At 59.7% G+C, this 57671-nt stretch carries 52 protein-coding genes (2 of these 52 only partly in view); 34 read left to right on the forward strand and 18 right to left on the reverse strand.

Annotated elements, in window-relative coordinates; genetic code table 11:
* Positions 1-227 carry the 3' portion of a DUF2288 domain-containing protein gene (locus tag ACA061_RS06105; RefSeq protein WP_150618025.1) on the forward strand. It extends 79 nt beyond the left edge of the window, so 227 of the gene's 306 nt are visible here — the last part of the coding sequence; the start codon falls outside the window, past its left edge; it ends in the stop codon at positions 225-227.
* 320 nt (positions 228-547) lie between these two features.
* Here the strand turns inward: ACA061_RS06105 and ACA061_RS06110 are convergent, their stop codons facing one another.
* Positions 548-2746 (reverse strand): hypothetical protein, encoded by a 2199-nt coding sequence (locus tag ACA061_RS06110; RefSeq protein ID WP_210553810.1) that lies wholly within the window; start codon positions 2744-2746, stop codon positions 548-550.
* A gap of 196 nt (positions 2747-2942) precedes the next feature.
* Between ACA061_RS06110 and ACA061_RS06115 the strand changes: the two genes are divergently transcribed.
* Positions 2943-3839: an NAD(P)-dependent oxidoreductase gene (locus ACA061_RS06115; protein ID WP_210700984.1), complete on the forward strand. Its 897-nt coding sequence runs from the start codon at positions 2943-2945 to the stop codon at positions 3837-3839.
* Here the strand turns inward: ACA061_RS06115 and ACA061_RS06120 are convergent.
* Positions 3730-6012, reverse strand: a complete 2283-nt coding sequence (locus tag ACA061_RS06120; protein WP_210700983.1) for a putative bifunctional diguanylate cyclase/phosphodiesterase — start codon at positions 6010-6012, stop codon at positions 3730-3732. The two genes, ACA061_RS06115 and ACA061_RS06120, sit on opposite strands and share 110 nt — an antisense overlap.
* 145 nt (positions 6013-6157) lie before the next feature.
* Positions 6158-6526, reverse strand: coding sequence for a YkgJ family cysteine cluster protein (locus ACA061_RS06125; protein WP_150604922.1), 369 nt, complete (start codon positions 6524-6526; stop codon positions 6158-6160).
* A 301-nt stretch (positions 6527-6827) separates the two neighbouring features.
* On the opposite strand from ACA061_RS06125, the gene ACA061_RS06130 reads away from it, so the two are divergent.
* Both ACA061_RS06130 and ACA061_RS06135 read left to right on the forward strand, forming a co-directional pair.
* Positions 6828-8177 carry a spinster family MFS transporter gene (locus tag ACA061_RS06130; protein WP_150604921.1) on the forward strand — a complete coding sequence of 450 codons (1350 nt, stop codon included), beginning with the start codon at positions 6828-6830 and terminating at the stop codon, positions 8175-8177.
* A 300-nt stretch (positions 8178-8477) separates the two neighbouring features.
* Positions 8478-9473 carry an IS110 family RNA-guided transposase gene (locus ACA061_RS06135; RefSeq protein WP_497299920.1) on the forward strand — a complete coding sequence of 332 codons (996 nt, stop codon included), beginning with the start codon at positions 8478-8480 and terminating at the stop codon, positions 9471-9473.
* Positions 9474-9614: 141 nt separating this feature from the next.
* On the opposite strand, the gene rapA is transcribed toward ACA061_RS06135, so the two are convergent.
* The gene (gene rapA / locus ACA061_RS06140; RefSeq protein WP_150604920.1) at positions 9615-12461 is read right to left on the reverse strand and encodes an RNA polymerase-associated protein RapA; all 2847 of its coding nucleotides are present in this window, start codon (positions 12459-12461) and stop codon (positions 9615-9617) included.
* 254 nt (positions 12462-12715) lie between these two features.
* On the opposite strand from rapA, the gene ACA061_RS06145 reads away from it, so the two are divergent.
* From ACA061_RS06145 to ccoM, 3 genes are all read left to right on the forward strand, one after another.
* Positions 12716-13057 carry an aspartate-semialdehyde dehydrogenase gene (locus tag ACA061_RS06145; protein WP_150604919.1) on the forward strand — a complete coding sequence of 114 codons (342 nt, stop codon included), beginning with the start codon at positions 12716-12718 and terminating at the stop codon, positions 13055-13057.
* 133 nt (positions 13058-13190) lie between these two features.
* The gene (locus ACA061_RS06150; protein ID WP_191626498.1) at positions 13191-13352 is read left to right on the forward strand and encodes a hypothetical protein; all 162 of its coding nucleotides are present in this window, start codon (positions 13191-13193) and stop codon (positions 13350-13352) included.
* 145 nt (positions 13353-13497) lie between these two features.
* Positions 13498-13611, forward strand: coding sequence for a cytochrome c oxidase subunit CcoM (gene ccoM, locus ACA061_RS06155; protein ID WP_003222396.1), 114 nt, complete (start codon positions 13498-13500; stop codon positions 13609-13611).
* Positions 13612-14607: 996 nt separating this feature from the next.
* Here ccoM and ACA061_RS06160 read toward each other — a convergent pair.
* Positions 14608-16083, reverse strand: a complete 1476-nt coding sequence (locus ACA061_RS06160) for an inorganic phosphate transporter (RefSeq protein WP_150604918.1) — start codon at positions 16081-16083, stop codon at positions 14608-14610.
* Between the two features lie 371 nt (positions 16084-16454).
* Positions 16455-16655: a hypothetical protein gene (locus ACA061_RS06165; protein ID WP_008080067.1), complete on the reverse strand. Its 201-nt coding sequence runs from the start codon at positions 16653-16655 to the stop codon at positions 16455-16457.
* 678 nt (positions 16656-17333) lie between these two features.
* Here ACA061_RS06165 and pcaR point away from each other — a divergent pair.
* From pcaR to pcaC, 11 genes are all read left to right on the forward strand, one after another.
* Positions 17334-18176 carry a pca regulon transcriptional regulator PcaR gene (gene pcaR / locus ACA061_RS06170; protein WP_042558002.1) on the forward strand — a complete coding sequence of 281 codons (843 nt, stop codon included), beginning with the start codon at positions 17334-17336 and terminating at the stop codon, positions 18174-18176.
* Between the two features lie 294 nt (positions 18177-18470).
* Positions 18471-19817: a 4-hydroxybenzoate transporter PcaK gene (gene pcaK, locus ACA061_RS06175; protein ID WP_150617611.1), complete on the forward strand. Its 1347-nt coding sequence runs from the start codon at positions 18471-18473 to the stop codon at positions 19815-19817.
* Positions 19818-20070: 253 nt separating this feature from the next.
* On the forward strand, positions 20071-20928 hold the full coding sequence (locus ACA061_RS06180) for a CoA transferase subunit A (protein WP_047300031.1): 858 nt from the start codon (positions 20071-20073) through the stop codon (positions 20926-20928).
* Positions 20928-21707 carry a CoA-transferase subunit beta gene (locus ACA061_RS06185; RefSeq protein ID WP_150617612.1) on the forward strand — a complete coding sequence of 260 codons (780 nt, stop codon included), beginning with the start codon at positions 20928-20930 and terminating at the stop codon, positions 21705-21707. The genes ACA061_RS06180 and ACA061_RS06185 overlap by 1 nt, the downstream gene beginning before the upstream one ends.
* On the forward strand, positions 21704-22909 hold the full coding sequence (gene pcaF / locus ACA061_RS06190) for a 3-oxoadipyl-CoA thiolase (protein WP_497300828.1): 1206 nt from the start codon (positions 21704-21706) through the stop codon (positions 22907-22909). Before ACA061_RS06185 ends, pcaF begins: the two co-directional genes overlap by 4 nt.
* Before the next feature lie 35 nt (positions 22910-22944).
* Positions 22945-23649, forward strand: a complete 705-nt coding sequence (pcaH, locus tag ACA061_RS06195; RefSeq protein ID WP_150604914.1) for a protocatechuate 3,4-dioxygenase subunit beta — start codon at positions 22945-22947, stop codon at positions 23647-23649.
* A gap of 1 nt (position 23650) precedes the next feature.
* A complete protein-coding gene (pcaG, locus tag ACA061_RS06200) occupies positions 23651-24217 on the forward strand; it encodes a protocatechuate 3,4-dioxygenase subunit alpha (RefSeq protein ID WP_150617614.1) in 567 nt (188 codons plus the stop codon).
* Positions 24218-24377: 160 nt separating this feature from the next.
* The gene (locus ACA061_RS06205; protein WP_150617615.1) at positions 24378-25673 is read left to right on the forward strand and encodes an MFS family transporter; all 1296 of its coding nucleotides are present in this window, start codon (positions 24378-24380) and stop codon (positions 25671-25673) included.
* A gap of 45 nt (positions 25674-25718) precedes the next feature.
* Complete coding sequence (locus ACA061_RS06210) at positions 25719-27083, forward strand: 3-carboxy-cis,cis-muconate cycloisomerase (RefSeq protein WP_497300829.1); 1365 nt, start codon at positions 25719-25721, stop codon at positions 27081-27083.
* 11 nt (positions 27084-27094) lie between these two features.
* Positions 27095-27886, forward strand: coding sequence for a 3-oxoadipate enol-lactonase (pcaD, locus tag ACA061_RS06215; RefSeq protein WP_150604910.1), 792 nt, complete (start codon positions 27095-27097; stop codon positions 27884-27886).
* Between the two features lie 10 nt (positions 27887-27896).
* On the forward strand, positions 27897-28289 hold the full coding sequence (gene pcaC, locus ACA061_RS06220) for a 4-carboxymuconolactone decarboxylase (protein ID WP_150604909.1): 393 nt from the start codon (positions 27897-27899) through the stop codon (positions 28287-28289).
* Positions 28290-28384: 95 nt separating this feature from the next.
* Here pcaC and ACA061_RS06225 read toward each other — a convergent pair whose 3' ends face one another.
* From ACA061_RS06225 to emhA, 5 genes are all read right to left on the reverse strand, one after another.
* Positions 28385-29191: a methyltransferase domain-containing protein gene (locus ACA061_RS06225; protein WP_150617619.1), complete on the reverse strand. Its 807-nt coding sequence runs from the start codon at positions 29189-29191 to the stop codon at positions 28385-28387.
* Positions 29192-29457: 266 nt separating this feature from the next.
* Complete coding sequence (locus tag ACA061_RS06230) at positions 29458-30717, reverse strand: OprD family porin (RefSeq protein WP_497300831.1); 1260 nt, start codon at positions 30715-30717, stop codon at positions 29458-29460.
* A gap of 370 nt (positions 30718-31087) precedes the next feature.
* Positions 31088-32548, reverse strand: coding sequence for an efflux RND transporter outer membrane subunit EmhC (gene emhC, locus ACA061_RS06235; protein ID WP_497300832.1), 1461 nt, complete (start codon positions 32546-32548; stop codon positions 31088-31090).
* Positions 32545-35709, reverse strand: coding sequence for an efflux RND transporter permease subunit (emhB, locus tag ACA061_RS06240; protein WP_210700974.1), 3165 nt, complete (start codon positions 35707-35709; stop codon positions 32545-32547). Before emhB ends, emhC begins: the two co-directional genes overlap by 4 nt.
* A 3-nt stretch (positions 35710-35712) precedes the next feature.
* Complete coding sequence (emhA, locus tag ACA061_RS06245; protein WP_150604903.1) at positions 35713-36870, reverse strand: efflux RND transporter periplasmic adaptor subunit EmhA; 1158 nt, start codon at positions 36868-36870, stop codon at positions 35713-35715.
* A 268-nt stretch (positions 36871-37138) separates the two neighbouring features.
* On the opposite strand from emhA, the gene emhR reads away from it, so the two are divergent.
* Complete coding sequence (gene emhR / locus ACA061_RS06250; protein WP_008080104.1) at positions 37139-37771, forward strand: efflux system transcriptional repressor EmhR; 633 nt, start codon at positions 37139-37141, stop codon at positions 37769-37771.
* 373 nt (positions 37772-38144) lie between these two features.
* Here emhR and ACA061_RS06255 read toward each other — a convergent pair whose 3' ends face one another.
* From ACA061_RS06255 to ACA061_RS06265, 3 genes are read right to left on the reverse strand one after another with little or no spacing between them, the layout of a single operon-like run.
* On the reverse strand, positions 38145-39194 hold the full coding sequence (locus tag ACA061_RS06255; protein WP_497300834.1) for an alkene reductase: 1050 nt from the start codon (positions 39192-39194) through the stop codon (positions 38145-38147).
* 31 nt (positions 39195-39225) lie between these two features.
* Positions 39226-40392, reverse strand: a complete 1167-nt coding sequence (locus ACA061_RS06260) for an MFS transporter (protein ID WP_047300040.1) — start codon at positions 40390-40392, stop codon at positions 39226-39228.
* A 34-nt stretch (positions 40393-40426) separates the two neighbouring features.
* Positions 40427-40729, reverse strand: coding sequence for an ArsR/SmtB family transcription factor (locus tag ACA061_RS06265; RefSeq protein WP_016771327.1), 303 nt, complete (start codon positions 40727-40729; stop codon positions 40427-40429).
* A gap of 169 nt (positions 40730-40898) precedes the next feature.
* Between ACA061_RS06265 and ACA061_RS06270 the strand changes: the two genes are divergently transcribed.
* Complete coding sequence (locus ACA061_RS06270; protein ID WP_497300835.1) at positions 40899-41471, forward strand: acyl carrier protein phosphodiesterase; 573 nt, start codon at positions 40899-40901, stop codon at positions 41469-41471.
* An 82-nt stretch (positions 41472-41553) separates the two neighbouring features.
* Here the strand turns inward: ACA061_RS06270 and ACA061_RS06275 are convergent, their stop codons facing one another.
* Both ACA061_RS06275 and olsB read right to left on the reverse strand, forming a co-directional pair.
* Complete coding sequence (locus ACA061_RS06275) at positions 41554-42348, reverse strand: lysophospholipid acyltransferase family protein (protein ID WP_150604899.1); 795 nt, start codon at positions 42346-42348, stop codon at positions 41554-41556.
* Complete coding sequence (gene olsB / locus ACA061_RS06280; protein WP_497300836.1) at positions 42348-43103, reverse strand: L-ornithine N(alpha)-acyltransferase; 756 nt, start codon at positions 43101-43103, stop codon at positions 42348-42350. The genes ACA061_RS06275 and olsB overlap by 1 nt, the downstream gene beginning before the upstream one ends.
* A 153-nt stretch (positions 43104-43256) precedes the next feature.
* On the opposite strand from olsB, the gene ACA061_RS06285 reads away from it, so the two are divergent.
* From ACA061_RS06285 to ACA061_RS06305, 5 genes are all read left to right on the forward strand, one after another.
* Positions 43257-44135: an acyl-CoA dehydrogenase middle domain-containing protein gene (locus ACA061_RS06285; RefSeq protein WP_497300838.1), complete on the forward strand. Its 879-nt coding sequence runs from the start codon at positions 43257-43259 to the stop codon at positions 44133-44135.
* 180 nt (positions 44136-44315) lie between these two features.
* Complete coding sequence (locus ACA061_RS06290; RefSeq protein WP_497300840.1) at positions 44316-45389, forward strand: serine hydrolase domain-containing protein; 1074 nt, start codon at positions 44316-44318, stop codon at positions 45387-45389.
* Positions 45386-45682: an amidase gene (locus ACA061_RS06295; protein ID WP_150604895.1), complete on the forward strand. Its 297-nt coding sequence runs from the start codon at positions 45386-45388 to the stop codon at positions 45680-45682. Before ACA061_RS06290 ends, ACA061_RS06295 begins: the two co-directional genes overlap by 4 nt.
* A gap of 257 nt (positions 45683-45939) precedes the next feature.
* Positions 45940-46530, forward strand: coding sequence for a YceI family protein (locus tag ACA061_RS06300; RefSeq protein ID WP_150617629.1), 591 nt, complete (start codon positions 45940-45942; stop codon positions 46528-46530).
* A 1-nt stretch (position 46531) separates the two neighbouring features.
* Complete coding sequence (locus ACA061_RS06305; RefSeq protein WP_150604893.1) at positions 46532-47689, forward strand: phospholipase D-like domain-containing protein; 1158 nt, start codon at positions 46532-46534, stop codon at positions 47687-47689.
* A gap of 136 nt (positions 47690-47825) precedes the next feature.
* Here ACA061_RS06305 and bglX read toward each other — a convergent pair whose 3' ends face one another.
* Positions 47826-50117: a beta-glucosidase BglX gene (gene bglX / locus ACA061_RS06310; RefSeq protein WP_497300843.1), complete on the reverse strand. Its 2292-nt coding sequence runs from the start codon at positions 50115-50117 to the stop codon at positions 47826-47828.
* Positions 50118-50377: 260 nt separating this feature from the next.
* On the opposite strand from bglX, the gene ACA061_RS06315 reads away from it, so the two are divergent.
* The 9 genes from ACA061_RS06315 (at position 50378) to ACA061_RS06355 (ending at position 56798) form a co-directional block, all read left to right on the forward strand.
* Positions 50378-50986 carry a LemA family protein gene (locus ACA061_RS06315; RefSeq protein WP_115147656.1) on the forward strand — a complete coding sequence of 203 codons (609 nt, stop codon included), beginning with the start codon at positions 50378-50380 and terminating at the stop codon, positions 50984-50986.
* 116 nt (positions 50987-51102) lie between these two features.
* Positions 51103-51858, forward strand: coding sequence for a TPM domain-containing protein (locus tag ACA061_RS06320; RefSeq protein WP_210553790.1), 756 nt, complete (start codon positions 51103-51105; stop codon positions 51856-51858).
* Positions 51859-51891: 33 nt separating this feature from the next.
* Positions 51892-52509, forward strand: a complete 618-nt coding sequence (locus ACA061_RS06325) for a TPM domain-containing protein (RefSeq protein ID WP_497300846.1) — start codon at positions 51892-51894, stop codon at positions 52507-52509.
* A 103-nt stretch (positions 52510-52612) separates the two neighbouring features.
* Positions 52613-53839 carry a class I SAM-dependent methyltransferase gene (locus ACA061_RS06330; RefSeq protein WP_497300848.1) on the forward strand — a complete coding sequence of 409 codons (1227 nt, stop codon included), beginning with the start codon at positions 52613-52615 and terminating at the stop codon, positions 53837-53839.
* Positions 53840-54071: 232 nt separating this feature from the next.
* Positions 54072-54653 carry a DJ-1/PfpI family protein gene (locus tag ACA061_RS06335; RefSeq protein ID WP_210700965.1) on the forward strand — a complete coding sequence of 194 codons (582 nt, stop codon included), beginning with the start codon at positions 54072-54074 and terminating at the stop codon, positions 54651-54653.
* A gap of 13 nt (positions 54654-54666) precedes the next feature.
* On the forward strand, positions 54667-54972 hold the full coding sequence (locus tag ACA061_RS06340) for a ribbon-helix-helix domain-containing protein (protein ID WP_210700964.1): 306 nt from the start codon (positions 54667-54669) through the stop codon (positions 54970-54972).
* A 166-nt stretch (positions 54973-55138) separates the two neighbouring features.
* The gene (locus ACA061_RS06345; RefSeq protein WP_150603086.1) at positions 55139-55483 is read left to right on the forward strand and encodes a YegP family protein; all 345 of its coding nucleotides are present in this window, start codon (positions 55139-55141) and stop codon (positions 55481-55483) included.
* A gap of 149 nt (positions 55484-55632) precedes the next feature.
* Positions 55633-56277 carry a hypothetical protein gene (locus tag ACA061_RS06350; RefSeq protein WP_210553787.1) on the forward strand — a complete coding sequence of 215 codons (645 nt, stop codon included), beginning with the start codon at positions 55633-55635 and terminating at the stop codon, positions 56275-56277.
* Positions 56277-56798: a hypothetical protein gene (locus ACA061_RS06355; RefSeq protein WP_210700962.1), complete on the forward strand. Its 522-nt coding sequence runs from the start codon at positions 56277-56279 to the stop codon at positions 56796-56798. The genes ACA061_RS06350 and ACA061_RS06355 overlap by 1 nt, the downstream gene beginning before the upstream one ends.
* Before the next feature lie 50 nt (positions 56799-56848).
* On the opposite strand, the gene ACA061_RS06360 is transcribed toward ACA061_RS06355, so the two are convergent.
* Positions 56849-57671, reverse strand: partial view of a dihydrodipicolinate synthase family protein gene (locus tag ACA061_RS06360; protein ID WP_210700961.1) — the 3' portion only. 59 nt of this gene lie beyond the right edge of the window; the window shows 823 of its 882 coding nt (coding positions 60-882); its start codon lies off the right edge, out of view; it ends in the stop codon at positions 56849-56851.

Genomic DNA, 57671 nt, shown 5'->3' on the forward strand with positions numbered 1-57671 from the left:
TCTTCGCCAAGGGTGCCCTATTGTGGGTCGACCCGAGCCTGGATCTGATCGCCGCCGCCGAAGCCGTGGCCTCTGACGAAGGCGAGAAAGTCGCCGCCTGGCTGGCCGAAGACAAGCTCGCCAAGCTGTCTGAATCGCGGGCGCTGGATCTTTTCGAGCGTGATCCTGCGCTGTGGGCCGTGGTGGTCAGTCCGTGGATTTTGATCCAGGAAAGGGCGGGCGAATAATTGGTTGCACCTTGTTGGTGCGCGGCATCAGCCAAAGAAAGTGTGTAGCCGAGTAGCGTGATGGCATGTTGCCGTAGAGATTCGCCACAGGCGGGGGTGGCATAACGGTGACGTAAACGTAACGGGCACAGTTGAATGAGCAGCCTGACGGCTGCTTAATTGTTTCTGGATGTTGGAAAGGCTGAAGCCTTCAGTGAATTTGAAGGCCTCATCGCTGGCAAGCCAGCTCCCACAGGGTCGGTGTTGAACACAAAATCAGCGCACAACCACAAAACCTGTGGGAGCTGGCTTGCCAGCGATTGCGGCGACTCGGTCTCGGATCAGACCGTAAACGACTTCCCGGTATGGTTATTCAGCGAAATAACCTTGGTCTTGCCAATCCGGTGACGGTAGATCTCGCGCAGGTATTTGATCGACTTCTTCACGCAATCACGCGACAGACGAATGTCGTTGATCGAGACGAACTTCTCTTTATCGTTGATCAGTTCGCGGTACTTTTTCTCGTACATCGGTTTGATCGCGTACCAGTTGGTGTCGAGGATTTTCGCCGGGTTTTCGAATTCGTTGAGCAGTTCGTCGATGCGGTTTTCGTCGAATTCTTCATTGATGATGAAGTCGAGGATCGAGTTGTCCAGCGTCTCGTCGAAACGGTACGGATTCTTCGCGAAGCAGCGCTTGATGAACGCGACGATCAAGGTCAGGAAGTCGTCCGACAGGCACGGGCTCTTGGCGATCAACGTGGTCAGCGACAGGTTGGCCGAGGCGCCGATCACCAGCGCGTAGCGCTTGAGCGTGGTGTTGGGGAACAGGCTGTTGAGGTGCGTCTTCAACCGGTTCAGATCCATGTACGACAGCTTGTAGTCCTTGGGCAGCGAAACGATCGAGACCACCGACGAGCAGTTCTTGAAGAAATGCAGGTCGTGCAGGGCAGCGGCGTCGTAGCCGGAATTCTTGTACTGCTCGAGCGAGGCGCGATAGCGCTTGGATTCGATCGGCAACAGGCTGATGCCTTCGATGGCCTGAGTGACCTTGTTGAAGTGCGGCAGGTCGATCGAACGGAAGAACAAGTCGTCGATGTTCAGACGCTGCGGTTCTTTATCGAACACCTTGAACTTGTCGCTGCTCGGTGGCGGGGTTTCCGGCACCACCGATTCGGCGTAGGCAATCGCCACCGGGCCGGCCAGGCTCATGAACAGGTCGTTGGCGTCGAGGCGAATTGTTTCGCCGATGTCGATGCCGGCGCGACGGAAGTAGTTCTGGTCGTAGTCGGTAGTGACGGCCTGCGCCGTCAGAATGTTGAAGATCTGCTGCGAGATGTACTGGTTGGCGTGTTTCTCCATGGCATTGACATCAATGTTCTGGATGTTGCCGTCATCGCTTTCTTCGGCGTAACGCATGATGTCGTTGGAGATCAGCATCATCGCGTTCCATGGGCGAATACGGCCCATGACGCTGGCTTCGCTGCTGTCTTCATTGTCGAAGTTGTAGGAGAAATCCCATTCTTCCGAAAGGTATTTGCACAGCAGGCGACCGGCGTTGATGTGCAGCGCCTCGGACATTTCGCTGCGGTGATCGGAAATGTTCGGCAGCACGCAGATGCCGCTGGTGAAGATCGGCTCGAACACGAATGAATGACCGCTTTTGCCGTCGTGCTCGTCCATCGGTTTGGTGTCGAACGTCTTGTTCATGTACGAGTGCTGCTGAGCCAAGCCAAACTCCGAAGCCATCCCCGAACCCGTACCGCCACCGGCACTGAAGATCGAGAAGTACAGGCGCGACTGGTTGGCCTTGATGCCGCAGCTGTCGATCAGGTACGAGTGGATCATTTTCCAGTCAGGGCTGGAGAAGCGCTGGGTGTCCTTGTTAAGGATGATCTTCGCCAGGTATTGGCCGAGGATCGGCGCGTTACCGGCGCCACCGGCGTGGACTTCGGACAAGTCCATGATCTTCATTTTGCTGTAGTCGCGCAGGAAGCCGCTTTTCTCGCCCTTGCGCGAGAAACGGATGCGCCCGGCGATGTCCTTGTCGAGGTCGCCGAGCATCACCAGCGGTTCCACCAGGAACACCGGTTTGCTGCTTTTGTTAGTGCCGAGTCGCAGGTTGTTCTTGATCCACTGCGCCGGGCTGTAGCCCTTGTCGGCCGAACGCCGGTCGGCTGCACGGTCTTCGTTGTTGAATTCGTTGAGGTAGAACTTGCGCGCGTTGTACACCAGCTCCGCCACATCGAGGGCGATGTTGGAGCCGCAGCGACCGAGGCCGATCAGGCACACCGACGGGAATTCCTGATCGCTGTGCTGCTCGTTGTCGCCTTCCAGGTGCGGCGGGCGCGGGAACACCATGTCGCGCAAACCGTCGAGGTTGTCGAGGATGCGGTCAGTATTGGTTTCGGTGAAGTACAGGTATTGCTGAGTCGACAGCGGGCGCGAGGGAACCGATGGCTTGGACGATGACGGGCTGTTGGCAGCCGGGCTCAGGGTCAGATCGGCTACCGCAGTGGCGGGATTATTTTTAGAAGTCATTGTGCGCCATGTACCTGGACTGGGTTGGCCCGGTGACTGAATGTCAGCGAACCTCACGGAATAAGATCTCGCGTCTTTTTTGCGCGAATTTGGCCCGGGCTTCAGGGACTTGGCCTGACTGTCGCTCGGGGGAATCCTTTCCTGATCGTTGATGAATCGGCCATTATTCGGCGATCTTTAATCAAAAGGAGGCTAAATGATGTCATCGCTACCTTCGTTGGGATTTGCCGGAATCGGCCTGATGGGCCTGCCGATGTGCCGACGCCTGCTGGCGGCGGGTTATCCGCTGACGGTGTGGAACCGCAATCCGGCCAAGTGCGAGCCACTGGTCGCGGCCGGGGCCCGACTGGTCGCCAGCCCTTCTGAGCTGTGCGAACACGCCGACGTGGTGATGCTGTGCCTGGCGGATACCGCCGTGGTGCGCGAGGTGGTATTTGGCCCGGCCGGTGTCGCCGAGGGCGCGAAGGGTGGCCAGTTGCTGGTGGATTTTTCCAGTCTCGAACCCACGGCCACTCGTGAGATGGCCGCGCAATTATTGAGTCAAACCGGCATGGCCTGGCTCGACTCTCCGGTGTCGGGCGGGGTGGTTGGTGCCGAGGCTGGCAGTTTGGCGATCATGGTCGGTGGTGAGGCGGCAGATCTTGAGCGCGTACGCTCGGTGCTGCTCAATCTTGGTCAGCGCGTCACGCACATGGGCGGCGTGGGGGCCGGTCAAGTGACCAAGGCCTGCAATCAGATGATCGTCGCCTGCAATGCACTGGTGATCGCCGAAGTGGTGGCACTGGCCGAGCAGGCGGGGGTCGATGCGAGCTTGATCGCAGAAGCGTTGGCCGGTGGTTTTGCCGATTCGAAACCGTTGCAGATCCTCGCCCCGCAAATGGCCGAGAGTCGTTTCGAACCGGTGAAGTGGCACGTGCGCACGCTGCTCAAGGATCTCGACACCGCCGTGAAATTCTCCCGCGAGCAAGGTTCGGCCACGCCGATCAGCGGATTGGCCGCACAACTGATGCGCCTGCATGGGGCGCAGGGTTTTTTGGCGAAGGATCCAGCGACACTGGTGCAAATGTACCGCGCGCCAGAATCAACGGATTGACCGTAAGTGAATGTTTGCGCTGATTGATTTCTTCCAGCACCGGGCGCAGCTCGTCCAGCGGCACCGGGCGGCTGAGCAGGTAACCCTGAATGAAATCGCAACCCGAGCGTTCGAGGAATTCGTACTGCTCCAGGCTTTCGACGCCTTCGGTGACCACCTGCAAGTGCAGGGTGTGGGCCATGACGATGATCGCCTGGACGATCTCCATGTCTGCCGTCGCGGTGGGAATGTCGAGAATGAACGAACGGTCAATCTTCAGCGTGTTGAGTGGCAAGCGCTTGAGGTAAGCCAGTGACGAGTAGCCGGTGCCGAAGTCGTCGATCGACAGCGACACGCCGAGGGCGCGGATCTGCCGTAACAGCACCAGGGTATTGGCGATATTGCCCATCAAGGCATTTTCGGTGACTTCCAGTTCCAGTCGTTCCGGAGCGACGCCAGCGGTACGCAGCGCATGTTCGATTTCGTCGGCCAGTTCATCGCGAGCCAGATTCAACGGCGAGCAGTTCCAGGCGATTTTCAGTTCTTCGCAGCCATGTTTCGACAGCTCGCCCAGGTCCTTGCAGGCCCGGCGCAGCACCCAGTTGTCGAGTTCGGCAATGAGGCCGTTGCTTTCCGCGATGCTGATAAAAGCGTCAGGCGTCAGCAGACCACGAGTCGGATGCTGCCAGCGGATCAGCGCTTCGAGCTTGGTCACCCGACCGGTTTTCAGTTCAAAGATCGGTTGGTAATACAGCATCAGGCCGTTTTCTTCGCGCAGTGCGTGGCGCAGTTCTTCTTCGAGTTGCAATTCGAGGGTCGCGCGGTTTTTCAGGCTGGAACTGAAAAAGTGCAGGCCATTGCGCCCGGCGCCCTTGGATTGATACAGCGCCAGATCGGCGTGCTTGAGCAGTTCTTCGCAGGTGCTGCCATCTTCAGGAAACAGACTGATGCCGATGCTGGTGGTCATCACCATGCGGCGTCCGGCCAGTTCTATGGGCTCCTTCATCTTGGTCATGATGCGCTGGGCCATGTTGCGCGCCTCTTCGCGGTCGCGCAGGCTGATCAGGATGCAGAACTCGTCACCGCCGAAACGTGCGACCACGTCTTCGTGGCTGCGCACTGAACCTTTGATGTGACTGGCGATGACCTTGAGCAGGGCATCGCCGGCGTCGTGGCCGAGGCTGTCATTGATGCGTTTGAAGTGGTCGATGTCGAGAAACATCACCGCGAGCATACCGCCTTCGGTGGTTTTCTGGCTGAGCTTCTCGGCAAAGATCTGATTGAAGCCGCGGCGGTTGATCAGGTTGGTCAGGGCGTCGTAGTTGGCCACTTGTTGCAGCGCCATGCGCGCCTGATCAAGTTGGCTGAGCAGGGCGTTGACGCGGCGCAGGTCGTTTTCCTTGTTCTGCAGTTTCTTGTCGGACAGCGCCGCGCTGATCGCGCTGCTCAGAATCAGCAGGATGATCAGCGCGACCGTCAGGCCCAGTTGCAGCTGGCTGGTATCGACCGGCGTCGCGGGCAGGCTGCCCTCGGGCAGCACCAGTTGCAATGCTGCCATCCCGGTGAAATGCATGCTGAAAATGCCCGCGCCGAGAATCAGCGCCGCGCTGTATTTGAGCAGTTGATGAGCCATGCCACTGCCTTCGCGCAGATAACCGGCTACCCACAGCGCGGCGAAACTGGCACCGATGGCGATCGCAATCGACAGCGCAAACAGGGACGGTTCGTAGTACGCGGTGGCGCGCGATTGCATGGCGGCCATACCGACGTAATGCATGCCGGCGATGCCGAGGCCGATGAGCAGTGCGGTTTTCAGGTAGAGCATCAGACTTGGCTGTGCATGGCTCAGCGTGTACATCGCCAGCCACGAGGCGAGCAGGGCGATCAACAGGGAAAACAGGGTGATCGGCAGGTCGTACTGGATTTCAATCGGCGCCTGAAAGGCAAGCATGCCAATGAAATGCATGGCCCAGATGCCGCCGGCCAGACAGGTGGCGCCTATCCAGCGCCACAATCGCTGTGAACTCGGGTCGTCGGCGTGGGCAACCCGCTCGGCCATATCGAGGGTGGCAAAACTCGCTGCGCAGGCAACCAGATAGGCCACCAGCACCAGCAAGGGGTTGTGTGTGCAATCAAGAATGACCTGCCCGCTCTCTGGCAGCTCGGTAACAAACTGCAAACCAAGCCACTCCATAGCACGCCCCGTCTCTGAAGTCCTTACCGCGCGGTTAACGCTGGCTGAAGACAGAAGTATAGAGGCGGTTTTCGGAGAGCAAGCGATAGTGGCACATTGGCGCTAATGATTTCGGCATTAGCGTCATAGCGATTGGCGCTAAGGGTCAGGCGCTCTTCTCAAAGGGGATTTCGGCCCAGTCCGGTTGCAAGGGGGGCAGCCCGAAACGGGCGCGCGCCTTGTCGCAATCGACATTCTGCTCGCCGTTTTCCCAAGACGACTCGAATTCACGGCAGGCGCTGGAGCGTTTGTCATAAATCGAACAGCTGACGGTACTGCCAACGTCACCCTCCAATGCGGTGCATCGCGGCGATTTGCAGTCGGTGCCGTTCATCGCCACCCGGCTGGGAGAGATTTGGGTCACCAGCTCATCGGGCACTGTGCCCCCGGACGAAGCACATTCACCCCAGAAAAAAGACACGCGAAAATGGGAACAGCAGGCACCGCAATTCAGACACGGACTGACTTCGGACATTGGGGAGGGTATCAAAGGGATTGATCGGGAGATCCGGACGGATCCGGCGGCCATTCTAGGCTTCGCAACGGCAATGGGAAGGGGGGCTTGAAACTATTTTTTTGTGGCAAGGTTTTGCCGCAAAAGCCCCGGATTCACGGGGATTTCAGACTTATCAAGGGCTTACGTTTCGTTACAGTGACATTGCCCTATATCAAGCAGACGAATGATCACAGACAGCCGCCACCGCGCTGACTAGATTGCAGGTTCCGGGCTCGGATGCGTTGGCAGTGAAGCCCCATAACAATAAAGAGACGGACCCATGCAGAACTCGACCCAAGCGGCGAATGCCTGGCGCATTCTGTTCCTGCTGTTCCTTGCCAACCTGTTCAACTTCTTCGACCGCACCATCCCGGCGATCATCATCGAGCCGATCCGCATGGAGTGGCACCTCAGCGACTTTCAGCTGGGCATCGTCGGTACGGCGTTCACCATTGTTTACGCGATTGCCGGGTTGCCGCTTGGGCGCATGGCTGACACGGGTTCACGCAGCAAGCTGATGGGTTGGGGGCTGGCGACGTGGAGTGCGTTGACCGCCGTCAACGGGTTGGTCGGCAGTTTCTGGAGTTTCCTGATCGTGCGCATGGGCATCGGCATTGGTGAAGCCAGCTATGCGCCGGCGGCCAACTCGCTGATCGGCGACCTGTTCCCGGCCCATCGTCGGGCGCGGGCCATGGGCATTTTCATGTTGGGGCTGCCGCTGGGTTTGCTGCTGGCATTCTTCACCATCGGCTGGATGGTCAAGGCGTTCGATAGCTGGCGCGCGCCATTTTTTATAGCCGCCGTGCCGGGCTTGCTGCTGGCGGTGTTCATGTTTTTCATCAAGGAACCCAAGCGCGGTGCGGCGGAAAGCGTGCAGGTGTCGCAGGAGAAAGTCGACAAGCCGATCCGCCGGATCCTCGCTGTGCCGACTTTCCTGTGGCTGGTGATGGCGGGGCTTTGCTTCAACTTTGCCACTTATGCCTGCAACTCGTTTCTGGTGCCGATGCTGCAGCGTTATTTCCTGATGCCGTTGCAGGAAGCGGCGGTGGCGACCGGTGTGATCGTTGGTGTGACTGGCCTGGTCGGCCTGACCCTCGGCGGCTGGATTGCCGACAAGATTCATCAGCGGGTGGCTAACGGTCGTCTGTTGTTTGCCGCATTCAGCCTGATCATCTCGACACTGTGCACGGCTTGGGCACTGCATGCCGGGCGGATCGAGATCGGTCTGTTTGTTGCGGTGTTCAGCCTGGGTTGGCTGTTTGCCTACAACTTCTACACCTGCGTGTACACGGCGATTCAGGACGTGGTCGAACCGCGCCTGCGGGCCACGGCGATGGCGTTGTTCTTTGCCGGGCTGTATTTGCTGGGCGGGGGATTGGGGCCAGTGGTGGTGGGTGCGTTGTCGGATCATTTCGCGCATACGGCGATGCTGGCGGCCGGAGCGCAGCAGATGACCGAAGCGTTCAAGGCTGTCGGGTTGCATGACGCGATGTACCTGATTCCGGTGGCGCTGTTGCTGACCATGGTGTTTCTGTTTTTGGCGGCGCGGTGTTTTGTGCGCGATGCGCAGCGGATGAAGGAGGGGTTGGTGGCTGTGGTTGAGCCAGAGGTTGTAGCGGCAACTGCTTAAGATCAAAAGATCGCAGCCTTCGGCAGCTCCTTGTATGTTGCCCTCACACCAGTCGATTGAGATCTAAGCTCGCTGGTGCGGACATACGAAGATGTGTTTCTGGGGGAGACCGATCGCTCCTGAAGGCAGGACTTGCTCCTGACCTTGTCTGTAGAGAGGTCCCCCCGCCTCATTGCCCACCACGAAGAGTATCGAGAAGCCGACAAGTCGGACTTCGCATTACAAGGTTGCAGTGGCATGAAGTTCGAGGTCAGGGGAACCAGAATGCATTTCTAACCCAGTTCTCTCGGAGTTGAAAGCATGAGCATGCATGTCGGTTTGGATGTGGGGTCTCGTACGACCGCCATGGGCTGGCGCAACCACGGCCGTTTTGCAGGGGCCTGCAACATCGACCAAACGCCCGCCGGGCGTAAAGCAGCGGTCAACAAGCTGCTCGAGCTCAAGCCTTTATCTGTGGTAATGGAAGCCACTGGCATCTATTACCTGGATTTGGCCATGGAGCTCACTGCAGCGGGTTTGCCCGTTTCGGTTATCAACCCGAAGAGCTTTCATAACTTCGCCAAGCTGATGCTGAAGAACAGCAAAACCGATGCGATCGATGCCCAATTGTTAGCCGAATACGGCGAGCGCATGAGCCCCGGATTGTGGACACCACCCACGGCCGTACAGTTGGAACTTCGGGCTATCGGAAGGCATATCAATCGTTTGACGTGTCATCGCACCCGAGCCAAGAACGAGCTGCATGCGCTGAAAGCCACTCAAACAACCCTAACGATGTTGATTGAAGACGAAGAAGAAGCCATTGAGGCATTTGACAAGCGAATCGAGCGTTTCAGACTCGCAGGTCGGGCGCTGATCGACAATTGCCCGACGCTAAGCGCCCAGTTCGGGCACATGATCGCAGCGCCGGGCATGGGCGAAGTTTCAGTATTTGCGGCACTGGCTGAATTGACGACCTTGCCAGTGACACTTAAGTCCGCGCAGGTCAGCCGACATGCAGGACTCGATGTGCGGCTTACGCAATCAGGTACCAGCATCGATAAACCTGGACGGATAAGTAAGGGCGGAAACGCCTACCTACGCTCAGCGATGTACATGCCAGCGCTGACTGCCATACGTTGCGACAGCAACGTGAAAGCCTTTTACGAAGCGTTGATCGGGCGAGGGAAGAGAAAAATGCAGGCTGTCGTCGCCGTCATGCGCAAATACCTGACCGGCTTGTGGGCCTGTATGCGAGCTGGCGAAGACTTCAATACGGCCAAGCTTTTTAGCGAAAAACACCTCGCAAAAGCTTGACCGTGAACAGAGTATCTACAGGGTGCGCACATTCCAATGTAGGAGCTGCCGAAGGCTGCGATCTTTTGCTTTGCTTCTGAGATAAAAAAAGGCCCGCATCGCTGCGGGCCTTTTTGTTTTTTAGCGGTGAAGGAGGGCGGTTTAACCCGCCACCAATACCCGGATCGCTTCCAGGCGCAACGCCGCTTTATCCAGCATCGCCAGGCCCTGCTCACGCTGCTCGCGCAACGCAACCAGTTCGCTGTCACGTACGGTCGGGTTGACCGCTTGCAGCGCGGTCAGGCGCGCCAGTTCTTCGTCGGTGTCGGCCGCCAGACGGCGACGCGCCTCGGCCACGCGCTCGGCGTGACGCGGAGTGATCTTCTCTTCACCGGCATTGATCCGTGGCGTCAGCTGGTCGCGCTGGGCCTGGATGAACTTGTTGGCGCTGGCCCGTGGCACGCTTTCGAGCTGATCGTTCAGGGTCTCGAACGAGACGCGTGACGACAAGTCGTTGCCGTTGGCATCCAGCAGGCAGCGCAGGGCGGCCGGCGGCAGGTAACGGCCCAGTTGCAGCGAACGCGGGGCAACCACTTCGCTGACGTAGAGCAGTTCCAGCAACACGGTGCCCGGTTTCAGCGCCTTGTTCTTGATCAGCGCGACGGCGGTGTTGCCCATCGAGCCGGACAGCACCAGATCCATGCCGCCCTGCACCATCGGGTGTTCCCAGGTGATGAACTGCATGTCTTCGCGCGACAGCGCCTGGTTGCGATCGTAGGTGATGGTCACGCCTTCGTCGTCACCCAGCGGGAAACTGGCGTCGAGCATCTTCTCGCTTGGCTTGAGGATCAGGGCGTTTTCCGAATGGTCTTCGCTGTCGATACCAAACGCATCGAACAGGGTTTCCATGTAGATCGGCAGGGCGAACTGATCGTCTTGCTCGAGGATGTCCTCGACCAACTGATCGCCTTCGCCCGAACCGCCGGAGTTGAGTTCCAGCAGACGGTCACGACCGGTGTGCAGCTCCTGTTCCAGACGCTCGCGCTCGGTGCGCGCCTCGTCGATCAGTGCTTGCCACTCGCTGTCGTCGGCTTCTTCGAGCAGCGGCAGCAGGCGCGGGCCGAACTGATGCTGCAAGGCATTGCCGGTCGGGCACGTGTTGAGGAACGCATTCAGCGCTTCGTGATACCACTGGAACAGGCGCTCTTGCGGGCTGGTTTCCAGGTACGGCACGTGCAGTTCGATGATGTGCTTCTGACCGATCCGGTCGAGACGACCGATACGCTGTTCCAGCAAGTCCGGGTGCGCCGGCAGATCGAACAGCACCAAATGGTGTGCGAACTGGAAGTTGCGACCTTCACTGCCGATTTCCGAGCAGATCAGTACCTGCGCGCCAAATTCTTCGTCGGCGAAGTAGGCGGCGGCGCGGTCACGCTCGAGGATGTTCATGCCTTCATGGAACACCGTGGCCGGGATGCCGGAACGCACGCGCAGGGCGTCTTCCAGATCCATCGCGGTTTCGGCGTGGGCGCAGATCACCAGCACTTTGGTGCGCTTGAGCATTTTCAGCTGATCGATCAGCCACTCGACGCGTGGGTCGAATTTCCACCAGCGCTCTTCTTCGCTCGCGTCCGGCTGCGCCTGGAAACTGACTTCCGGATACAGTTCGGCGTGGTCGCCCAGCGGCAGTTCGAGGTATTCGTCCGGGCACGGCAGCGGGTACGGGTGCAGATTGCGCTGCGGGAAACCCTGCACGGCGGCGCGGGTGTTACGGAACAGCACGCGGCCGGTGCCGTGGCGGTCGAGCAGTTCACGCACGAGACGGGCGCTGGCTTCGGTGTCGCCATCGTTGACTGCGGTCAGCAGGGCTTCGCCTTCGTTGCCGAGGAAACCGTGGATGGTCTTGTGTGCTTCAGGCGACAGGCGCCCTTTGTCCAGCAGCTCCTGAACGGCTTCGGCCACCGGGCGATAGTTTTCGCTCTCGGCGCGGAAAGCGGCCAGGTCATGGAAACGGTTCGGATCAAGCAGGCGCAGGCGAGCGAAGTGGCTGTCCTGACCCAGTTGTTCCGGGGTCGCGGTGAGCAGCAACACGCCGGGAATCACTTCGGCCAGTTGCTCGACCAGCGAATACTCGGAGCTGGCCTTTTCTTCGTGCCAGACCAGGTGGTGCGCTTCGTCGACCACCATTAAGTCCCAACCGGCGGCGAACAGTGCGTCCTGGGCTTTCTCGTCTTCGACCAGCCACTCCAGCGCAACCAGCGCCAGTTGGGTGTCTTCGAACGGGTTGGCGGCATCGCTTTCGATGAAGCGTTCTTCGTCGAACAGCGCAACTTGCAGGTTGAAGCGGCGGCGCATCTCCACCAGCCACTGGTGCTGAAGGTTTTCCGGCACCAGGATCAGCACGCGATTGGCACGGCCCGAGAGCAGTTGGCGATGGATCACCAGACCGGCTTCGATGGTTTTACCCAGGCCCACTTCGTCCGCCAGCAAAACGCGCGGCGCGATGCGGTCGGCGACTTCACGGGCGATGTGCAACTGGTGCGCGATCGGTTGCGCACGCACGCCGCCCAGGCCCCAGAGCGAGGATTGCAACTGGCGGCTGGTGTGTTCGAGGGTGTTGTAGCGCAGGGAGAACCACGCCAGCGGGTCGATCTGCCCGGCGAACAGACGGTCGCTGGCCAGACGGAACTGAATGAAGTTCGACAGCTGGGTTTCCGGCAGGGTGACGGCTTCGTTCTGCGCGTTGAGGCCGTGATAGACCATCAGGCCATCGACGTCGTCGACTTGCTGGACGGTCATCTTCCAGCCTTCGAAGTGGGTAATGCTGTCACCGGGCGAGAACCGCACGCGGGTGAGGGGCGCATTCCGTAGCGCGTACTGGCGGGTTTCGCCAGTGGCCGGGTAAAGCACGGTCAACAAGCGGCCGTCCTGTGCCAGAACGGTGCCTAAACCAAGCTCTGCTTCGCTGTCACTGATCCAGCGTTGCCCCGGTTGATACTGCTGCGCCATGCTGCCTGACTCCCACCTTGAAAAAGCGGGCTATCTTAACGGAATGCGACCCTGAGGCCAAAGGAATACTGGGGTAGGAGCTGCCGAAGGCTGCGATCTTTTGATCTGGGGGAACACTTGGAATCTGTGTTGTCCCATTAAAAGATCGCAGCCTGCGGCAACTCCTAGAGGTGCCAAGTGCGTCACAGATTTTCGACCAGTGGCTCAAGGCGCCTTCGCCGCAGCCGATAGCCTGCTGACAGGAGACCCCTTATATGTTGCCACCGATGCTCCCCTTGAGCGTTGTGCCAGTCACTTCCCAGCAGGATCCGATCCGTCAGCGACCGGACATCCCTCCTGTAGTGCCGGTGCAGGAAAGCTCAAACGAAAGCACGATCGATCTGCAAAAGCGTGATCCTGAAGAGGACGGTTTGCTGCTGCGCGAAGAACAGCGTCGCCAGCAGGAACGTGATCGCCGTCGCCGCGAAGCCGATGAAGACCCCGAAGAACACCTCGCTGTGCCCGGCAACGAACTCAATGCCGACAACACCGTGCCCGTCGTGCCGCTGATGGAAGATCAGCCGCGTCAGGGTTTGTGGGTCGATATCGAGATCTGAGATTCGTCGTTTACATGAATTGATGTAGAGCGTTGGTGCTGGCGACTGGTCAGCGCTGGCGTCAGGCTGCATTATTGGCGCAGTCCTGCCGTTGTCGCGGCAGTTGTGATTATTTTTAGCGATGTGTGTTGCCATGAGCCAAGACGACAAACTGATCGACCTCAATGCTGAGCGTGCCAAGCGCGTACATGACATCAAAGAAAAGCGCTTGAACGAAGTGCGCAATGCCTTCGAGCAGGCGATGCCGTTGGGAAAAGCCAAGAAAAAGTCGAAAAACAAGCCGAAAAAGCGTTGATCTCCCCCTGCATCCTTTGATGCAGGTCAGTTATTTCCTCTCCTTTAGTTTTTGTGTTGGCCGGAGTTGATCCTGGTCAATGGTTGCGCCTGCGTGTTTGGTTAACTTAGTTCCATCGCAGCAGAGCAGGGCCGGGAGGCCAGTCATGTTTTTCGATAACGTGGTTTTTGCCGGAGTGCTGACCGTTGGCCTCATGGTTCTGTTTTTTGCAGGGTTTGGATTTTTTATCTGGAAGGATGCGAATAAGCGCAAGAAGTGATTCTTCTGGATTGATGAGCACGCAAGGCATTTTGGGCGACTTCGGTTGCCCTTTTTTTTTGCCTTGGCGGCTTGGGGGCCGACCAGGTTGTTGGGGTTTTGGGGGTATATCCGTTTTTTTGGTGATGGCGGGTTAGGGTTCCGCCCTTACGGCGGGTCACTTTTTCCAGACGCCGAAAAAGTAACCAAAAAGGCTTTGCCCTGACGTTCGGCCCACTCGCTGGGGCTCGGGGTTCCTTCGTTCCGCGATTGATCCGGGCGCATCGCCTCCGGTTTGCTTCGCTGCACCTCCTCTCGATGTGTTTGGCTTCGCCAAACGGTCGCTGCGCTCCCACCCCCGGATCAATCCCTCCACTCAGCCTGCCGACGGGCCTGAAGATCAAAAGCTCAGCCGAGCTAACGCTCATCCTGTTGAGTGGTGGGGGAGCATGCGGTCGGCTCTTGTTTTGTGTTGGGTTCGCCCCTCACCCCAACTCTCTTCCGAGGGAGAGGGGGCCGATTTCTGTTGGTTTCAGAACTTATATTCGACTCGGAACCCCAGTCCGGCATGCCTCTACCAAAAAAACGCGGTCAGTCCCCTCTCCCTCCGGGAGAGGGCTAGGGTGAGGGGTTCTTGATCTGGCCTTTGCTCTTGATCTGGCTTTTGATTTGTTGCCCCTTCGGCAGGCCGAGCGAAGGTGTTCATCCGGGGGTTAGGCGCGTAGCGCCGTGCGGCGAAGCCGCATACATCGAGAGGAGGTGCAGCGCAGCAAACCGTAGGCGATGCCCCCGGATGGACACCGTAGCGAGGGAACACTGAGCCTAAGCGAAGTGCCGTACGCCGGGGCAAAGCCTTTTGGGTTACCTTTTCGGCGTTTGGAAAAGGTGACTCGCCGTAAGGGCGAAACCGCCAAAGGCAACCCCCGCAGCAACGGATATGCCCCCAACCCCCCAACCCCCCAAACCAAAAAAAGGCGCGATCCTCTCGAATCGCGCCTTTTTCATTTCCAGCTATCTATCAGCTACCCAGCGCCTTGGACGCCAGCCAGAACAACCCGGCCGACAGTGCCACGGTCGCCGGCAAGGTCAGTACCCACGCCAGAAGAATGGTGCGAACCGTCCCGCCTTGCAGGCCGCTCTTGTTGGCGACCATGGTACCGGCCACGCCCGAGGAGAGGACGTGAGTGGTGGACACCGGCAGGCTGAAGATGTTGGCCATACCGATCAGGGTCGCGGTAGTGATCTGCGCCGACATGCCTTGCGAGTAAGTCATGCCTTGCTTGCCTATCTTCTCGCCGATGGTCAGTACTACGCGTTTCCAGCCGACCATGGTGCCCAGGCCCAGGGCCAGAGCGACCGCCAGAATCACCCAGAACGGGGCGTATTCGGTGGTGGTGGTCAGGTCTTTGCGCAGTTTGTCGAGGTCAGCCTTTTCGCGTGGTTCCAGGCCAGGCAACTTGCCGACTTTCTTCGCAGTGTCGTCCAGGCACAGCAGGTAGCGACGGACTTCAATACGGCTGTCCGAAGACAGCGAGTGATAGTCCGCAACACCTTTAAGGGTGTGCAGCAGGGCAGTGATGGTCGGTTCGGTCTGCTGCGGGTTGCAGCGGAATTTCTCCGGCAGGTCGCCTTCTACGCTCTTGCCCAGGGCCAGGAATTCACCGAGGGATTCGGAATTGCGCTGGTAGAACTGGCTCAGGTGCAGGGTTGCGTCGCGGGTACGTTCGATCTGGTAGGTGGTGCTGTTCAGGTCGAGGACGAACTGCGCAGGTACGATACCGATCAGCACCAGCATGATCAGGCCGATGCCTTTTTGACCATCGTTGGAGCCGTGCACGAAGCTTACGGCCATGGCCGAGATCACCAGAACCAGACGGTTCCAGAACGGTGGGTGCTTCTTGTCGTCGAGTTTGCGGCGCTGTTCCGGCGTCTTGTGCATCTTCGACAGCGGGCGCCACCATTTCAGACCGATCAGCACCAGCGCCGCGATCAGGAAACCGGCCATTGGCGAGAACACCAGCGAGGCGCCGATGTCGATCGCCTTCTGCCAGTTCACACCATCGGCCAACGGAATGTCGTTGATCAGGGCGTTGGCCAGGCCGACACCGAGGATCGAACCGATCAGGGTGTGCGAGCTGGACGCCGGGATACCGAAGTACCAGGTGCCAAGGTTCCAGGCGATTGCCGCGGCGAGCAACGAGAACACCATCGCCAGGCCATGGCCGGTGTTCACATTGATCAGCAGCTCAACCGGCAGCAAATGGACAATGGCATACGCCACGCCAACGCCACCCAGCAGAACGCCGAGGAAGTTGAACACGCCGGAAAAGAATACCGCCAAGTGCGGCGGCATGGCTTTGGTGTAGATAACAGTGGCTACCGCGTTAGCGGTGTCATGAAATCCATTGATGAACTCGAAGGCGAGGACGAATGTCAGGGCGAGCAGGAGGCTCACAAGCACCCAAGCATCCAGTCCGCTGAATAAATCGATCATGAAGGTTTTCTGACCCGGTCGTAAGGGGGCGCGATTATGCCAGAAAAGTCTCGAAATCGATGCCCTACCTGCTCATCAGTAACACTCTTATTCGAATTAATTTGTTGCAGCGCATTAAAACCAAGCGGCGCGCAGGGTCTTTCAAGTTACTGATTTTATTGAGGAAGTCCCATGATGGCAGGGTTTTTTACCCATAAAACAAGGGCTCATACGCTTGTCTGAAATATAAATGAAACCTGTAAGAAGCTCCCTATCACCCTGTAGGACGGGGCAATGGCTGCTGCCCGCGGATAGCGGGCGCACAGGGCATCATCGTCACACCGCGCTTGTAAACGGTGCGCACTGACCCTCGGATATCAAAACCGGTTGGCTCATGGCTCTTCGGCTTTGAGTTCCTTTTCGATCTTTTCGATTTCCTGCTTGAAGACCTGATCCTGAACGGTGGGGCGCTTACGCCACGCCTTGCGTTCGGGTTCGGGCTGAGCGGCGTAGGTGGTGACTTCCCCGCCGTAAACTTCCTTGTAACGTTGTTCCTGGCGCTCAAGTTCCGCGCGCAGTTCGTCTTTCGTCACAGTGCTACCTGTATGAGTTGAGTTAAATGTCTGGTGAAACGCACTGCAACGAATCGATTGAGCGAATCTACCGAAGGCCAACACCTGAACAGGCGTTGCTGGGATCGGCAAGACGATCAAGACTTGCGTGTAGCAGGCGGCTACGGCACCAGATTAAAACTGACGCAGCATCAGTTTCCAGTTTCCAGTTTCCAGTTTCCAGTTTCCAGTTTCAGCGAGCGTTGGCGTTACATTGACTATAAGTGCCAGGCGCTGGCCGGGGCCGACAGCGATGGACATCGCGTCAGCGGGTGGCGACCTCGGTATTGCAAAACGGGGTCCCACTGAGGTGCATTATAGCGGTCGATTCGGGAATGACTATCTTTGCCAAGTTAAAAACGGTTCTGGATGTGTGATTCTTTTGTTACTCGCAACTTTTATCGGTAGTTGAACTGCGCACAGACCGTTATTTACGAAGTGATCTGTTTTTGGCGTCATTTAGTCGGTCAACTAAGGCGCTGACTCCGTGGTCCGTCGAAGTTCAGTAGACGTCGAGAGGGATAGGGTTATCCGCCGCGTGACCGATTGCGATAATCGGTCGGCGGTTCGATAATCGCCCAATCTTCGCGCCGCCACCCTTGTGCATCCCGCCGCGAGCCGATTGTATAGCCATCGATCCGAGCCGGATAAGGACCTGAAATGAACGATCAAATGCGCAACTCCTTCACTTCCGTGGCACCGCCGATCGTCGCCTCGCCGGCCAAACGCATTCAGGCGCTGACGGGGGATCCGGATTTCATGACCTCGCTGGCCCGAGGCCTGGCGGTGGTTCAGGCATTTCAGGAGCGCAAACGGCACCTGACCATCGCCCAGATCAGCCACCGTACGGAAATTCCCCGCGCTGCCGTGCGGCGTTGCCTACACACCTTGATCAAACTCGGCTACGCCACCACGGACGGTCGCACCTACTCGCTGCTGCCCAAAGTACTGACCCTCGGCCACGCTTATCTGTCGTCGACGCCGCTGGCCGTGTCCGCCCAGCCGTACCTCGACCGCATGAGCGAGCAACTGCACGAAGCCTGCAACATGGCCACGCTGGAGGGCGACGACATTCTGTACATCGCCCGTTCGGCGACCACCCAGCGTTTAATCTCGGTGGATCTGTCGGTGGGCGGGCGCCTGCCGGCGTATTGCACGTCGATGGGGCGGATTCTGCTGGCGGCGCTGGACGACACGTCGTTGGGTGAATATCTCGACCACGCCGAACTCGTTGCCAAGACCAGTCGCACGATTCACACCCCGGACGCCTTGCTCGAATGCTTGCAGCAAGTGCGGCAGCAGGGCTGGTGCATTGTCGATCAGGAACTGGAACAAGGCCTGCGCTCGATTGCCGTACCAGTCTATGACGCCTCGGGCCAAGTGGTGGCAGCGCTCAACGTCAGCACCCACGCCGGTCGCGTCAGCCGCACCGAGCTGGAACAGCGCTTTCTGCCGGGCCTGCTCAGCGCCAGTCGCGACCTCAGCGCACAACTGTTTGCCTGATGAAGCTGTTCGATAAACGCACAGTGTTGCGTTTATCGAATTGACGCTAAAACCCTTGGATCATTAATGTCGCGGCAGCGTCATCCGGCGCCGATGTGAATGAGCCCGCCGGACTGCCGACCCCCATAATAATGACAAGAGGCAACTCACCATGCGCATGCTCCCCGACTGTCTCCGCTCTGATCGCTGTTGCCGGATTCAACGCAACGCCTGATCCCGACCTTCTATTCTTGTGCCTGTGCCGCTCTCTGGCCGGCCGCCGTTCGACTGCGTTTTTTGCGTGGAATAAAAATAATGAACCAGCCTCAGTCCGCTGTGGGTAACTGCCTCGATGTGCAGACCTTCATCAATGCTCAACCAATCTCGCGCTATCAGTGGCGAGTGGTAATCCTGTGTTTCCTGATTGTGTTCCTAGATGGCCTCGACACTGCGGCGATGGGCTTTATTGCCCCGGCGTTGTCGCAGGATTGGGGCATCGACCGCGCCAGCCTCGGCCCGGTGATGAGCGCCGCGTTGATCGGCATGGTCTTCGGCGCACTCGGTTCCGGGCCTTTGGCTGACCGCTTCGGGCGCAAAGTCGTGCTGGTCGGGGCGGTATTTCTGTTCGGCGCGTTTAGCCTGGCCTCGGCTTACGCCACCAACATCGAAGAGCTCCTAGTCCTGCGTTTCCTCACCGGGTTGGGTCTGGGCGCCGGTATGCCCAACGCCACTACGCTGCTCTCGGAGTACACCCCGGAGCGCAAGAAGTCGCTGTTGGTGACCAGCATGTTCTGCGGCTTCAACCTCGGCATGGCCGGTGGCGGCTTCATTTCGGCAAAGCTGATCCCGGCGTTCGGCTGGCACAGCCTGTTGCTGATCGGCGGGATTCTGCCGCTGATTCTCACCGTGGTGCTGGTGTTCTGGCTGCCGGAATCGGCGCGCTATCTGGTGGTGCGCAACCGTGGCACTGACAAAGTGCGCAAGACGCTGGCGCCGATCGATCCAGTTACCGTCGCCCAGGCCTCGAGCTTCAGCGTGCCGGAACAGAAAACCGTCAAGGCACGCAATGTGTTCGCGGTGATTTTCTCCGGCACCTACAGCACCGGCACCTTATTGTTGTGGCTGACCTATTTCATGGGCCTGGTGATCGTCTATCTGCTGACCAGTTGGCTGCCGACGCTGATGCGTGACAGCGGCGCGAGCATGGAGCAGGCAGCGTTCATCGGTGCGTTGTTCCAGTTCGGCGGGGTATTGAGCGCGGTCGGCGTAGGCTGGGCGATGGATCGGTTCAATCCGCACAAGGTCATCGGCACTTTCTACCTGCTGGCCGGGGTGTTTGCCTACGCGGTGGGGCAGAGCCTGGGCAACATCACGATACTGGCGACGTTGGTGCTGGTGGCGGGGATGTGCGTCAACGGCGCGCAATCGGCAATGCCGTCACTGGCGGCGCGGTTTTATCCGACCCAGGGTCGGGCGACCGGTGTGTCGTGGATGCTCGGGATCGGCCGTTTTGGCGCGATTCTCGGGGCGTGGATGGGCGCGACGTTGCTGGGTCTGGGCTGGAATTTTGAGCAGGTGTTGACGGCGTTGGTGATTCCGGCGGCGTTGGCGACTGCTGCTGTCGTGATCAAGGGCGTGGTCAGTCATGCGGATGCCACCTGACAGGTTGGTGTGAAGCGAAAAGATCGCAGCTCCTGCATTGGGAATGCGTACCCCTGTAGGAGCTGCCGAAGGCTGCAATCTTTTGCAGGCAACACAGAACGATAGGCTGGCAACAATCTGTTCGATAAACGAACACTCAGTCGATTATCGGATTGTTTGGTGTTTTTCACAGGCTTAATCTTCAGTGACTCCGGCGCTGAACCTCGCGCCTTTTTATCACTGGCGATCCACTACAAAAACGGGAGCCCGCTCCATGGCTGAGATCCTTTCGCTGCACGACGCGGTGAAGCAGTTCGTCAACGACGGCGATACCGTCGCGCTCGAAGGCTTCACTCACCTGATCCCTACGGCGGCGGGTCATGAAATCATTCGTCAGGGCAAGAAAGATCTGACGCTGGTGCGGATGACGCCTGACTTGATCTATGACCAACTGATCGGCGCAGGTTGCGCGCGCAAACTGATTTTCTCCTGGGGCGGTAACCCGGGTGTGGGTTCGCTGCACCGTCTGCGCGACGCGGTCGAGAAGCAATGGCCGCAGCCGCTGGAAATCGAAGAACACAGCCACGCCGACCTGGCCAATGCCTACGTAGCTGGCGCTTCCGGCCTACCGTTCGCCGTGCTGCGCGCCTACGCCGGTTCCGACTTGCCGAAGGTCAATCCGCTGATCAAGTCCGTCACTTGCCCGTTCACCGGTGAAGTATTGGCGGCGGTGCCATCGGTGCGCCCGGACGTCACGGTGATCCACGCGCAGAAAGCCGACCGCAAAGGCAACGTGCTGCTGTGGGGCATTCTCGGTGTGCAGAAGGAAGCCGCACTGGCCGCCAAGCGCTGCATCGTCACCGTCGAAGAAATTGTCGATGACCTTAATGCCCCGATGAATTCCTGTGTTCTGCCGACCTGGGCCCTGAGTGCGGTTTGCCACGTACCCGGTGGCGCGCATCCGTCCTACGCCCACGGTTACAACGAGCGCGATAACCGTTTCTATCAGGCGTGGGATCCGATCGCCCGCGACCGTGAGACGTTTACTGCGTGGATCAACGAATACATCCATGGCAGCGCTGATTTCAGCGAATTCCAGGCCAAGTTGGCCGCTGCGTCGGAGGCCAAGTAATGACTTACACCACCAATGAAATGATGACCGTCGCCGCGGCCCGTCGCCTGAAGAACGGCTCGGTGTGTTTCGTCGGCATCGGCCTGCCATCCAAAGCCGCCAACCTCGCACGCCTGACCTCGTCGCCAGACGTGGTGCTGATCTACGAATCGGGCCCGATTGGCGCCAAGCCAAGCGTGCTGCCGCTGTCCATCGGTGACGGCGAACTGGCGGAAACCGCTGACACCGTGGTGCCGACCGGTGAGATTTTTCGCTATTGGTTGCAGGGCGGACGCATCGACGTCGGTTTTCTTGGCGCGGCGCAGGTCGACCGTTTCGGCAATATCAACACCACCGTGGTCGGCGACTACCACGCGCCGAAAGTGCGGCTGCCGGGTGCCGGTGGCGCGCCGGAGATTGCCGGTTCGGCGAAGAGCGTACTGATCATCCTCAAACAGTCGGCGCGCTCGTTTGTCGACAAGCTCGATTTCATCACCTCGGTCGGTCATGGCGAGGGCGGTGATTCGCGCAAACGTCTGGGCCTGCCGGGCGCTGGCCCGGTCGGCATCATCACCGACCTGTGCATCATGGAGCCGGAAGAGGGCACCCATGAGTTCGTGGTCACCGCGCTGCATCCCGGCGTGACCCGCGAGCAGGTAGTCGCCGCCACCGGTTGGGCCATCCGTTTTGCCGACAGCGTCGACACCACCGCCGAACCGAGCGAAGTCGAACTGACCGCGCTGCGCGATCTCGAAGCGCGCACCGCGGCGGCCCACGGTCAGGCACCAGGAGAAGCATGATGCGTGACGTTTATATCTGCGATGCGATTCGCACCCCCATTGGCCGTTTCGGTGGTGGTCTGGCCACCGTGCGCGCCGACGATCTGGCCGCCGTGCCGATCAAGGCACTGATGGAGCGCAACCCATCGGTGGACTGGAATGCAATCGACGAGGTGTTCCTCGGTTGCGCCAACCAGGCCGGCGAAGACAACCGCAACGTCGCGCGCATGGCGTTGCTGCTGGCGGGCCTGCCGGAAACCGTGCCGGGCGTGACCCTCAATCGCCTCTGCGCTTCGGGCATGGATGCGATTGGTACGGCGTTCCGTGCTATCGCCAGCGGCGAGATGGAACTGGCGATTGCCGGCGGCGTCGAGTCGATGTCCCGCGCGCCGTTTGTGATGGGCAAGGCTGACGCGGCGTTTTCGCGCAACATGAAACTGGAAGACACCACCATCGGCTGGCGTTTTATCAACCCGTTGATGAAGGCGCAGTACGGCGTCGATGCGATGCCGCAGACCGCCGACAACGTCGCCGATGACTATGAAATTTCCCGCGAGGATCAGGACGCTTTCGCCCTGCGCAGTCAGCAACGTACTGCGGCCGCGCAGGCTGCCGGCTACTTCGCCGAAGAAATCGTCGAGGTGCGGATCGCACACAAGAAGGGCGAAACTGTGGTCAGCCAGGATGAACATCCGCGTGCCGACACCACGATTGAAGCCCTGAGCAAACTGAAACCGGTCAACGGCCCGGAAAAAACCGTCACCGCCGGCAATGCCTCCGGGGTTAACGACGGCGCGGCCGCGCTGATTCTGGCCTCGGCTGACGCGGTGAAAAAACACGGTTTGACTGCCCGCGCCAAAGTGCTGGGCATGGCCAGTGCCGGGGTAGCGCCCCGGGTGATGGGCATCGGCCCGGTGCCGGCGGTGCGCAAACTTATCGAGCGCCTTGGTGTGGCGGTCAGTGATTTTGATGTGATCGAACTCAACGAAGCCTTCGCCAGTCAAGGCCTGGCAGTGCTGCGTGAATTAGGGCTGGCGGACGATGCCGCGCAGGTCAACCCGAACGGCGGCGCGATTGCCTTGGGGCACCCGTTGGGCATGAGCGGTGCACGGCTGGTGCTGACTGCCCTGCATCAGTTGGAAAAGACTGGTGGCAAGAAAGGTCTGGCGACCATGTGCGTCGGAGTCGGCCAAGGTCTGGCCCTGGCCATCGAACGCGTCTGACGCAGCCGTGACGAAGAAGAACAGAGGAAAGCGAAATGTCTGACAAGCCTGGTTACCGTCGCCCGCAGGAAGGCACCCAGCCTGAGTACCTGCACCCGGCGTATCAATCCACCAATCTGCGCTCGCCATCGAAGCCGTTGGTGTTTCTGCCGCATTCGCTGTCGGAAATCACCGGTCCGACCATCGGCGCCGAGCGAGTTGCCGAGAAGGACAACGACCTGACCGCCCAACATGAAGCTGAGCCGCAGGGTGAGCGCATCATCGTTCACGGCCGTGTGCTCGACGAAAACGGTTTGCCGGTGCCGGGGATTCTGGTGGAGATCTGGCAGGCCAACGCCGCCGGTCGCTACAACCACAAGCGCGATCTGCACGACGCGCCGCTGGACCCGAACTTCACCGGCACCGGTCGCACCGTCACCGATGCCGACGGCTGGTACCAGTTCCAGACCATCAAGCCCGGCGCCTACCCGTGGGGCAACCACCACAATGCCTGGCGCCCGGCGCACATCCACTTTTCGCTGTTCGGGCCGAGCATCCTCACCCGGCTGGTGACGCAGATGTATTTCCCCGGCGATCCGCTGCTGGCCTACGACCCGATCTACAACTGCGTGCCAGACACGTCGGCCAAGGAACGCCTGATCGCCAGTTTCGATCTGGAAAAAACCATTCCGTCCTACGCCCTCGGTTATCGCTGGGACATCGTGCTGCGCGGGCGTGAAGCCACGCCGATGGAGAAATAAGATGACGCTGACTGCGACCACGTCCCACACCGTCGGGCCGTATTACCACATCGGCCTGACCTGGCTGAACCGCGAAAACCTCGCCAATGAACAAACCCTCGGCGAGCGCGTGGCGATCACCGGTCAAGTGGTGGACGGCAACGGCGATGTCGTCAACGACGCCATGCTTGAAGTGTGGCAGGCCAACGCCGCTGGCAAGTACGACCACCCGGAAGACGAGCAGGACAAACCCCTCGATCCGCATTTCGAAGGTTTTGGCCGAGTGCCGGTGGATGCCGAAGGGCGTTTCCGTTTCACCACGATCAAACCGGGTACGGTTGAGGGCCTGAAGGGCTCGACCCAGGCGCCGCACTTGGTGGTGTTGGTATTTGCCCGTGGGTTGGTGAAGCACTTGCTGACGCGGATCTACTTTGAGGGTGAGCCGGCCAACGTTGCTGATCCGCTGCTCGAATGCGTGCCGGCCGAACGTCGTGCGACGTTGCTGGCCAAGCCGGATGCGTCGGGGGTTTATCAGTGGAATGTGATTTTGCAGGGCACTGAGGCCGAGACTGTGTTCTTCGATTATTGAGATCAAGAGCAAAAGATCGCAGCCTTCGGCAGCTCCTACATTTGGAACGTGCTTTCTGTAGGAGCTGCCGAAGGCTGCGATCTTTTGATGTTCCAGCTTGTGGAACGGGACTGTTGCAAAGTGTGTCTAGACTCTCACTGTCCCTATTGAGTAAAAAATAATGACAACCCAGACCTCCCATTACACCGGCGAAGAGCGCAGCAAGCGCATTTTCGCGATTGTCGGCGCTTCGTCCGGCAACCTCGTCGAATGGTTCGACTTCTACGTCTACGCCTTCTGCGCGATCTACTTCGCCCCGGCGTTTTTCCCCTCCGACAATCCCACCGTACAGCTAGTCAACACCGCGGGTGTGTTCGCCGCAGGCTTCCTGATGCGCCCGATTGGCGGCTGGATTTTTGGCCGGGTGGCGGACAAGCACGGCCGCAAGAACTCGATGCTGATCTCGATTCTGATGATGTGCTTCGGTTCGTTGCTCATCGCCTGCCTGCCGACTTACAAGGACATCGGCGTCTGGGCGCCGGTGCTGCTGCTGTTCGCACGTTTGCTGCAGGGCCTGTCGGTTGGCGGCGAGTACGGCACCACCGCGACCTACATGAGCGAAGTTGCGCTCAAGGGCCAGCGCGGGTTTTTTGCCTCGTTCCAGTACGTGACGCTGATCGGCGGACAATTGCTGGCGGTGTCGTTGGTGGTGGTGCTGCAACAGTTCCTCACTGAAGAAGACCTGCGTGCCTACGGCTGGCGGATTCCGTTTGTGGTCGGTGCGGTGGCGGCGCTGATTTCGCTGTTCCTGCGCCGTTCGCTGAAAGAAACCACCAGCAAGGAAATGCGCGAGAACAAGGACGCCGGCAGCATCCGCGCGTTGTTCCGCGATCACAAAGCCGCGTTCATCACCGTGCTCGGTTACACCGCTGGCGGTTCGCTGATTTTCTACACGTTCACCACGTACATGCAGAAATACCTGGTGAACACCGCCGGCATGCACGCCAAGACCGCGAGCTACATCATGACCGGCGCGCTCTTCCTTTATATGTGCATGCAACCGCTGTTCGGCATGCTCGCCGACAAGATCGGCCGACGCAGTTCGATGCTCTGGTTCGGCGCCCTCGGTACGTTGTTCACCGTGCCGATCCTGCTCAGCCTGAAAAGTGTCAGCAGTCCGTTCCTGGCATTCCTGCTGATCACCGTGGCGCTGGCCATCGTCAGCTTCTACACCTCGATCAGTGGTCTGGTGAAAGCCGAAATGTTCCCGCCGGAAGTCCGCGCCCTCGGCGTCGGCCTGGCGTATGCGGTGGCGAACGCGATCTTCGGTGGTTCGGCGGAATTCGTCGCGCTGAGCCTCAAGGCTGGCGGTATGGAAAACGTCTTCTACTGGTACGTTACGGCGATGATGGCAGTGGCTTTCCTGTTCAGTCTGCGCTTGCCGAAGCAGGCGAAATATTTACACCACGATCTGTAAACCCATTTGCGCGGGCCGCGATGGCCCGCGCTGGCAAGGATTTTTATGACTCAGCGACCGGGCAATCAACTGTTCGATGCCTACTTCACCGCCCGCGCTATGCGCGAAGTGTTCTGTGATCAGGGCCGTGTGCAGGCGATGCTCGACGTCGAAGCGGCGCTGGCCCGGGCCGAGGCGCGGGTCGGTTTGATTCCGGCAAGCGCCGTGGCGCCCATTGAAAGCGCCTGTCGCGCCGATTTGTATGACTTCGCAGCGCTGGGCGAGGCGATCGCCACGGCGGGTAATTCGGCGATTCCACTGGTCAAGGCGTTGGGCAAGCAGATTGCCGCAACCGACGCCGAGGCCGAGCGTTATGTGCATTTGGGCGCGACCAGTCAGGATGTGATGGATACCGGACTGGTCCTGCAATTGCGCCAGGCGCTGGATCTGATCGAAAGCGAGCTGGCGCAACTGGCTGATGCTCTTGCTGCGCAGGCTCAGCGCCACGCGGCAACGCCGATGGCCGGGCGCACCTGGTTGCAACACGCGACACCGGTGACTCTGGGCATGAAAATCGCCGGATGGCTCGGCGCCGTGACCCGCAGCCGCCAGCGTTTGCGCGAATTGAAACCTCGTTTGCTGGTGCTGCAATTCGGCGGAGCCTCGGGCACCCTCGCGGCATTGGGCGAGCAGGCATTGCCGATTGCCCAGGCGTTGGCCGAAGAACTGCAACTGACCTTGCCGGAACAGCCGTGGCACACCCAGCGTGATCGCGTGGTGGAGTTTGGCGCGGTACTTGGTTTGATCGCCGGCAGCCTCGGCAAACTTGGCCGCGACATCAGTCTGTTGATGCAGACCGAAGCCGCGGAGGTGTTCGAGCCGTCGGCACCGGGCAAGGGCGGCTCTTCGACCATGCCGCACAAGCGCAATCCGGTCGGCGCCGCCGTGTTGATCGGCGCGGCGACGCGTGTGCCGGGGCTGGTGTCGACGCTGTTTAGCGCCATGCCGCAGGAGCACGAGCGGAGTCTGGGTCTGTGGCATGCCGAATGGGAAACCTTGCCGGAAATCTGCTGCCTCGTCTCGGGCTCACTGCAACAGGCGCACCTGTTGGCGGATGGCCTGGAGGTAGACGTCGCACGCATGGCGCGCAACCTCGACCTGACCCAAGGGCTGGTGCTGGCCGAAGCGGTGAGCATCGTGCTCGCCCAACGGGTTGGCCGCGACACCGCGCATCACTTGCTCGAACAATGCTGCAAACGTGCCGTGGCCGAACAGCGTCACTTGCGCGCGGTGCTCGGTGACGAGCCGCAAGTCACTGAGCAATTGAGCAGCGCTGAACTGGATCATCTTTTGAACCCCGCCCATTACCTCGGTCAGGCTCAGGTCTGGGTCGAGCGTGCGGTGGCCGAACACAACGCTTTGACTGTCTGAAGGAGAGGGCTGTGGCTTTCGTTCAACTCGCCGATGGCGAACTGCACTATCAAATTGAAGGCCCGGTCGATGCGCCGGTGCTGGTGCTGTCCAACTCGCTGGGCACCGACCTGCACATGTGGGACGTGCAGATGCCGGCATTTACCGAGCACTTTCGCGTGCTGCGTTTCGACACCCGCGGGCACGGCAAGTCGTTGGTGACGCCGGGGCCGTACAGCATCGAGCAACTGGGTCACGACGTGCTCGGGCTGCTGGATGCGCTGCACATCGAGCGCGCGCATTTCTGCGGACTGTCGATGGGCGGGTTGATCGGTCAGTGGCTGGGAATCAATGCCGGGCATCGGCTGCACAAACTGATCGTGTGCAACACGGCAGCGAAAATCGGCGATCCGTCGGTGTGGAATCCGCGCATTGAAACCGTCCTGCGTGACGGTGCGGCAGCAATGGTTGCGCTGCGCGATGCGTCGATTGCCCGTTGGTTTACCCCAGACTTTTCCCAAGCCCATCCGGCGGCGGCCAAGCAGATTACCGACATGCTCGCGGCGACTTCTCCAGAAGGTTATGCGGCCAATTGCGCGGCGGTGCGTGATGCCGATTTCCGGGAACAACTGGCCTCCATCAACGTGCCGCTGCTGGTGATCGCCGGCACTGAAGACGCTGTGACGCCACCGTCCGGTGGCCACTTTATCCAGGAGCATGTGCGCGGTGCGGAGTACGCCGAGTTCTACGCGGCGCACCTTTCAAACGTGCAGGCAGGTATAGCTTTCAGCGATCGCGTGTTGGCTTTTTTAAAGGCTCAGTGAGGAAGTTTTTGTGGACGAGAAACAACGTTACGACGAAGGCATGCAGGTCCGCCGCGCGGTGTTGGGCGACGCGCATGTCGATCGCAGCCTGACCACCCTGACCGAATTCAATTCGGAATTTCAGGAGATGATCACCCGCCACGCCTGGGGCGACATCTGGACCCGCCCGGGCTTGCCTCGGCATACCCGCAGCCTGATCACCATCGCGATGCTGATCGGCATGAACCGCGAGGGCGAACTGAAACTGCACCTGCGCGCGGCGGCCAATAACGGCGTGAGCCGTGGCGAGATCAAGGAAGTGATCATGCAGAGTGCGATCTACTGCGGGATTCCGGCGGCGAACGCGACGTTTCATCTGGCCGAAGCGGTGTGGGATGAGCTGGGTGTTGAATCCCGGGAGTAATTGTCGGGTTTGAAAAGATCGCAGCCTTCGGCAGCTCCTACAGGGGATTGCATTGCAGATTGTAGGAGCTGCCGAAGGCTGCGATCTTTTGATTTTCAGACTGTGGCCACAATGAATATTCGCTTGAACGGAAACAACGTATGCCCATTCCGCTCCTGCGGATAATGCGCATGCACCCGCATCAGAAAGTGGTAAATGAAGCGCGCCTGTTCCGCTGAATCCAGCGCCTGCATCACCGGCCGCAGCGCCGAAACTTTTATCCAGTCATACACCGGCGACTTGCCGTCCACCACTTGCAATTGCTCGGTCTCCCAGATGTCCAGCGACGTGGTCAGCGGTGCGAGCAAACGGTAGTAATCCTCAAGTGACAACAACGGCCGCGCTGCCATGCGCTGGCGCAGTTGCGGTGTGCCCAGTGGCGTGTTGCCGGGGCCGGCATCGTCGAGGGTGTCGAGCATCAATCGATACCACAATGCATCGCGCCAGTCCGGCATGTGCGCCGCCAGGCAACCTCCATAATTGAGCTGACCCAGCAGGTTCGGCAGTAACGTTTCATGGCCGTTGATGAAATGCAGAACCGCTGCTGCGAACAGCAGGTCAGCAGGTTGTTTGGGTCGCCAGTCGAGCAGATCGCAGTGCTGCCACGATGCGTTGATCGGCAAGCAACGCGCCTGTTCGAGCATTTGCGCGGAGCTGTCGACCCCGTGCAATCGGGCTTGCGGCCAACGCTCAGCCAACAACTGCGTGGCAATGCCCGTGCCGCAACCAAGGTCGTAAATATGCTGGGGTTTTGCCAGGTCGATTCGGTCGAGCAGTTCATTGACCGGCCGTTGCCTGAGACGGGAAAACTGCTGGTATGCCTTGGCGTTCCAGTCAGGTGCTGCGTTGAGTCGAGCGATCATGAGGTGGTCCTCCGGTGATCAGCAGTGTCTTCCGTGACAACCTGGCTCAAGTCTTGGGAGGACCAACTACAACAGCAACGGAAGCGGGGAGGGTTGTTTGCCTGAGTCCTTCAGGTTTTTCAACTCTACTCGCCAGCAAAAAAAGCTCCAGCCGGCCTGACGGGTGGCGTCCTGATACGGCCTTTTTTGTAGGAACTGCGGCACGCTGCGATCTTTTGATTCCATTTTTCAAGATCAAAAGATCGCAGTGCCTACAGAGGGGGAGGTTAGAGCAAACTGATCGGATAGCTGACGATCAAGCGGTTCTCATCAAACTCGTTATTGCTGAAGTCCCGGCGCATGGTCGAGTTGCGCCACCTGACGTTCAAATCCTTGAGTGTGCCGCTCTGCACGGTGTAGCCCAGTTCCGATTCGCGGCCCCACTCCTTGCCGTCGGTAATGGTTCCGGTGTGTACGTTATCGCCGCTGATGTAGCGGTTCATCAGCGTCAGACCAGGGACGCCGAGGGCGGCGAAGTTGTAGTCGTGACGTACCTGCCAGGAGCGTTCTTGCGCATTGTCGTAGCTGGCGTTGTAGCTGTCGTTGGCCAGGGTGCCGCCGCTGGTGCCGTTGACGCGCATCCACGCGCTGTCACCGGTGAGTTTCTGCAGGCCGACGTAGAAAGTATTGCCGCCATATTTGGCTGAGAACATCCCGGACCAGGTCTTGTTGTCTAGCTCCCCGGCGCGCGCGCTGCCGTCGTCCTTGCCGTAGAAAAACCCGAGGTTGGCGCCCAGGGTCCAGTCGCCCAGTGGCTGGCTGTGGATCAGATTGATGTATTGCTGGCTGTAGATGTCCTTGAGCTCGGCATTCCACAGACCGATCTGCGTGCGTTTTTCGTTGAACGCATATTCACCCCCCTGGAAGTTGAAGCGATCAGAGGTGAACGCCGTTTTGCCGGTCATCGACATGTCGCTCATGCTGCTGTCGTCGCGCGGGCTGTTGGCGCGGAACTGGCCGCCGTAAAGCGTCAGGCCGTCGATTTCCTTCGAGGTGATCTGACCGCCACGGAAGGTTTGCGGCAGCGAGCGACCGTCGTCGGAACGCAGGATCGGCAGTACCGGCATCCATTCGCCGACCTTCACTTCGGTCTGCGACAGCTTCGCCTTGAACGCGACGTTGGTGCGGCCGAAGTTGTCCGCCGGGCGACCGTCATGATCCAGCGGCAACAGCTGGGTGCCGCCAGTGCCTTTGCCGCCATCGAGTTTCAGCGAGTACAGCCCGAGCACGTCCATGCCGAAGCCGACGGTGCCTTGGGTGAAGCCGGATTTGGCGTCGAGGATGAAGCTTTGCGTCCACTCTTCGGCCTTGCCCTGAGCCTTGGTCGGGTCGGTGAAGTTACGGTTGATGTAGAAGTTGCGCAGGTTCAGGTTGACCTTGGCGCCTTCGACAAAACCGGCTTCTTCAGCCGCAACGGGCAAAGCCGCGCAAGCCAGTGCCAGGGCGATCAGGCCGGGGAATGCGTACGGCGCAGTTGGGTAGGTCATTGCAGTTTCTCTTGTTATTTTTTTTGGGTCGAACGAGTTCCGGTGCCGGCGCTCTTCGCGGCGGGCATTGGATTGCAGATTTCGCAATAAGCGGCGGTGATCAGCCGGACAGGGCAGGGCGCGGGGGCATGGTGTCGAACCTGATGTTTTTGATTTTGTGGGACGAATGGTGCGGGGCGCAGAGAGCGGGATTCAATCGGGGAAAGCGGGTTTTGGGCGATTACCGAACAAGATCAAAAGATCGCAGCCTTCGGCAGCTCCTACATTTTGGAATGCGTTCTCCTGTAGGAGCTGCCGAAGGCTGCGATCTTTTGATCTTCAAAAACAAAAAGCCCACCAAAAAGGTGGGCTCTCTGTATTTAGCAGATGATCAGAACAACTTCATCTTCGGTGCTTCTTCTTTCAGCGGTTCGTTCTGCGCAGTCTGTGCATTCCAGCCACCACCCAATGCCTTGTACAGGTTGACCGCACTGGTCAGCTGCGCGAGGCGGTCGGTGATCAGCGCTTGTTGGGCGCTGAACAGCTGACGCTGGGCATCGAGGAAGGTCAGGTTGCTGTCGACACCGATGCGGTAACGACGCTCGGCCAGGCGGTAGTAATCCTGGTTGGCCTGTACGAAATCACGCTGCGCCTGCAATTGCTCGGTGTAGGTCTGGCGTGCGGCCAGGCCATCGGCGACTTCCTGGAAGGCCGTTTGAATGGACTTCTCGTAGTTCGCCACGCCAATGTCCTTCTGGATCTTGGCGTAGTCGAGGCTGGCGCGCAGGCTGCCGGCGTTGAAGATCGGCAGGTTGATCTGCGGCTGGAACAGCCACGTCCCCGAACCACCCTTGAACAGACCGGACAGGTCCGGGCTCAGGGTGCCCGCGTTGGCGGTCAGGCTGATGCTCGGGAAGAACGCTGCACGGGCGGCGCCGATGTTGGCGTTGGCGGCCTTCAGGTTGTACTCGGCCTGAAGGATGTCCGGCCGACGTTGCAGCAGGTCCGATGGCAGGCCCGGCGGTACGTCGCTGAGCAGGTCATCGGCCAGCGGTTTGGCCGTTTGCAGATTGGCCGGGATGCCGGTGCCGAGCAGCAGGGTCAGGCTGTTTTCGTCCTGAGCCACCTGGCGGGTGTAACGCGCCAATTGCGCACGGGCGTTTTCCACCGAGGTGCGCGACTGCGCCAGATCCAGCGCCGAAGCCACACCGACTTCATTGCTGCGACTGGTCAGCTTGTAGCTTTCTTCAAAGGCACCGAGGGTGTCCTGAGTCAGCTTGAGCAGTTCCTTGTCGGCCTGCCAGGTCAGATAGGCGTTGGCGACGCTGGCGACCAGACTGATCTGGGTGCTGCGACGCGCTTCTTCAGTGGCGAAGTATTGTTGCAACGCTTGTTCACTCAGGCTGCGCACCCGACCGAACAGGTCGAGTTCGTAGGCGCTGACGCCGACAGTGGCGGAGTACGAACTGCTGATCATCGACTCGCCGGTCTGCGACGCACGCGCCGGCAGACGTTGACGGCTGCCGCTGCCATTGGCCGAAACCGCCGGGAACAGGTCGGCACGTTGAATGCGGTATTGAGCCGCATAGGCGTCGATGTTCAGTGCCGCGACGCGCAGGTCGCGGTTGTTTTCCAGCGAGACCTGGATCAGCTGTTGCAGGGCCGGGTCATGGAAAAACTGCTTCCAGCCCTGCTCGGCAGCGGCCTGCGCCGGTGCCTGGGCCGGCGAGTACGCCGGCCCCTGCGGGTACTGGCCTGCGACCGGAGCCTCAGGCTGCTGATAGTCAGGTATCAGCGAGCAACCGCTCAGCACGAAGGCGGCGACTGCGAGGGAGAGTAGCGACTTGCTCATTGGCCAGCCTCTTTAGGAGTTTCAGTAGTCTCATCCTGGTCGGCTTTTTTACGCTGACCGATGGACGACACAGTAACGAAGAACAGTGGGACCCAGAAGATCGCCAGGATCGTGGCCGTCAGCATACCGCCAATTACGCCAGTACCGATTGCATGCTGGCTGCCCGAACCGGCACCGGTCGAGATTGCCAACGGTACAACACCGAGGACGAAGGCCAGCGAAGTCATGATGATCGGTCGCAGACGCATGCGGCAGGCTTCAATCGCCGCTTCGCGCAGACTGCGCCCTTGCTCATGCAGCTCCTTGGCGAACTCGACAATCAGAATGGCGTTTTTCGCTGCCAGACCAATGGTTGTCAACAGACCCACCTGGAAGTACACGTCGTTGGACAGACCGCGCAGGCTGGTGGCCATCAACGCACCGATGATCCCCAGTGGCACCACGAGCATGACCGCGATCGGAATCGACCAGCTTTCATACAGGGCCGCCAGACACAGGAACACCATCAGCAGCGACAAGGCGTACAACGCTGGCGCTTGCGAACCGGACAGACGTTCTTCATAAGACAGACCGGTCCAGGAGATACCGACACCCGACGGAAGTTTCTTGGCAATCGCTTCGACTTCCGCCATGGCCTCACCGGTGGAGTAACCCGGCGCCGGAGCACCCAGCACTTCTACCGCTTCCACACCGTTGTAGCGTGCCAGCTTCGGCGAGCCGTAGATCCACTCGCCTTTGGCGAATGCGGAGAACGGAACCATGGTGCCGGACGCGTTGCGCACATACCACTTCTTCAAGTCTTCCGGGCTCATGCGCGAGTCCGGCTGGCCTTGCACGTACACCTTCTTCACGCGACCGCGGTCGATGAAGTCGTTGACGTAGCTACTACCCAACGCAATCGACAAGGTGTTGTTGATGTCGTTGATGGTAACGCCCAGGGCGCTGGCCTTCTCGTCATCGATTTCCAGCTGGAACTGCGGCTCGTCGTTCAAGCCGTTCGGACGCACCTGGGTCAGGACTTTGCTCTGTGCCGCCATGCCAAGGAACTGGTTGCGTGCTTCCATCAGTTTTTCGTGACCGATACCGGCACGGTCTTGCAGGAACACGTCGAAACCCGTGGCGTTACCCAGCTCCAGTACTGCGGGTGGTGCGAAGGCAAACACCATCGCATCGCGGAAACTGAAGAAGTGCTGTTGAGCGCGGGCGGCCAGTTTGAACACGCTGTTTTCGGCGTCTCGTTCGCCCCATGGCTTGAGCATGATGAACGCCATACCCGAGCTCTGACCACGACCGGCGAAGTTGAAGCCGGTTACGGTGAACACCGAAGCCACCGCGTCAGCCTCACCGCCATCCTTGTTCGGACGCAGCAGGTACTCACGCATTTCATCCACGACCACCTGCGTGCGCTGCGCACTGGAGCCGGCCGGCGTCTGCACCTGGGCGAACAGAACGCCCTGGTCTTCTTCCGGCAGGAACGCAGTTGGAATGCGAGTGAACAGCCAGATCATGCCGACGACGATCAGCAGGTAAGCCAGCAAGTACGGGGCCTTGCGGGTCAGCATGTTGCCGACACCGCGTTCGTAGCTCCGCACGCCGCGGTCGAAGTTGCGGTTGAACCAGCCAAAGAAACCTTTCTTCGGCGTACCGTGCTCGCCTTTCGGAATCGGCTTGAGCATGGTAGCGCAGAGCGCCGGGGTGAAGATCAGGGCAACCAGTACCGACAAGGCCATGGCCGAAACGATTGTGATCGAGAACTGCTTGTAGATCACACCCGTGGAACCGCTGAAGAACGCCATCGGCAGCAGTACCGCCGACAGTACGAGCGCGATACCGACCAGTGCGCCCTGGATCTGGCCCATGGACTTTTTGGTCGCTTCCTTTGGTGACAAGCCTTCCTCGCTCATCACCCGCTCGACGTTTTCCACCACAACGATGGCGTCGTCCACCAGCAAGCCGATGGCCAACACCATGCCGAACATGGTCAGGGTGTTGATGCTGAAACCGGCAGCGGCGAGGATGCCGAATGTACCGAGCAAGACCACTGGCACGGTCATCGTTGTGATGACTGTGGCGCGGAAGTTCTGCAGGAACAGGAACATCACCAGGAACACCAGCACCACTGCTTCGATCAGCGTGTGAACCACACCTTTGATCGACTCGGTGACCACTGGCGTGGTGTCGTAAGGGAACACCACTTCCATGCCTTGCGGGAAGAATGGCTTGAGGCTGTCGATAGTGGTACGCAGGGCCTTGGCCGTGTCGAGGGCGTTGGCGCCGTTGGCCAGTTTTACCGCCAGGCCGGATGCCGGACTGCCGTTGAACTGGGCGCTGATTGCATAGTTCTCACCACCCAGGCCCACATTGGCGACGTCTTTGAGGCGGACCTGCGAGCCGTCCTTGTTGACCTTGAGCAAGATCTCCTTGAACTGCTCGGCGGTTTGCAGACGCGTCTTGCCGATGATTGTGGCGTTGAGTTGCTGGCCTTCAACGGCAGGCAAACCGCCGAGCTGACCGGACGAAACCTGAACGTTCTGCGCCGCGATGGCGGTTTTCACGTCGACCGGGGTCAGGTTGAAGTTGTTCAACTTGGCCGGGTCGAGCCAGATGCGCATCGCGTACTGGGCACCGAAGACCTGGAAGTCGCCGACACCCGCAGTACGGGAGATCGGGTCCTGCATGTTCGACACGATGTAGTTGGACAGGTCGTCCTTGCTCATGCTGCCGTCACGCGAAACCACACCGATCACCAGCAGGAAGTTTTTCACTGCCTTGGTCACGCGGATACCTTGTTGCTGCACTTCCTGCGGCAACAGCGGGGTAGCGAGGTTCAGCTTGTTCTGAACCTGCACCTGCGCGGTGTCGGAGTTGGTGCCTTGCTCGAAGGTTGCGGTGATGGTCATGCTGCCGTCGGAGTTACTTTCCGAGGACACATAACGCAAGTTGTCGATACCGTTGAGCTGTTGCTCGATCACCTGGACCACGGTGTCCTGCACGGTTTGCGCCGAGGCGCCCGGGTAGGTCACGGAGATCGCAATGGCCGGTGGCGCAATGCTCGGGTACTGGTTGATCGGCAATTTCAGGATCGAAAGTGCCCCGACCAACATGATCACCAGGGCAATTACCCAGGCGAAAATCGGACGGTCGATGAAGAATTTTGACATGGGTTACTCCCCTTTGCCGCCGGCGGCTTTATCAGCTGCCTGTGCGGGGGCCGGGTTCTTTGCGCCGACATTGGTCGCTTCGGTCGGTTTGACCTCGGCACCGGGTTTGACGTATTGCAGGCCTTCGGTGATCAGGCGATCGCCAGCCTTCAGGCCGTCTTCGATCAGCCACTGGCTGCCGACGGTGCGGCTGGCCTTGAGCTGACGCAGTTCAACTTTGTTGTCCGGGCCGACGACCAGCGCGGTCGGAGTGCCTTTGAGGTCGCGGGTCACGCCTTGCTGTGGCGCGAGGATCGCGGCGCTGTTCACACCGGCCTGCAACTGAGCGTGGACGAACATGCCAGGCAGCAAAGTGTGATCAGGGTTCGGGAACACGGCACGCAGGGTCACGGAACCGGTAGTCGGGTCGACCGACACTTCGGAAAATTCCAGCTTGCCGTCGAGCTTGTACTGGCTGCCGTCTTCCAGGGTCAGTTTGACCGCTGCCGCGTTGTCACCGGACTTTTGCAGACGACCGCTTTCCAGCTCGCGGCGCAGCTCCAGCAATTCAACCGAAGACTGGGTCACGTCGACGTAGATCGGGTCCAGCTGCTGGATCGTCGCCATCGCGTCGGTCTGGCCGTTGCTGACCAGCGCACCTTCAGTGACCGAAGAGCGACCGATGCGACCGGAAATCGGCGCGTAAACCTTGGTGTAGCGCACGTTGATCTGTGCGGACTGCAAGGATGCTTCCGATTCCATGCGGTTGGCCACGGCAGTGTCGTATTCCTGACGGCTCACGGCTTGCTCATCGACCAATTGCTTGTAGCGGTCGGAGATCGACTTGGTCGAACGCAGGTTGGCTTCGGCGCTTTTCAGGGTCGCGTCATAAACCGACGGATCGATCTGATACAGCTGCTGGCCGGCTTTGACATCGCCGCCTTCCTTGAACAGACGTTTGAGAATGATGCCGTTGACCTGTGGTCGCACTTCAGCAATGCGGAACGCACTGGTGCGGCCCGGCAGTTCGGAGGTGAGGGTAAACGCTTGTGGCTGCAGGGTGACGACGCCGACCTGAGGAGGCGGAGCGGCCGGTGCCGCTTCTTCCTTTTTACATCCGCTGAGTAGCGATGCCAGGGCGACGGCAGTGACCAGAGCGGTAACAGCTGGCTTGAATTGCATGAAGATCCTCGGGTCAGGCGCGCAAAAAGCGCACAAGAAGTGTGGAAGGGTAAAAAAATGCTATCGAGTGGATAAGTAGCTTGCTAAGTAATATACTTACGTTCATGGTTGTTTGTAAACACCTTGACTGCGTACCCACCCTGTTACAAAAGTCGTTGCAAGGTTTGAAATTGTAGGCTGGGGAGCCGATTCAAGAGAGATCGACCCCCTCTTTGTTCAGCGGATATTCAATCCATCCCTGAAATATCCTGTTTGAGGTTTTACTGCCATGGTCCGTCGTACCAAAGAAGAAGCTCAGGAAACGCGAAGCCAGATTCTCGAAGCGGCAGAGAAAGCGTTCTATGAAAGGGGCGTGGCCCGCACGACTTTGGCGGATATCGCGACAATGGCCGGCGTCACGCGCGGCGCCATTTACTGGCATTTCAGCAACAAGGCCGATCTGGTGCAGGCCATGCTCGACAGCTTGCATGAGCCGCTGGATGAACTGGCCAAAGCAAGTGAAAGCGAAGACGAGCTCGACCCGTTGGGCTGCATGCGCAAATTGCTGATTCATTTGTTTCATCAAGTTGCGCTGGACCCGAAGACCCGTCGCATCAACGAAATTCTGTTTCATAAGTGCGAGTTCACCGATGAAATGTGCGATCTGCGCCAGCAGCGCCGGACGGCCAGTCTCGATTGCAATCTGCGTATCGGGTTGACCCTGCGTAATGCGGTGAATCGCGGCCAGTTGCCGGAAGATCTCGACACTGCCCGTGCGGCCATCAGCATTCATGCCTATATTGATGGCCTCCTCTATGGGTGGCTTTTGGCGCCGGACAGCTTCGAATTGCACGCCGAAGCCGAGCGCTGGGTCGATACAGGGCTGGACATGCTGCGCCTGAGCCCCAGCCTGCGCAAATGAACAATGTGTAATTGGCACAGCTTATGTCAATTGGCCTGCTTTTATATACGTTTGCGGCGCGAAGTTTATACGTAGTGAATTACGGATTTTGTAGGGTTTTTGTGTCGAGCGTGTGAACAAGTGTGAGGCGTTGGCCCTCACCCTAGCCCTCTCCCAAGGGAGAGGGAACTGACCGAGGTGATCTTTCAAGTTGCGCCGACTTGAAATACCGAGCCGAACTCAGGTTTGAAAGCCACACCAATCGGCTCCCTCTCCCTCGGGAGAGGGCTGGGGTGAGGGGCCAGGTCTCACGCCGCGCAATCAGTCTCCAGGCGAACACAAAAAAGCCCCCGACTCTCACAAGTCGGGGGCTTTTGCGTTGCTGCGTTAAGGCTTACAGGGTTGGATAGTCGATGTAGCCAACCGGGCCTTTAGCGTAGAAGGTTTCCGGGTGTGGCTCGTTCAGCGGCGCATCAGCTTTCAAGCGCGCTGGCAGATCCGGGTTGGCAATGAACGGTACACCGAACGCCACGGCGTCAGCCTTGCCGCTGGCCAGCCATGCGTTGGCGCTGTCCTTGGTGAAGCGCTCGTTGGCGATGTACGGGCCGCCGAAGGCTTCTTTGAGTTGCGGGCCGAGGCTGTCGGCGCCTTCTTTCTCGCGGGAGCAGATGAACGCGATGCCACGCTTGCCCAGCTCACGCGCCACGTAGGTGAAGGTTTCAGCCAGATTATCGTCGCCCATGTCGTGGGAATCAGCACGTGGTGCCAGGTGCACGCCGACACGACCGGCGCCCCAGACTTCGATTGCCGCGTCAGTCACTTCCAGCAGCAAGCGGGCACGGTTTTCCAGGGAGCCGCCATAGTTGTCGGTGCGCTGGTTGGTGCTGCTTTGCAGGAACTGGTCGAGCAGGTAGCCGTTGGCGCCGTGGATTTCCACGCCATCAAAACCGGCCGCCTTGGCGTTTTCGGCACCGATGCGGTAAGCGTCGACGATCTCGGCGATTTCAGCGGTTTCCAGTGCGCGCGGGGTTGGGTAGTCGGCCATTGGACGCACCAGGCTGACGTGACCTTTGGGCTGGATAGCGCTCGGTGCGACTGGCGCTTCACCGTTCAGATACGAAGGGTGAGAGACCCGACCCACGTGCCACAGTTGCAGGAAGATCTTGCCGCCGGCAGCGTGAATGGCTTTGGTCACGTTGGTCCAGCCGCGCACCTGATCGTTGGACCAGATGCCTGGGGTATCCGGGTAGCCGACGCCCATCGGGGTCACCGAAGTCGCTTCGCTGAGAATCAGGCCGGCGGAGGCGCGTTGTACGTAGTACTCGGCCATCAGCGCGTTCGGCACACGGCCTTCGTCAGCGCGGCAACGGGTCAGTGGGGCCATGATGATGCGGTTGGCCAGCTCGATGTCGCCCAGTTTGATCGGATCAAAAATAGTTGCCATGAAATACAACCCTCTTAAGTGAAGTGGTTAATCAGTGAGTCGCGGGGGCCAGCTCGGCATTGCCGTTCTGACGGAAAGTAATCAGGGTCACCAGCAGGGCAAGCACTGCCAGGGCAGCGGCGGCCAGAGGTACGCTGGTCAGGCCGAAACCGTGGGCGATGACGCTGCCGCCGACCCAGGCGCCGAGGGCGTTACCGACGTTGAACGCGCCGATGTTCAGGGTCGAGACCAGGTTCGGTGCAGCTTTGCCGAAGGTCACCACGTTGATTTGCAGTGCCGGTACGGCTGCGAATGAAGCAGTGGCCCAGAGGAACAGGGTGATTTCAGTCGGGATCAGCGCGACGCTGGTCCAGCTCAACACCGTGGAAATCACCGCCATCGCCACGAACACGCCAATCAGGGTGGCAGCGAGGCGTTTGTCTGCGAGCTTGCCGCCGATGATGTTGCCGACGGTCAAGCCGAGACCGATCAACAGCAGCGTCCAGGTCACGCCTTTTGGCGAGACGCCGGTGACATCGCCGAGCAGTGGGGCGACGTAGGTGAAGAGGGTGAACATCGAGGCGGCGAACAGAGCGGTCATGCTCAGCGACAGCCAGATACCGGCGCCTTTGAGGGCGGCGAGTTCGGCGCGCATGTCGAGCTTTTCTTCGTCACGTTTGGCCGGCAGGAAGCGGATCAGGCCGATCAGCGCGATCACACCGATCACGGTCACTGCCCAGAAGGTCGAACGCCAGCCGGCTTCCTGACCCAGCGCGGTGCCCAGCGGCACGCCGAGGACGTTGGCCAGGGTCAAACCGGTAAACATCAGGGCGACGGCCGAAGCGCGTTTGTTCGGCGCCACCAGACCTGCCGCCACCACCGAACCGATACCGAAGAACGCACCGTGGCACAGCGCGGTGACGACACGGGCGAACATCAGCACGTTGTAGTCACTGGCCATTGCACAGAGCAAGTTGCCGACAATAAAGATGCCCATCAGCGCGACCAGTGCAGCCTTGCGCGGCAGTTTGGCGGTGGCCAGTGCCATGAACGGCGCACCTATGGCCACGCCCAGGGCGTAGCCGGTCACCAGCCAGCCGGCGCCGGGAATCGACACACCGAGGTCGGCCGCCACATCGGGCAGCAGGCCCATGATGACGAATTCGGTGGTGCCGATGGCGAAGGCGCTCAAGGCGAGTATGAGTAGCGAGAGGGGCATCGTTGTTTCCTTGTGGGCTGGCTGACGTTAAGGGTCAGAGCTCTTTACTGAGTGTGCTGAGGAACGCCTGAATCACGTCCTCGTTACGTTTGAAAAAATGCCATTGCCCTGCCTTCTGGCTGCTGATCAGTCCTGCGCGTTGCAGGGTTGCCAAATGGGCGGACACGGTTGATTGCGACAGGCCGCAACGTTGATCGATCTGCCCGGCGCAAATGCCGTACTCGTGGTTGTGCAACTGTTCCGGGAATTCGCCTTTCGGGTCTTTCAGCCAGTTGAGGATGTCTCGCCGTACTGGGTGTGCCAGGGCTTTTATTATTTCGTCGAGGTCAAGGTTCATGGCAGGGGGCTCGGTGTGTAAAACGCTATATCGCGATTAGGCGAACTTTAAATCGCTAGTTCGCGATATACCAATATGATTTTGATCTGATGACCGTACAAATCGGTATATCGGGTTATAACGATACGTTGGGTGTATTGAAACGAGGGCGCGGTGCTAAGCTGCGCCCATGAACTATCTCGCACATTTGCACCTCGGTGGCCAGCGCCCCGATCAACTGCTCGGCAGTCTGTATGGCGATTTCGTCAAAGGCCGGCTGCAAGGGCAGTTTGCCCCGGAGGTCGAGGCGGGGATTCAACTGCATCGACGGATTGACGTGTTCACTGATCGCCATCCGCTGGTGGACATCGCGCTGGGGCGGTTTTCCGATACCCGTCGGCGTTATGCCGGGATCGTCCTTGATGTCTTTTTCGACCATTGCCTGGCGCGGGACTGGCGGTTGTACGCTGATCAACCACTGGCGCAGTTCACCAGTGACGTTTATCGGGTGTTGTCCCGCGAACCGCAATTGCCCGAGCGCCTGGCGAAGATTGCGCCGCACATGGTCGCCCATGACTGGTTGGGCTCGTATCAGGAATTTGAAGTGCTTGATCAGGTGCTGCGCGGGATTGCACGGCGGTTGAGCAGGCCGGAGGAGTTGGCGGGGGCGATGCAGGAATTGCGGCGGTTGTATGAGCCGCTGAGTGAAGATTTTGCGTTGTTCTATCCGCAGCTTCAGGACTTTGCGGCGTCGCAGGGATAAGCAAGATCAAAAGATCGCAGCCTGCGGCAGCTCCTACAGGGGATCGGTATAGGAGCTGCCGCAGGCTGCGATCTTTTGATTTTCAGGCGGCGATCAGCTCGCCTGCACGACGCGGTTCGGCAGGTTTCGCCACCTCGCCAAACAACACCTTCTGCACCGCCTGCTGCGCTTCAAACGCCAGCGCTGCACGTTCCCGTCCCTCGCAAGCGATCGGCTTGAGCAGATGCACTTCGACATCGCCGCAATCATTGCTGAACAGACGCATCAGGTGCGACAGCAGATCATCGTCACCAATGAACGGTGCCAACGTATCGACTTCGCCGTCACGCAGATAACGGATCGCCACCGGTTGCAGCATCACCTCTGAATCAATCGCCGCCGACAGCAAGCGACCGTGAAAGGTGCGCAGTGATCGGCCATCGGTGGTCGTGCCTTCCGGGAACATCAGCAGTGAATGATCGGTTTGCAGGTGCCGGGTCATCTGTTTGCGGATCAACTGGCTGTCGCCCGAACCACGACGGATAAACAGGCTGCCAGCCTTGGCCGCGAGCCAACCCGCGACCGGCCAGGTGCGCACTTCGGCCTTGGACAGAAACGACAGCGGTGTGAGCATGCCCAGCAGCGGAATATCGGTCCACGACACATGGTTGCTGACCCACAACATCGGCTGCTTTGGCAGTTCACCGTGGACGGTCATGCGAAAGGGCAGGGCATTGCTCAAACGCGCCATGAAAAACCGCGACCAGCGCTGACGACGTTCCATCGAATGCGCCAGGCCAATCCTTTCAAACACGCCGAACAGACTGGCCATGGTCAATCCCAGCGACACCACCAGCAGCACTCGCGCGATCCGCGCGTACACCCGCAACCGGCTCATCACACGGCCGCCTTGAAGTGCTTGGCGTAGCGCGGGCAGAGTTCGTCGCGCTTGAGCAGGATGAACACGTCGGCAACCTGGAAGTCTTCGTCCCAGCACGGCTCGCCGCAGATCTTCGCGCCAAGGCGCATGTAAGCCTTGAGCAGCGGCGGCATTTCGGCGATCACGTTAGATGGAATGTCGAGGCTCGGCAGCGGTTTTTTTGGCTCGGCACGCAAGTTTTCAGTGCACAGATAGCGTTCGCGCAGACGCTGCATGATCGCGTGGGCCTGTACGCCACCGTCCTGCATCGGGATGCTCGCGCAACCCATCAAATAGCTGTAGCCGCCCTCGTTCAATACTTCGGCCAACTCACCCCACAGCACTGCAATCGTCCCGCCGTTACGGTAGGCCGGGTCGACGCAGGTGCGGCCGATTTCCAGGATCGGGCCTTGCAGATGGGCGAGGCCATGCAGGCTGAATTCTTCCTCGCTGTAGAACTTGCCAAGGCTGCTGGCAGCGGTGTGATCAAGCAACCGCGTGGTCGCCACCAAGCGACCAGTGTTCAGGTCACGCACGCCGATGTGGCTGCAGTGAACATCATAGTCATCCATGTCCAGACCCAGTTCTGCGCCTTTCAGCTTGGCGTTGAACTCGCCGCTGAAGACGCTGAATCGCAAGGCCTGGGCTTGCTGCAAGGCCTCGGCGCCGATCAGGCGTTCGGCTTGCAGGCGGCGTTCATTGCCGGTGTCGCTGATGCGGGCGATCTGAGTCATTTGAATCTCCGTACGGGCCTTGAACCCGTCGTGGGTTGCAGCCGATCGACTTTCTTTATGCAGCCGTGTTGTGCAAAGTCAGGCTATGTAGCCCCGGTGTCATCGCCATGAACCTTTGGTGATGCTTATATGACAGCCCACAAGGAGCCTCTTATGCCCTGGCCAGATCTGTTGCAAAGCCGTGAACGATTGCCCGCCGTTGCTGACTTGGCCGAGGGTTTTGCGACGTTGTTGCAGCAGTTGGGCAACGTCACGCCGTTCGAATTGGCGGTGGCGGGCGGGCGGCGGATGGCGACGCCAGGGCTGGCGTTTCTGGTCGGTTATCAAGCGGCATTGCGCATGTTGTGGCCGAGCGCACCGCTGAGCCTCGGCGCGTTGTGTGCGACCGAACAGCGCAGCTTGCGTCCGGCCGACATGCAGACGCGGCTGACGGATTTGCGCTTGAGTGGCGCCAAGGATTTCGTCACGGCCGGCGATGCGGCGGACTGGTTGCTGATCGCCGCACGCAGTGAAGAAGCCGGCGCAACGCCGCGCCTGAGTCTGGCGGTGGTGTATCCCGGCGAGCCCGGTGTGACGGTGGAAAAACTGCCGGCTCTGCCGCTGATACCCGACATCAGCCATGGCCGGCTGCATCTCGATGGCGCGCTGTGCGAGTTGCTTGCGGGGGACGGCTGGGATGCTTACGTCAAACCGTTTCGCACGCTGGAAGATGTCTACGTGCTGAGCGCGATGACCGCTTGGTTGTACGGCGTCGGGCAGGACAGCGACTGGCCGCAGACGCTGCAACTGCGCTTGCTGGCGCTGCTGGCCGGGTGTGCGGAGATGAGCCGGCAGGCGCCGAACAATCCGGCGGGGCATGTATTGTTGGCTGGGTTGTTTGCGCAGTTTGATGCGCTCAAGACCGAGATTGACCAGGCGTTAAGCGAAGGTGATCCGGAATGGGCGCAGATGTGGCGGCGCGATCAGGCGGTGATGCAGTTGGCCTCCGGTGCCAGAGCAAAGCGCTTGGCCAAGGCTTTGGCGGTGATTTGACTGGCCTCATCGCTGGCAAGCCAGCTCCCACAGGTTTTTGTGATTGCCACAGATTGTCTGTTCACCATTGACCCTGTGGGAGCTGGCTTGCCAGCGATGACGGCCTGATGAACAGTCAAGATCTCCAATTTGTCATGAACCCCGACTAGTCTCAGCAGGTTCTCTCCAAGAGCCCTCACCATGTTCAAAGGCCTGTCGCTGTTTCTGCTGCTGATCAGCTTCACCGTTCAGGCCGAATCATTGCCCGGCGAACAATGGCTGGTTGGTCCACAGATCACAGCGGTTGAAGATCTTCAGGCTTACGCCTTCCCACCCCGCGACGACACCACCCGCCAGGGCATTCGCACCGATGCCTTGTTGATCGTCCGCGACGGCCAGATCATCTACGAACGCTACGCCGGCCCGACTGACGCGCAAACCCCACACCTGACCTGGTCTATCAGCAAAAGTCTGATGGCTGCGGTGCTTGGCGTTGCCTACGGTGAAGGCCTGTTCAAGCTCGATGATCCAGCCGTGAAGTTCTACCCGGCGCTGGAAAAACACCCGGCGATCACCCTTGCCGATCTGCTGCATTGGGCCTCGGGCATCGACTGGCAGGAAGACTATGAATACGCCCCGCTGAAATCTTCGGTGGTGGCGATGCTCTATACCCGTGGCCATCGTGACATGGCCGCGTTCACCGCCAATCACGACACCTACGCGCCGCCGGGACAGGCCTTCCGCTATTCCAGCGGCGACAGCAATCTGCTGGCGGCAGCGTTGAGATCCATCGTCGGCCCGCAGCGTTATCCCGACTATCCATGGACTGCTCTGTTCGAGCCTTTGGGCATTCGCAGCGCGGTGTGGGAGACGGATGCGAGCGGCACGTTTGTCGCGTCGTCTTACGCCTATCTCACCGCGCGGGATCTGGCGCGTGTCGGTTTGTTGATGGCCCGCGACGGACGCTGGAATGATCGGCAATTGCTGCCCAAGGAATGGCTCACCTTCAACCTGCAACCCTTCGCCGGTTACAAGGCCCATCAGGACGAAGCCGTGCCTGGCGGCCAGTGGTGGCTCAACCGCCCGGCGGATGGCGCGCCATCGCCCTGGCCCGACGCACCGCCCGATACCTTCGCCGCGCTGGGGCATTGGGGCCAGGCGCTGTACGTCATCCCCAGCGAAAAACTGGTGATCGTGCGCTACGCCGATGACCGCGATGGCAGTTACCGCCACAACGAACTGCTCAAGCGTGTGCTTGCGGCGGTGCGACCGTGAAACGGTTCTTGCTGGTGCTGCTTGTCGTGCTGCTCGGCTGGATCGGCTATGAGCGCGAGAACCTCTGGGCCTTCCCGGACATCATCAGCGCCTACACAGCGAAGGAATATTGTTCGTGCCGCTATGTGATGAATAACGACGCCGAATATTGCCGCGGCTATGTGAAGCAGTGGCTGCCGACCAGCGGCTTCAGCGATGACGCCGCCAGCAAAACCATCACCGTCAGCGGCATGGGCCGCAGCAATAGCGCCCAGTGGCTGGGCGAACGCCAAGGCTGCCGCCTCAATCCCTGAAACACACGATTCGTCTGCAAATAAAGAACCCTGTGGGAGCTGGCTTGCCAGCGATGGCGGTGTGTCATTCAGCAAAAATTTCACCTGTGCCGGCCTAATCGCTGGCAAGCCAGCTCCCACAGGTGAAGCGTCAACAGTGGAACCCCGTAGCTGCCGAAGGCTCGTGCCGCGATCGGACGATCTTTTGATCTTCGATTTGCAATCACGCCCCAGCCAGTTAATGTTCGGCTCAGGTTTATCGCCCCCACGAGTCCGCAATGTTCAACCGCTCCCTCTACAAAACCCTGTCCTGCCTGCTGCTGGCCGCCGCTGCGTTGCCGGCGCAGGCCAATTGGTATCTGGACGGCGAGTCGTCACGGCTGTCGTTCGTCAGTACGAAAAACGCCCATATCTCCGAAGTGCAGCGCTTTCTGGTGCTGCATGGCAAGGTCGACCCCAACGGTCGCGCCGAGGTCGAGGTCGAGATGGATTCGATCAACAGCGGCATCCCGCTGCGTGACGAGCGCATGCGCAAGGAGCTGTTCCAGATCGAGCAGTTTCCCGACGCGACCATCACCACCCAGATCGACCTGCGCCCGATCAACGATCTGGCCCCCGGTGCGCAGCTGGAATTGCGTCTGCCGCTGACCGTCAACCTGCATGGCAAGCAACACGAATACCCGGCCGAGCTGCTGGCGACGCGTCTGGATGATCGACGCTTTCAGGTGGTGACACTGGAGCCAGTGGTGATCAATGCCGAGGATTTCGATCTCGCCCCAGGGCTGGAAAGCCTGCGCAAGTTGGCCGATTTGTCGGCCATCAGCCTGTCGGTGCCGGTGGGTGCGGTGCTGATTTTCACGGCGCGCTGACATGCGCGGCGCGATCTTCCCTTGGCGTGACGGCAACCGGTTCGAGCTGTTGATCGACGGCCCGCAATTCTTCCCGCGCATGCTTGAACAAATTGCCAGCGCCCAGGAGCAGATCGAACTTGAGCTGTACCTGGTCGAGGCTGGCGCCTGTGCCGAAACCATCGTGCAAGCGCTGGTGCTGGCCGCCGAACGCGGTGTGCGCGTGCGCTGTCTGTTCGACGACTACGGCAGCCTCGCGTTTACCCTGAACCTGCGTAAACGCTTGACCCACGCCGGGGTTGAGCTGCGCTTCTACAATCGCCTGCACTGGCGGCGTTGGGTCGGCAATTTCTATCGTGACCACCGCAAACTGCTGCTGGTTGATCAGCGGCTGGCGGTGGTTGGCGGCACGGGTGTCACCGATGAGTTCTGGACGCCGGGGCACGACACCAGCGAGTGGCACGAAGTGATGGTGGAAATCAGCGGCCCGCTGGTGCTCGACTGGCAGCTATTGTTCGACCGCCAGTGGATCGCCAACCGCCATCGCCGTGCCTGGAAGCCATCCGCGCATGTCGGCTTGCCGCGTCTGCCCAAGGTGCCGGACATGGGCGAGGGCATGGGCCGCGTGGCTTACGCCGACGCCCGCCAGCACCGCGACATTCTGCAATCACTGTTTCGCGCGCTGAACAGCGGGCAAAAACGTATCTGGATGGCCACGCCGTACTTCCTGCCGACCTGGAACATCCGCCGCTCGCTGCGCAAGGCCGCTGCCCGAGGTGTCGACGTGCGCCTGCTGTTGACCGGGCCGCGCACCGATCACCCGTCCGTGCGCTACGCCGGGCATCGCTACTACCCGCGACTGCTCAAGGCCGGCGTGCAGATCTACGAATACCAGCCGTGCTTCCTGCACCTGAAAATGGTGCTGGTGGACGATTGGGTGAGCATCGGTTCGTGCAACTTTGATCACTGGAATTTGCGCTTCAATCTGGAGGCGAACCTTGAGGCGCTCGATCCGTCGTTGACGGCAGCGGTGGTGGCGAGCTTCGAGAAGGATTTCGGCTTGAGTCAGCGCGTGAGTCTGGAGGAGTGGCAGAGGCGGCCGTTGTGGCGGCGGGTGAAACAGAGGATTTGGGGCTGGGTGGATCGGTTGGTGGTCAACATGCTCGACAGACGCGGCTAGCCGCCACCCCCGCATTCCCTTGTAGGAGCTGCCGAAGGCTGCGATCTGTTGATCTTAGAAATCAACATCAATCGCAGCCTTCGGCAGCTCCTACAGGGTATCCCACGCAGAGCGTGGGAACGTTCAGGCGCCGGTACTACAGCAACTCAAAGCTCTGCTGCTTCACATCCTGAGAATCCAGGCCGATCTGCACGTTGAACTTGCCGGGCTCGGCCGCGTACTTGAGTTGGGCGTTGTAGAACTTCAGCTCCTCCTCGGTGATGGTGAAGTGCACGACTTTCTGTTCGCCGGCCTTGAGCATGATTTTCTGGAAGTTCTTCAGTTCTTTCACCGGGCGAATCATCGAACCGGTGACGTCCTGAATGTACAGCTGCACCACGGTTTCGCCGTCACGCTTGCCGGTGTTCTTCACCATGACACTGGCGTCGAGCTTGCCGGTGGCGTTCAGGGTGGTCGAGGACAGCGCCATGTCGCTCAGGCTGAAATCGGTGTAGCTCAAACCGTAACCGAACGGGAACAGCGGGCCCGTCGTGTCATCGAAATACTGCGAGGTGTAGTTGCCCGGTTTGCCCGGTGTGAACGGCCGGCCAATGCTCAGGTGGTTGTAGTAGGTCGGAATCTGCCCAACAGAGCGCGGGAAGGTCACCGGCAGTTTGCCCGACGGGTTGTAGTCGCCGAACAGTACGTCGGCGATGGCGTTGCCACCTTCGGTGCCGCTGAACCAGGTTTCCAGAATCGCGTCGGCCGACTGGTTCTCTTCGAGAATGGTCAGTGGGCGGCCGTTCATCAAGACCAGCACCAACGGCTTGCCGGTGGCTTTCAGCGCGCGGATCAACTCGCGCTGTGTTTGCGGGATGTTCAGGTCGGTACGGCTGGACGATTCGTGGGACATGCCACGGGATTCGCCCACCGCTGCGACGATCACGTCAGCATCCTTGGCGGCTTTCACCGCTTCGTCGATCAGCACGTTGGCCGGGCGCGAATCATCAACCACTTCCGGCGCATCGAAGTTGAGGAAGTTCAGGTAATTGAGCACCTTCTTGTCGCTGGTGATGTTGGCGCCACGGGCGTAGATCAGGTTCGCCTTGTCGCCGATCAGTGCGTTCATGCCGTCGAACAGGGTCACCGATTGCGCCGGACGACCGGCGGCAGCCCAACTACCCATCATGTCGATCGGCGCCTTGGCCAGCGGGCCGACCAGGGCGATTTTTGCAGTCTTCTTCAGTGGCAGGGTTTCGTTCTGGTTCTTCAGAAGCACCAGGCTGCGACGCGCAACGTCGCGGGCCTCGGCGCGGTGCAGGCGGCTTTCGGCGTAGGTGTCGGCCGGATCATCCTCAGCTTTGCCGATGCGCAGGTACGGGTCCTTGAACAGGCCCATGTCGTACTTGGCCGCAAGGACTTCGCGCACAGCGTTGTCGATGTGTTTCTGTTCGATCTCGCCGGACTTGAGCAGCCCTGGCAGCTCTTTGCCGTACAGGGTGTCGTTCATGCTCATGTCGATGCCGGCCTTGATCGCCAGTTTCGCCGCTTCGCGACCGTCGCGCGCCACACCGTGCTTGATCAGTTCAAAGATCGCGCCATGGTCACTGACCGCCAGGCCCTTGAAGCCCCAATCCCTGCGCAACAGATCGTTCATCAGCCAGGTGTCGGCGGTGGCCGGAATGCCGTTGATCGAGTTCAACGCCACCATCACACCACCGGCGCCGGCATCGATCGCAGCACGGTACGGCGGCAGGTAGTCCTGGTACATCTTCACCGGGCTCATGTCGACGGTGTTGTAGTCGCGACCGCCCTCGACCGCGCCGTACAAGGCAAAGTGCTTGACGCTGGCCATGATGCTGTCGGCCGTGTTCGGGGCATCGCCCTGATAGGCCTTGACCATGACTTTGGCGATGCGCGAAGTGAGGTAGGTGTCTTCACCGAAACCTTCGGAGCTACGACCCCAGCGCGGGTCGCGGGAGATGTCGACCATCGGCGCGAAGGTGAGATCGAGACTGTCGGCAGCGGCCTCTTTGGCGGCAACGCGCCCGGACTGGCCGATGGCGTCCATGTCCCAGCTTGAAGCGAGGGCCAGCGGAATCGGGAAAATCGTACGGTGACCGTGGATCACGTCGTACGCAAAAAACATCGGAATCTTCAGGCGACTGCGCATGGCAGCGTCCTGCATCGGACGGTTTTCCGCGCGGGTGATCGAGTTGAACGTGCCGCCGATGTTGCCGGTGGCGATCTCCTTGCGGATCAGCTCGCGGGGCATTTCCGGGCCGATGCTGATCAGGCGCAACTGGCCGATCTTTTCGTCGAGGGTCATTTGCTTCATCAGGTTGCTGATGAAGGCGTCCTTGTTTTCCAGAGGTACCGAGGTCTCAGCGGCCAATACTTGATGACTGGCCAGACTGACGAACAGGCCCAGCAAACACAGCTTCTTCATGAATGTTTTTCTCAAGGGCACAAACGGCAATGCAATGCCGGCCAGCCAAAATTTAGGGAGCGACTATTGTTGTTCGGGTGCGGGCGCAAAAACGCCAAGCCAAAAAAGCACCGTTGACCGCAGGCAGTTCGACCGCGCAGGCACTTTTTAGCCCATTGACCGGTCGCAATCCAGTGGCGCGGCCGATTATGCCCCAACCGCTGGCTGAGAAGGTTTCGCGCTCGGCTTTTTAATGAAATGTGTCAGGGAGCATCACTGCAATGAATGTAAGTCCAACCTATCGCTCGCGTTTGCAGGTCGCCACATTGTTGATGCTGGCGACGTTGCTGACCGCGTGTGGCATCAACAACATCCCGACCCTCGACGAACAGGCCAAGGCCGCGTGGGGGCAGGTGCAGAACCAGTACCAGCGTCGCGCCGACCTGATCCCCAATCTGGTGGAAACGGTGAAGGGCTATGCCGCCCACGAAAAGGAAACCCTGACCGCGGTGATCGAAGCCCGGGCGAAAGCCACGTCGATTCAGGTTGATGCCAGTACCCTCGACAATCCCGAGAAGCTCAAGCAGTACCAGCAGGCGCAGGATCAGTTGAGCGGCGCGTTGAGCCGTTTGATGGTGGTGTCCGAGCGTTATCCGGATCTGAAGGCCAATCAGAACTTCCTCGCCCTGCAATCGCAGCTCGAAGGCACGGAAAACCGCATCGCCGTGGCGCGACGCGATTTCATTCTGGCGGTGCAGAAGTACAACACCGAGATCCGCACCTTTCCCGGTCGGCTCTGGCACAGCGTGATGTACAGCGACCTGCCGATGCGCGAAACCTTCGAAGCCACCACGCCCGGTGCGGAAAAGGCTCCGGAAGTGAAGTTCTAAACAATCCTGTGTAGGAGCTGCCGCAGGCTGCGATCTTTTGATCTTGTTTTTAAAGATCAGGATCAAAGGATCGCAGCCTGCGGCAGCTCCTACAGGGAGATCGGTGGGGGATATTCATGCGTGTGTTGAAAATAGGCCTGGTGCTGATGCTGTGGCTGTTCGCCGTCAGCGCCCGGGCCGAGTTGACGTTCCCGGCGCTGAGCGGGCGAGTGGTGGACCAGGCGCAGATGATCGAGCCGTCGGTGCGCGCGCAATTGAGCCAACAGTTGCAGGCCCACGAACAGGCAACCGGCGAGCAATTGGTCGTGGTCACGTTGCCCGATCTGCAAGGCACCACCATTGAGGATTATGGCGTCCAGCTCGGTCGCCACTGGGGCATCGGGCAAAAGGACAAGAACAACGGCGCGCTGCTGATCGTCGCCCGTGACGAGCGCAAATTGCGCATCGAAGTCGGTTATGGCCTGGAAGACCGGCTGACCGATGCGCAAACCTCGGTGATCATCCATCAAGTCATCACGCCCGCGTTCAAGACCGGTAATTTCAGCAAAGGCATCAGCGATGGTGTGGCGGCGATGCTGGTTGTGCTGGGCGGCAATCCGCTGGACGAACCGTCGACGGTGTATGAGTCCAGCGGGGACCCGCAGAGCGATTTCATCTCGCGGCATCCGACGTTGTTCGTTTTTCTGGTGATGTTGTTCATCCTGACGGTGTTTGTCTGCCAGATGCTCGGTATCCTGCCCACCGGCCGTGGCGGCTCCGGTGGCGGGGGAGGTTTTGGCGGTGGCGGCGGATTTGGTGGCGGCGGTGGCGGTGGGGGCTTCAGCGGCGGCGGGGGCAGTTTCGGCGGCGGTGGTTCGTCCGGCGGCTGGTGACATTAAAAGAATAATGAGCAGGCACTTTTTGACATGGCATTACTGACTGAACACGAACAACGCAAAGTCGCCGAGGCGATTGCACGGGTCGAGCGCGACACCGATGCCGAACTGGTGACAGTGCTGGCGGCTCGCGCCGATGACTACGCGTACATCCCGCTGTTGTGGGCCAGCCTGCTGGCGCTGGTGGTGCCGGGCGTCGTGCATTACCTGACCGGCTTGCTGACCCTGCGCAGCCTGCTGCTGGTGCAGTGGGGCCTGTTCATTGTGCTGTGCCTGCTGTTTCGCCTGCCGAAGATCACCACACATCTGGTGCCACGCCGGGTGCGCCACTGGCGCGCATCGAACCTGGCGCGGCGACAGTTTCTCGAACAGAACCTGCATCACACCGTGGGCAGCACCGGCATGCTTATTTTCGTCTGCGAGGCCGAGCGCTACGTGGAGATTCTGGTGGATGAGGGGATTTCGAAGCGGTTGGGCAATGAAAGCTGGGATGTGATTGTCGCGGCGTTTACCGAGCAGGTACGGCAGGGGCGCACGCTAGAGGGGTTTGTCACTTGTATCGAGGCATGTGGGGAATTGCTCAAGGTGCATGTGCCGGTGACGCAGGTGAGGAATGAGTTGCCGAATCGGTTGGTGGTGTTGGGGTAGATCTTCTGATTTTGCCGTTCGGTAAATAAGAGCGTGTCCCCAACCCCCATCCCCCCTAAAATACCCGCCATTCCCGATTCGCCCCGCCCGAGGCCGCTTGTTCATGTCCGTTACCGCCCCTTCCGCGCCATCTGCCAAACCCGCGCCGGACCACCACGCCCAGTTCATCGAGTTGCTGCAAACCAGCCTCGAGCAGAACGGTTTCATCAAACTGGTGCTGGCCAAATACGTCGGTGAAGAAGCGGACTTGCAGCGCGTCATCATCAAACCGGTGACCGTTAAAGCTCAGCCCTGCCTGTCGTTCGTGTATCGCTACAAAACCCGCGACATTACCAAGAACCTGCCGCTTGAAGACGGCGTGCATGCGATCGCAGCGCTGCTGCCGGCCTCGTTCAAAAATGCGCATTTGCTGGCGCTGACTGACGAAGCTCAGCTCGAATACAGCAAAAAGGGCAAGAGTTCGCTGTTCAAGAGCAAACCTCAGCAATTGCGTGAAGCGCCGTCGGCAGAGCACAACCGCGAGAAAAACCGGTTTCTGGACCTGAACCGGCCGTTTCTCAAGGATCTGGGCGTGACCAACGCGCAGCACGAGCTGATCCCGGCGATGTCACGCAAGTGGAAGCAGATCAACAAGTTCATCGAAGTCTTCAGCCATGCCCTGACATCGTCACCGCTGGCGCTGGACAAACCGGTGCGGGTCGCGGATTTCGGTTCGGGCAAGGGCTACCTGACGTTCGCCATCCACGACTACCTGCGCAATACCTTGAAGGCCGAGGGCGAAGTCACGGGCGTCGAGTTGCGTGAAGAAATGGTCAGCCTGTGCAACGCCGCGGCGGCAAAACTGGATCATCCGGGCCTGGTGTTCAAATGCGGTGACGTGCGAAGCGTGGCGCCGAGCGAACTGGACGTGATGATCGCCCTGCATGCCTGCGACATTGCTACTGACTACGCGATCCACACCGGCATCCGTTCGGGCGCGTCGATCATCATGTGCTCGCCGTGCTGCCACAAACAGATCCGCCTGCAGATCCAGAGCCCGGCGCTGCTCAAGCCGATGCTGCAATACGGTTTGCACCTCGGTCAGCAGGCGGAAATGGTCACTGACAGCCTGCGCGCGCTGTTCCTTGAAGCCTGTGGTTACGAGACCAAAGTGTTCGAGTTCATCTCGCTGGATCACACCAACAAGAACAAGATGATTCTGGCAGTGAAACGCGCCGAGCCGGTGGACCCGGCTCAGCTGTTAGTGAAAATCCAGGAGTTGAAGGCGTTCTACAACATCAGCGAGCACTGCCTGGAAACCTTGCTGCGCGCTGACGGCTACCTCTCCTGACCCACGACTGAACGCCTGTATCGACCTGCATCCCTGTAGGAGCTGCGGCACGCTGCGATCTTTTGATCTTGTTTTTAAAAGACAAAGTCAAAAGATCGCAGCCTTCGGCAGCTCCTACAGGTGTCCGTGTACGAGTGCCTGGCGCGTCAGGCGTAGTAGCCGGTTGTTACCCGCCCCGACAGATAAGGTCTACCTTCAATACTCCCAAGCATTTCCCAGAGGAGTCCTCCCCATGGCCGCAAAAAAAATCCTGATGCTGGTCGGCGATTACGTCGAAGACTACGAAGTGATGGTGCCGTTCCAGGCCCTGCAAATGGTCGGGCACACCGTCCACGCGGTCTGCCCGGATAAAGCCGCTGGCCAGACCGTGCGCACCGCGATCCATGACTTCGAAGGCGACCAGACCTACAGCGAAAAACCCGGTCACCTGTTCGCGCTGAATTTCGATTTCGCCAAGGCCAGCGAGGCCGATTACGACGCGCTGGTGATCCCCGGCGGTCGGGCTCCGGAGTACCTGCGTCTGAACGAAAAAGTCCTCGATCTGGTGCGTGCCTTCGACAAGTCCGGCAAACCGATTGCAGCGGTCTGCCATGGCGCGCAGTTGCTGGCAGCGGCGGGCATTCTTGAGGGGCGCGAGTGCAGCGCCTATCCGGCTTGCGCGCCTGAGGTCCGACTGGCGGGCGGTACGTACATCGACCTCCCGGTGACGGACGGCCACGTGCAAGGCAATCTGGCGACTGCTCCGGCGTGGCCGGCGCATCCGAACTGGCTGGCCGGTTTCCTCGGTTTGCTGGGCACCCAAATCACCCTGTAACGAGGTTTCGTCCATGTGCGAGCTCTACGTCAAGGCTGACCCGATCCTCTATGAATCGCGCTCTCGCTCGCTGCGTATTTGCGGGGTGGTGACGACGTTGCGCCTGGAAAATCAGTTTTGGGACATCCTCGGCGAAATCGCCGAGATCGACGGCATGACCACCAATCAACTGATCGCCAAGCTGTATGAAGAGGTGATGGATTACCGCGGCGAGGTGGTCAATTTTGCTTCGTTCTTGCGGGTGAGTTGTACGCGGTATCTGAGTCAGCGGCGGGTGGCGGTTCCGGAATTGTCGGTGGTGCGGGCGGTGGTGAAGTAGTCGAGTACAAGTTGACCCCATCGCGAGCAGGCTCACTCCTACAGGGAAATGCATTCCAAATGTAGGAGCCAGCCTGCTGGCGATGAGGCCGGAACAGGCGACAGAAGTCTGAGGTTGGTCTTTACTCTGAAGCGCGAAACCTCTCATCCGCCAAGGAGAAACGAGCATGTCCGGATGGTACGAAGTGAGTAAAAGCAGCAACGGCCAGTTCAGGTTTGTGCTGAAAGCAGCCAACGCCGAAACCATTCTCACCAGCGAGCTCTACACCACCCGCGCGGCAGCCGACAGCGGCATTGCGTCAGTGCAGACCAACAGCCCGCTGGATGAGCGCTATGAGAAAAAGTCCACCAAGGATGGTCATCCGTACTTCAATCTCAAAGCCGCCAATCATCAGGTGATCGGCAGCAGCGAGGCCTACTCCTCGGATGCGGCGTGTGACAAAGGCATCGCCAGCGTCAAGGCCAACGGCCCGACGAAAACCATCAAGGACAAGACCCTGCCAGTCCTCTGAACAGCGTTGGTTTCAGTCGTCAAAGTAATGGCGACTGATTTCTGGCAATGTGCCACTATCTCGTTTATTCTCCGTGACCCATCCATGGAGGGCGGCGTTACTGACTCTTTCGTGGACTTCTGAATTTTTACGCGAGAGTTTGTTCTTCGATGATCCGTTTACTCGCTGTCTTGACAGCGCTGCTCTGCCTGAGCGGCTGCTACAGCATGTCCCCGACCCATATTGACGATGAACTGAGCCCGACCGCCGATTCCGGCGTGGCCTATGTAGTGGGCGTGGTCGGCATCTGGCCTGAGGCGAAATACGGCGCTCATGAACAAATGCTGATGATCCGCAAGCGCGGCAGCGATGACTTCGCCACCGCGCGCCTTCACAACGAGTTTTACGCTCGTACCGCGCGGGACGTGCGCGAGACCGGTCACGGCATCGGCACGTTGTTTGTCATGCCGCTCAAACCCGGACGCTACGAGATTTACAACGTGCGCTTCGATCAGGGCCAGTCGGTGAGCTGGAGCCGTGAAGACTTCACCGTCGGTCTGCAACTGGAGGCTGGCAAGGCTTATTACATCGGCGACTTTCGCGCCGGCTGCCTGATCGGCCGAAGTACGTCGTGCCTGTTCCTGCACAGCGATCATCTGGAGCGCGACGCGGCGCTTGTTCGCGCCAAGTACCCGCAAGTGCCGGGTCTGCAACGTCTGGATATGCCTAATCTGTACACGGCCACGCCGTTCATTCGCGAAGAGAACGGCACCAGTGCCTCGGTCTATAAAGCAATGCTGTCAGGGAAACTCTAATGCGCATCAAGCTTCTGTTTCTGGGATTGCTCCTGTTGCTCGGCGGCTGCCAGGTAACCCATAGCCTCAAGACTCCCGAAGTTGACTACAACCAGCAACTGCCGGGAATCAACGTCGAAGTCGTAGGCATGCCGAGCTGGATGTTGCGCGACGATCTGCGTCGGCGCGGCACCTTTGACGAGGTCAAGGCCGGTCGCAGCGTGGATGGCTACAACCTGCTGGTGATCGCCAATAGTGATGTCGGCGGGATGCAGCCGCAGATGTTGCTGAGTGCCTTTACGATGTTTCTGGTTCCGGTGCCGGTGAGCTGGGACAGCACGGTGGTTTTCAGTCTCAGCCACGGCAAGGAAATTCTGGGTGTGTACACCGTGCACAACCACAGTGAATCCTGGCGCGGTGTCTTCAATGCCTCGGGCGGGCAGTTCGAACACCTGCAATTGGTCACTGACACGTTTATCGCGCAGATCCTCAAGGATCAGCCCTTCCAGCGCGAAGCGATGAAAAACGCCGCCAGTTTGTAACCCGCGACCATGAAAAATCCCGCCCGGAGTGATCCTGGCGGGATTTTTATTTAGCGCAAAACGTGGAGCAAGCCGTTGAGTTGAGTTCTTGCGGTGTCACTCAGTGGAAATACCGGCAAGCGCGGATCGCCCACCTCAAGCCCGGTATCGCGCAACCCAGCCTTGATCGTCGCCGGCAAACCACCCTTGAGGATGAAATCCAGCAGCGGCAACTGGCGATAGAACAGCGCCCGCGCCTTTTCCAGATCACCCGCCAGTGCAGCCGCGTACAAGTCCAGGTTCAACTGCGGAATCAGGTTCGGCGCCGCCGTGCACCAGCCTTTCGCCCCGGCGGCGAAGGCTTCCAGCGCCAGCGGGTTGCAGCCGTTGTAGAACGGTACCTGACCTTCGCCAAGCAGTTGCAGCTTATGCATGCGCTGGATGTCGCCGGTGCTCTCCTTGACCATGGTCACGTTTTCCACGGCATTGACGATGCGCAGAATCAAGTCGACCGACATGTCGGTGCCGCTGGTGGCCGGGTTGTTGTAGAGCATGATCGGCACGCCGATGCTGTCGCCAATGGCGCGGTAGTGCGCGAGGATTTCCGCTTCAGTGAGCTTCCAGTACGACGTCGGCAGCACCATCACCACATCGGCGCCGTGAGCCTCGGCAAAACGCGCCCGACGCACAGCTTTGGCGGTGGTCAGGTCGGACACGCTGACGATGGTCGGCACGCGTTTGGCCACGTGTTTGATGCTGAACTCGGCAACCTGATCCCACTCGGCATCGCTCAGGTAAGCGCCTTCGCCGGTGCTGCCCAGCGGGGCGATGGCGTGGACGCCACTGTCGATCAAGCGATCGATCGATTGACCCAGCGCCGGCAAATCCAGCCCT

This window comes from Pseudomonas sp. LBUM1668, from assembly GCF_059695715.1.

Coding starts and splice junctions, on each gene's coding strand:
- ACA061_RS06110 (WP_210553810.1), bottom strand. CDS start 2,746: ATGACTTCTAAAAATAATCCCGCCACTGCGGTAGCCGATCTGACCCTG.
- ACA061_RS06115 (WP_210700984.1), top strand. CDS start 2,943: ATGATGTCATCGCTACCTTCGTTGGGATTTGCCGGAATCGGCCTGATG.
- ACA061_RS06120 (WP_210700983.1), bottom strand. CDS start 6,012: ATGGAGTGGCTTGGTTTGCAGTTTGTTACCGAGCTGCCAGAGAGCGGG.
- ACA061_RS06125 (WP_150604922.1), bottom strand. CDS start 6,526: ATGTCCGAAGTCAGTCCGTGTCTGAATTGCGGTGCCTGCTGTTCCCAT.
- ACA061_RS06130 (WP_150604921.1), top strand. CDS start 6,828: ATGCAGAACTCGACCCAAGCGGCGAATGCCTGGCGCATTCTGTTCCTG.
- ACA061_RS06135 (WP_497299920.1), top strand. CDS start 8,478: ATGAGCATGCATGTCGGTTTGGATGTGGGGTCTCGTACGACCGCCATG.
- rapA (WP_150604920.1), bottom strand. CDS start 12,461: ATGGCGCAGCAGTATCAACCGGGGCAACGCTGGATCAGTGACAGCGAA.
- ACA061_RS06145 (WP_150604919.1), top strand. CDS start 12,716: ATGTTGCCACCGATGCTCCCCTTGAGCGTTGTGCCAGTCACTTCCCAG.
- ACA061_RS06150 (WP_191626498.1), top strand. CDS start 13,191: ATGAGCCAAGACGACAAACTGATCGACCTCAATGCTGAGCGTGCCAAG.
- ccoM (WP_003222396.1), top strand. CDS start 13,498: ATGTTTTTCGATAACGTGGTTTTTGCCGGAGTGCTGACCGTTGGCCTC.
- ACA061_RS06160 (WP_150604918.1), bottom strand. CDS start 16,083: ATGATCGATTTATTCAGCGGACTGGATGCTTGGGTGCTTGTGAGCCTC.
- pcaR (WP_042558002.1), top strand. CDS start 17,334: ATGAACGATCAAATGCGCAACTCCTTCACTTCCGTGGCACCGCCGATC.
- pcaK (WP_150617611.1), top strand. CDS start 18,471: ATGAACCAGCCTCAGTCCGCTGTGGGTAACTGCCTCGATGTGCAGACC.
- ACA061_RS06180 (WP_047300031.1), top strand. CDS start 20,071: ATGGCTGAGATCCTTTCGCTGCACGACGCGGTGAAGCAGTTCGTCAAC.
- ACA061_RS06185 (WP_150617612.1), top strand. CDS start 20,928: ATGACTTACACCACCAATGAAATGATGACCGTCGCCGCGGCCCGTCGC.
- pcaF (WP_497300828.1), top strand. CDS start 21,704: ATGATGCGTGACGTTTATATCTGCGATGCGATTCGCACCCCCATTGGC.
- pcaH (WP_150604914.1), top strand. CDS start 22,945: ATGTCTGACAAGCCTGGTTACCGTCGCCCGCAGGAAGGCACCCAGCCT.
- pcaG (WP_150617614.1), top strand. CDS start 23,651: ATGACGCTGACTGCGACCACGTCCCACACCGTCGGGCCGTATTACCAC.
- ACA061_RS06205 (WP_150617615.1), top strand. CDS start 24,378: ATGACAACCCAGACCTCCCATTACACCGGCGAAGAGCGCAGCAAGCGC.
- ACA061_RS06210 (WP_497300829.1), top strand. CDS start 25,719: ATGACTCAGCGACCGGGCAATCAACTGTTCGATGCCTACTTCACCGCC.
- ACA061_RS06225 (WP_150617619.1), bottom strand. CDS start 29,191: ATGATCGCTCGACTCAACGCAGCACCTGACTGGAACGCCAAGGCATAC.
- ACA061_RS06230 (WP_497300831.1), bottom strand. CDS start 30,717: ATGACCTACCCAACTGCGCCGTACGCATTCCCCGGCCTGATCGCCCTG.
- emhC (WP_497300832.1), bottom strand. CDS start 32,548: ATGAGCAAGTCGCTACTCTCCCTCGCAGTCGCCGCCTTCGTGCTGAGC.
- emhB (WP_210700974.1), bottom strand. CDS start 35,709: ATGTCAAAATTCTTCATCGACCGTCCGATTTTCGCCTGGGTAATTGCC.
- emhA (WP_150604903.1), bottom strand. CDS start 36,870: ATGCAATTCAAGCCAGCTGTTACCGCTCTGGTCACTGCCGTCGCCCTG.
- emhR (WP_008080104.1), top strand. CDS start 37,139: ATGGTCCGTCGTACCAAAGAAGAAGCTCAGGAAACGCGAAGCCAGATT.
- ACA061_RS06255 (WP_497300834.1), bottom strand. CDS start 39,194: ATGGCAACTATTTTTGATCCGATCAAACTGGGCGACATCGAGCTGGCC.
- ACA061_RS06260 (WP_047300040.1), bottom strand. CDS start 40,392: ATGCCCCTCTCGCTACTCATACTCGCCTTGAGCGCCTTCGCCATCGGC.
- ACA061_RS06265 (WP_016771327.1), bottom strand. CDS start 40,729: ATGAACCTTGACCTCGACGAAATAATAAAAGCCCTGGCACACCCAGTA.
- ACA061_RS06270 (WP_497300835.1), top strand. CDS start 40,899: ATGAACTATCTCGCACATTTGCACCTCGGTGGCCAGCGCCCCGATCAA.
- ACA061_RS06275 (WP_150604899.1), bottom strand. CDS start 42,348: ATGAGCCGGTTGCGGGTGTACGCGCGGATCGCGCGAGTGCTGCTGGTG.
- olsB (WP_497300836.1), bottom strand. CDS start 43,103: ATGACTCAGATCGCCCGCATCAGCGACACCGGCAATGAACGCCGCCTG.
- ACA061_RS06285 (WP_497300838.1), top strand. CDS start 43,257: ATGCCCTGGCCAGATCTGTTGCAAAGCCGTGAACGATTGCCCGCCGTT.
- ACA061_RS06290 (WP_497300840.1), top strand. CDS start 44,316: ATGTTCAAAGGCCTGTCGCTGTTTCTGCTGCTGATCAGCTTCACCGTT.
- ACA061_RS06300 (WP_150617629.1), top strand. CDS start 45,940: ATGTTCAACCGCTCCCTCTACAAAACCCTGTCCTGCCTGCTGCTGGCC.
- ACA061_RS06305 (WP_150604893.1), top strand. CDS start 46,532: ATGCGCGGCGCGATCTTCCCTTGGCGTGACGGCAACCGGTTCGAGCTG.
- bglX (WP_497300843.1), bottom strand. CDS start 50,117: ATGAAGAAGCTGTGTTTGCTGGGCCTGTTCGTCAGTCTGGCCAGTCAT.
- ACA061_RS06315 (WP_115147656.1), top strand. CDS start 50,378: ATGAATGTAAGTCCAACCTATCGCTCGCGTTTGCAGGTCGCCACATTG.
- ACA061_RS06320 (WP_210553790.1), top strand. CDS start 51,103: ATGCGTGTGTTGAAAATAGGCCTGGTGCTGATGCTGTGGCTGTTCGCC.
- ACA061_RS06325 (WP_497300846.1), top strand. CDS start 51,892: ATGGCATTACTGACTGAACACGAACAACGCAAAGTCGCCGAGGCGATT.
- ACA061_RS06330 (WP_497300848.1), top strand. CDS start 52,613: ATGTCCGTTACCGCCCCTTCCGCGCCATCTGCCAAACCCGCGCCGGAC.
- ACA061_RS06335 (WP_210700965.1), top strand. CDS start 54,072: ATGGCCGCAAAAAAAATCCTGATGCTGGTCGGCGATTACGTCGAAGAC.
- ACA061_RS06340 (WP_210700964.1), top strand. CDS start 54,667: ATGTGCGAGCTCTACGTCAAGGCTGACCCGATCCTCTATGAATCGCGC.
- ACA061_RS06345 (WP_150603086.1), top strand. CDS start 55,139: ATGTCCGGATGGTACGAAGTGAGTAAAAGCAGCAACGGCCAGTTCAGG.
- ACA061_RS06350 (WP_210553787.1), top strand. CDS start 55,633: ATGATCCGTTTACTCGCTGTCTTGACAGCGCTGCTCTGCCTGAGCGGC.
- ACA061_RS06355 (WP_210700962.1), top strand. CDS start 56,277: ATGCGCATCAAGCTTCTGTTTCTGGGATTGCTCCTGTTGCTCGGCGGC.